A 57,671-nucleotide genomic window follows, 5' to 3' on the forward strand; every position below is an offset into this window, starting at 1 on the left:
CGGGGTGGAGCAGCCTGGTAGCTCGTCGGGCTCATAACCCGAAGGTCGTCGGTTCAAATCCGGCCCCCGCAACCAACTCTTGATGACAACAGATAAGCACCCTGACGGGTGTTTTTTTGTATCTGCAATCCGCGAAAATAGCCGGACTCGCGCCCGGCCCTGCCGTTATCGACTCGCCAGCGCGCCGCCGTTGGCGAAATAAGCCTTGATGCCCGCCAGAATCGACTCCGCCACCTGCTGCTGGAAATGGCTGGTGCGCAGCTTGCGCTCCTCTTCGATGTTGCTGATAAACGCCGTTTCCACCAGGATCGACGGGATATCCGGCGCCTTCAACACCGCAAAACCGGCCTGATCGACGCGATTCTTGTGCAACCGGTTGATTTTGCCCATCCGGTTCAACACTTCCTTGCCGAATTTCAGGCTGTCGTTGATGGTCGCGGTCTGGATCAGATCGAACATGGTGTGGTCAAGATAGCGGTCGCCGCTCTTGCTGACACCGCCGATTTGGTCCGAGGCATTCTGCGTCTGCGCCAGGAACTTGGCCGCCGAGCTGGTGGCGCCTTTGGTGGACAATGCGAACACCGATGACCCGCGCGCGGCGCGGCTGGTGAAGGCGTCGGCGTGAATCGAAACGAACAGATCGGCACGCTGCTTGCGCGCCTTGGCGACGCGCACCTTGAGCGGAATAAACACGTCTTCATTACGCGTCATGAACACTTTCATGTTCGGCTCGCGCTTGATCATGGCGCTCAGCTTGCGGGCAATCTGCAGCACGATGTCTTTCTCGCGCGTCTTGTACTTGCCGATCGCGCCGGGATCTTCGCCGCCGTGGCCGGGATCCAGCATGATGACGATCGGCCGATCGCGCCCCGCTTTGCCGGCCTGCGGCGCTTCCGGCGGCAGCGTGCGCTCCAGATCGCCCTTGTTGTAATCTTCCAGTAACGCCAGTAGCGGATCATATTCCTCGCCGCCGCTGCCGCCCTTGGTCGGATAGAGATCCATCACCAGACGGTTGCGATACTCCGGCACCGGCGCCAGCGTGAAAATATGCGGGCTGACGCTTTGTTTGAGCTCCAGCACCAGCCGCACGGTATTCTGATCGAACTGGCCGACGCGCGCCTGCTTGAGATAAGGATCGTCGGCGCGCACCTGCCCGGCGATGCCTTTCAGCACGCTGTTGAGATGAACGCCTTCGATATCCACCACCACGCGATCGGGATTGGTCAGGGCGAACTGCTTGTATTTCAGCTCGACGTTGGATTCCAGCGTGACGCGGGTATAGGTGGAGGATGGCCAGACGCGCACGGCGATCACGTGCGATGATGCGGCGAAGCCCGTACGACTCACACTCAGCAGCCAGCTGGCGGCAACGCCCTGTAATAAACGACGGCGGCCCAGATTGTGATTAGCGTTTGGCATGCGGCTCCGGCAGTAATAGCTGTTTACAACAGATGAAAAAAACACCAATGAAATGGGGATGCCGAAAACTTTAACCAATCATTCCAGCCCTGTCATCAGAAAATCTTTTTATGGTTTTTCAATTTATTAACGATTTAGCGCCCTTAGCGCACGCTTCATGACGATTTCCCACTTGCCATCGGCGCAATAAAAGAATAAAAATACAAAAATATCGTATAAATATGCAAAGAGGTTTGGCCGTGAAGGAACGTAGTACAGAGCTGGTGCAAGGATTCCGTCACTCAGTCCCCTATATCAACGCCCACCGCGGCAAGACGTTCGTCATCATGCTCGGCGGGGAAGCCATCGAACACGAGAATTTCTCCAACATCGTCAACGATATCGGGTTGCTGCATAGCCTGGGTATTCGCCTGGTGGTGGTTTACGGCGCGCGGCCGCAGATCGACGCCAATCTGGCTCAGCATAACTATGAGCCGATCTACCACAAACACACCCGCGTGACCGACGCCCATACGCTGGAGCTGGTCAAGCAGGCCGCCGGCCTGCTGCAGCTCGACATCACCGCTCGGCTGTCGATGAGCCTCAACAACACGCCACTGCAGGGCGCGCATATCAACGTGGTCAGCGGCAACTTCATCATCGCGCAGCCGCTGGGCGTCGATGACGGCATCGACTACTGCCACAGCGGCCGCATTCGCCGCATCGATGAAGAAGCGATCCACCGTCAGCTCGACAGCAACGCCATCGTGTTGATTGGCCCGGTCGCGGTTTCGGTCACCGGCGAGAGCTTCAACCTGACCTCGGAAGAAGTGGCCACCCAGTTGGCGATTAAGCTGAAGGCGGAAAAAATGATCGGTTTCTGCTCCTCACAGGGCGTGACCGACGCGGAAGGCAACATCCTTTCCGAGCTGTTCCCCAACGACGCGCAAAAGCGCCTTGAAGAGCTGGAGGAAGGCGGTGACTACCATTCCGGCACCGTGCGCTTCCTGCGCGGCGCGGTGAAAGGCTGCCGCAGCGGCGTACGCCGCAGCCACCTGATCAGCTACCAGGAAGACGGCGCGCTGGTACAGGAGTTGTTCTCGCGCGACGGCATCGGCACCCAAATCGTGATGGAGAGCGCCGAACAGGTGCGCCGGGCGACGATCAACGACATCGGCGGCATCCTGGAGCTGATCCGGCCGCTCGAGCAGCAGGGTATTCTGGTGCGCCGTTCGCGTGAACAGCTGGAGATGGAGATCGACAAATTCACCATTATCGAACGCGACAACCTGACCATCGCCTGCGCGGCACTGTACCCGTTCCCGGAGGAAAAAATCGGTGAAATGGCCTGCGTGGCGGTGCATCCCGACTACCGCAGCTCTTCGCGCGGCGAAATGCTGCTGCAGCGGGTGGAAAACCAGGCGCGGCAGATGGGATTAAAGAAGCTGTTCGTACTGACCACCCGCAGCATCCACTGGTTCCAGGAGCGCGGATTCACCCCGGCAGAAGTCGACGTGCTGCCGATGCAGAAACAGGCGCTGTACAACTACCAACGCCGCTCCAAAATTCTGCTGGCGGATCTGTAATCCCTGTGGGCGCGGCCGCTACCGCGCCCCTTCAACGCTTATTCCGTTGCCTGCAGCCGTTCAGCCAATCCGCTGCGGCGCTGGGTCGGCATACGAATGGCCCGCAGCAGCACCGCCTCCGTGGCATACAGCGAGAGCTGCTTACGCGCGCGAGTGATCGCGGTATAGACCAATTCGCGCGTCAGCACCGGCAGGAAGTGATTCGGCAACACCAGCACCGTATGGTCAAACTCCGATCCCTGAGATTTATGCACCGTCATGGCATAGGCGGTTTCATGCGTCGGCAAACGGCTCGGCTGCACCGACTTGATGCTTCCATCCGGCAGTTGGAAATGCACGCGCAGCTCGCCGCGCTCATCCGGCAGCGTAATGCCGATATCCCCATTGAATAACCCCAGCGCGCTGTCGTTGCGGCCGATCATCACCGGCCGCCCCCGATACCAGCGGCCGATCACGCCCGGTTTGCGGTCAATCAGGCCGGCGCGCTGTAGCCCGAGTTCAATACGTTCATTCAGGCCGGCAACGCCAAACGGCCCTTCACGCAGCGCGCACAGCACCTGGAAGCGACTAAAGGCGGCCAACACCGCCGCCGCATCCGCGCCCTCGGCGGCCAATCGCAAATAGTCGCGGTAGCCCGCCACGCACGCGTCCAGCAGCGCCTGATACTCTTCGCTCGTTGCCAGCGCATAGCCCGCGACATCGCCGAAACTGCCGCTTAAGGCTGCCAGCGCGCGCTCCCCAGCACCGGCGTTGACCGCCAACGCCAATTGACCGATGCCGGATCGAGCGTCAAAACGGTAGCTCTTGCGCAGCAAACACAGGCTGTCGCGCACCGCCGCTTCCGCGTCGGCCTGCCGCCCTGCGAGCGAACAGCCGGTCAGGCGGCTCAGCTCTGCGGCACGCGCATCGCTGTATCCCTGCTCGGCAAAACGGCAAATGTCCCCCAGCACCGCGCCGGCCTCCACCGAGGCCAGCTGATCGCGATCGCCAAGGAAAATCACCCGCGCCCGATCGGGCAGCGCGGCAATCAGGCGCGCCATCATCGGCAGATCGACCATCGAGGCCTCATCCACCACCAGCACATCCAAATGCAGCCGGTTGCCGCGGTGATAGCGCATGCGTTGACTGTTCGGCTGCGCCCCCAACAGACGGTGTAACGTCGCCGCCTCCGTCGGGAACAGCGCCTGCTGCGCCGGGGTCAACGCCAGCTGACGGCTGGCGCTGCCAAGCGACTCCGTCAGACGCGCCGCCGCCTTGCCAGTCGGCGCCGCCAGCTGAATGCGCAAGCGCGCGCTTTCATCCAACTGCACCAGCGCCGCCAACAGCTTGGCGACGGTGGTGGTTTTACCGGTGCCCGGCCCGCCGGAAATGACAGCAATGCGCCGCGTGGCGGCTACCGCGGCGGCGATCTTCTGCCAATCGGGTTCGTCGCTCGCCGAACCGAACAAGCGGTCGAGAATAGTGCGCAGTTCAGCCTCCGGCACCGCCAGCGACTCGCCTTCGCCGCCGATAAACGCCGCCACTTCACCTTCGTTTTGCCACATGCGCTGCAGATACAAGCACGGCCCGCGCAGCACCAGCGGCGTAGCGCTACTGCCGTCCCCGACCGCCGCGCTGGCCGCCAGGCGCTGCTGCCAACGCGCGCTATCCGGTCGCCCGGCCGCCTCCCACAGCGCCAGCGCCAGCGTCGGTTGGCGCCCTTCAAACATCGTATCCGCCTGCAGCTGCTCCAGCATCAGACAGACGTGACCGGCCCCCGCCTCTGCGCTCAGGCAGGCGGCGGCCAGCAAAATATCGGGCTCGTCTTCGTTCGCCACCACGCGGGCGAACTGCACGTCCAGCGGGCGCAACACGCCAAGCGCCACCGCCTGCTCCAGCAGTGCGATCATGATCCATCCTCCGTCGCAGCAGCCTCGCCGCTGAACAAGCGATCCATCCCCGCCACCAGCTCAAACTCGGGAAGACAGGTGAAAATGCCGTTGCCCGGGTGCGCCGTATCCACGCCGCGCAGGAACAGATAAATCACCCCGCCGAAATGGCGCCGGTAATCATAATCCGGCAGCCGATGACGCAGATAACGGTGCAGCGCCAGCGTATACAGCTGATATTGCAGATCGTAACGATGCTCCGCCATCGCCTGCTCCATCGCCGGCCGGGTATAGGCGCTGCTGTCTTCCCCTAACCAGTTGGACTTGTAGTCCAGCAGGTAGTATTTGCCCTGCCAACAGAACACCAGGTCGATAAAGCCTTTCAGCATGCCCTGCACCTGATGGAAATCCAGCGCCGGACAGCGGGCGGAAAGCGGATCGTAACGCTTCACCAGGGCATCGAGCTCCTTCGCCTGCAACAACCGGTTGATCGGCAAATAGAACTGCAGCTCGGCCTGCTTGTGCTGCGGCGTTAGCGCCGCCAGCGTCACGCCGCTGTCGGCGAGCGGCGTGTTGAGCAATACCTGCATCCACGCCAGCAAAATCGGCTGCCAGTGTTCGGCAAATCCTTGCTGTTGCAGCTGTGCCAGCAACCACTGTTCATCCAACGGCTGGGTGAAGTCCAGCGTTTCGAACAGGCTGTGCAGGAAAGTGCCGGGCGTCGCGCCGCGCGGAAAGGTATGCGGTGTGAGCGCTGGCTCACTCTCCTCACTCCGCTCCCCCGCAGCGTCGACATCCAGACGCGGCAGCAGATCCTGCATCAGGCTCGCGCCGTGCTGTTGCAAACCGGTATAGCTGGTCACCCGCCAAAAATCCTGGATCCGCCGGGTAAAGCTTTTCGCCGCCAGCGCTTCGGCCAGTGCCGCCTGAGGGTGCCAGGGTTCTTCGTCCGGCGGTTCAACCAGCGACAGCGCGATACCCCCGCCCGCCAATTGCTGCAGCCGCTCCTGCAGATACACGGCGTCGCCGGCCTGCCCGCCCTGCACCAGATAACCCAATGCGCTGCGGTGCAGATCGGTATCGCCCTGTTTCTTGCGCGTGCCCTGGAACAGCGGCGCGATGCCGATGCTGCAGTGGTACACCGAGCGGGTCAGCGCCACGTACAGCAGACGCAGGTCTTCCGCCAAGCGCTCCTCCTCCGCCCAGGCCTGGCTCTCTTCATTGGCGTCGAGATCCAGCAACGCCTGGAAACTGTGGCGATCGTGATACAGCGCCTGTTGCTGCTGGCGGAAGTTGCCGACGAACGGCAGCCACACCAGATCGAACTCCAGCCCCTTGGACTTGTGGATCGTGATCACCTGCACCAGATGCCGGTCGCTCTCCAGCCGCAGCTGCTGATTGTCGGACTGGCGATTGGGCTGGGCGATCTGCTGCGCCAGCCAGCGCACCAGCGCATGCTCGCTGTCGAGCTGCGCCGCCGCTTCTTGCAACAGCTCCCCCAGATGCAGCACGTCGGTCAAGCGACGCTCGCCGCCGGCGCTGGCCAGCAGGTTCTCCGCCAGTTGGCGCGCTTTCATCAGCTCGCTCAGCATCGGCAACACGCCGCGGCGCAGCCAGAGCGTGCGGTAATTGTCGAACTCGTTAACCAGCGCGTCCCAGGCGCGCTCATCGCGGCTCAGGCCGTCCAGCGTCGGCGCGTCCAGCCCCATCAGCCCGGTGGCCATGGCGCTGCGCAGCGTACGCTCCTGCTCCGGCGCCAACACCGCCTGCAGCAACCACAGCAGGTCTTTGGCCTCCGGGGTGTCAAACACGCTGTCGCGGTTGGACAGGTAGACCGACGGGATAGACAGCGCGCTCAACGCATCGCGCACCAACGCCGCCTCATTGCGGCTGCGCACCAGTACCGTGATATCGGAGGCTTGTACCGGCCGTGACTCCTTGCCGTTCTGCAGCCGTGCCAGGCCCTGCTGCCCGGCACTGAGCCAGTCGCGAATTTGCGTGGCGCACAGGCGCGCCATCAGCTGTTGGTAATCACTTACACCCGCGCCTTCCCCCTGCTGCAGCCAGAACTGCATCGCCGGCTGCGGCTTGCCGTGCAATTCAAACGCCAGCCCTTGGTTCTTTTCCGCCGCGTTAACCTCAATAAAGGGGATTTGGCCGAACAGGAAAGGCTTTTCTACCTGAGAAAACAGGTGATTGACGCTGGCGACCATCGACGGCGACGAGCGCCAGTTAGTCTCCAGCGTATAGTGGGCGCTCACCTCTGAACGCGCGCGCATGTAGGTAAAGATGTCGGCGCCGCGGAAGGCGTAAATCGCCTGCTTGGGATCGCCGATCAACAGCAGGCCGCAATCGGGCCGGCCGACGTAAAGTTTTTGGAAAATACGGTATTGCTGCGGATCGGTATCCTGGAATTCATCGATCATCGCCACCGGATAGCGCTGGCGGATCGCCAGCGCCAACTGTTCGCCGCCGCCGCTTTGCAGGGCGCCGTCCAGCCGGCTGAGCAGGTCGTCAAACCCAAGCTCGGCGCGCTGGCGCTTTTCCTGCTGAATAGAGGTGCGGATCTCGCTGAGCGCGCGCGCCATGATCAGATCGCGCAGCGTCAAGGGTTCATCGAACAGTTCGTCTATCGCCGTGAACAGCGCATGACGCGGCGGCTCGCCTTTCTTGGTCTTCTCCAGCAGCACCGACTGGCGAAATTTATCCAGTTCCTTCGGCAGCTGGTAGTCCTGAGTCTCCTGCCCGCTCCATTCGCCGACCTTGTTCAGCCAGTTCGGCAGGTGTTTACTGCTGTAGCTGCGCTTATCGACGCCGGACTGGGCGATCAACGCCTCCAGATCGCCCGCCGCCGCCCGCCATTGCGCCTTGATGGCGTCGATGCGCGCGACGATCTGCTCGTGGCGCATCAGGACGGTTTCTTCGTCCTTCGGCGGCCGACGCAGCGCCGGCGCTTCGCCGTGCAGGTAACCGGAAAGATCGGCCAGCAACGCTTCCGGGCCGCTCCACTCCTGGCTGACCGCACGCGCCACGCCCAGCGGCAACGGATAGCAGTGGCGACGCCAGAAATCGGCACAGGCCTGCCGTCGCAGCGGCAGCTCGTCCTGCACCAGCGTTTGTTCAAACAACATGCCGGACTCGAAGGCGTTGTGCGTCAGCATCCGTTGGCAAAAGCCGTGAATGGTGTAGATCGCCGCTTCGTCCATTTGCCGCTCCGCCGCCAGCAGCTGCGAGGCGGCGTCGCTCAAATCGTCAATTTCTTCCATCAGCGCGATAAACAGCGGATTTTTGCATTCCGCGTCTTTACCGCGCACGCAGGCAATGCGCAGCCCGTGGATATTGTCGCGGATGCGCCCGCGCAGCTCCTCGGTGGCGGCCTCGGTAAAGGTCACCACCAGGATTTCTTCGACCGTCAGCGGGCGGGGAAACGCCGCGTCACCGCCCAACCCCAGCAGCAAGCGCAGATACAGCGCGCCGATGGTAAAAGTTTTGCCGGTGCCCGCCGACGCTTCTATCAGGCGTTCGCCGAACAGCGGCAGCGACAGCGGCTCCAGCCTCTGCGGGGCAATTTCCGTCATGGTGTTGCCACTTTACGCGGCAAAATCTGCTGCAATGCCGACGCGTTCGGATAGGTGACCCAATCCTTAGGCGCCGCGTAATCCGCCTTGTCTTGCCCGCTGCCGCTAACCTGCGACAGCACCGCCAGCCCCTGTGGCTGGATCACCGCCTGGTGGAAATAATCCGCCAGTTTGGCCGGCGTCAGCTGTTGCACCTGTGCGATCAGTTTCTGACGAGTATCGAAGGCGAAGTTGCCGCGATCGAAATCGTTGGCGAACCGGCTGGCCTCTTCGCTCAGGGTTTGCGGCCGCTGTTTCAGCTCATTGATGAGCGCCTGTTTGTACTGTTCAAAGTCCGCCTCGCTCATGTCGCGTAGGCGTTTCTCGGTTTTCGGGTAGAAATCCTGATAGCGCTGGTACAGGTAGGCCGGCTGTTTGCTGTTGCTCTGCAACAGGAAGCCCACGCCCCACTGGCGCCCCACCGACATCGGGAAGGCGAAGACCGCGTACCCCAATTGCTCCTGCGTGCGCAGCTGGCTGTAAAACCACGGCTGAATAATCTGCCCCAGCAGCGAACTGTAGGCCATGCCGGTCACTTCGTCGTAGCCGGTCGGCACATAAACCGCCGCCAGCGCCGAGTCAGTGCTGCTGCCCACCTGTTGCAGGTTGGCCAGATGATTCTTGTCCACCACCACGTCTTCGCCGTGCCACCATTCGCTACCGATACAGCCCAGACGATGTTTCAGCGTCGACGCCAACGTGTCGACCTGCTGCTTGCTCATGTTGCCCACTACCAGCAGCTCCGGCGTGGCCTCGGCCAGCAGGCTGTCGCGATAGGCCAGCACGTCTTTCAGCGTTAACGTCTTCAGCACTTCGCGGCGCTCGCTGCGTTCGGAATACGGCACGCGGGAAACCATCTGCACCGGCTGAATGGCCAGCTCAAACGCCTTGCCCTTCTCGGCGGCGTCCAGCTGCTCCAGATACCAGGATTTGGCTTGCGCCAACTGATCTTCCGTCGGCGTGAAGCTGGAATACCCCTCGATCAGCGCCGTCAGCAACTGCGGCAAACGCTGGGTGAAACCGTTGGCGTTAAACATCAGACCGTTGTTCGGCGAGGTCGAGAAGCTCAACCCGCCGACCGACGCCTGATAGCTCAACTGATCCAACGCGAGGCCGGCCAGATAATCCGTCAGCGAGAACAGCACCTGATTGCGCGCGGAATCCATGGTTTTGGCGTTGCGGAAAGCGACGGTGACGTCGGCCTTCGGCTCGTCGGCGAAGTAACGACTCGGCATGTACAACACGCGCAGGCCGGGTTTATCCACCACCATTTCCGGTTTTTTGAACTCGTGCGATGGCTTGGTCAGGGTAAAGTCATCCGGGATGTACGGGTTGAGCGCCGGCAGCGACAGGGAAATGCCGCTCTCCAACTGCTGCCACTGCGTAAAGCGCTGCGGCGTGATTTTGTCGACCTGGTAAGGCGCGTTGACGAAATAGGCCGTCTTGTTGTGCGGTTCATCCGGGCTGACGAACCAGATGCGAGCGTTTTGCGGCGTCATGGCGTCCAGGCGTTCGGCGATCGCCTTTGGATCATAACGGTCGGCCAGATAAGGCGCGTCCAGCGCATGCTCAACCGGCACGCGCAGCATGGTGTCCACCAGCCATTCGATATAGTCCATGTCGCGCGTGATCGAGGGATAACGGAAGTCCAGGTTCAGAACATGCGAGATTTCATCGAAGTAGCTCTGCTTGATGCCCTCGCTGCGCAGCATTTTCAGGTAGTTGAAAATGGCGGCGACGACCTCATCGCGCTGGGCCAGGCCTTTGTCAGTGAGTGAAACGCTGATGGCGAAGACGCCGCCGTTGCGATCAACCATCGGATCGGCGCCGGCATTGATGGCGTCCGCCAACCCCTGCTTCTGCAGCCAGTCAGACAGGGTGTTTTTGCTGCGGTTGCCGATCAGGTAGCTGATGTAGGTATCGGTTTTGCTGCGAAACGCGGCGCTGTTGTTATCGATGCGGAACTCGACCTTCAGCTGCTTGCGCGGCTGCGCCGGCACATAGTGAATGATGATGCCCTGCTGTTCCGGCGTGACGGCCGGCACGGTGATCGGCGGCACGCTGGCGTCATGATTCGGCACGCGGCCAAAGGTTTTCGCCGCAATGTCGGCCAACTGCGGCAGCGACTGATTACCGTACAAAACGCCCATCATCAGATTGGCGGAATAGTAACGCTTATAGAAGCCGGTCAGTTCATCGTGCAACTTGCTGTCCGGCTTGTCTTTCAACGTATCGAGATTGCCGCCGGAGAAGCGCGCGCTCGGGTGCGCCGGGTTAAGGGTTTCCGCGCCGACCTGCGCCATGCGCATGCCGTCGCGCGAACGCGCCATCGTCAACTCGGCGTTCACTGCGTTGCGCTCGCGATCGGCATTGCCCGGATCCAGCAGCGGCTCGGCAATGGCGTCGGCCATGCGGTCGACCGCCGGCTCCAGCGCATCATTTTCCACTTCCAGATAGAAGGCGGTGCGATAAGAGGCAGTACTGGCGTTGTGGCTGCCGCCGTGCTTTTTCAGGAATTCGGACAGGTTTTCCGGCTCTGGATAGCGTTTGGAGCCCATCAGCACCATATGTTCCAGATAGTGCGCCAATCCCAGTTGGCTGTTCGGATCTTCGAGCGATCCAACCGGCAATGCCAGCGCCGCCAGCGATTTCGGCGCCTGGGCATCGGACACCAGCAGCACCGTCATGCCGTTAGCCAACTTGATCGCCTCGTACTGACGCGGATCGTGCTCGCTCTTGTTGATCTTCTCCGCCAGCGGTTGCCATCCTTGTGCGGCCCAACTCAACGGCGCCCAACACATAGCCAATAATACCAGCCCGGTGATGCGGGCCAACTGTCTGCGCATATCCAAAATAAACCCCTATTCTGACATCGCCACGCCCACTCCCTGACGCTGGCGACGTACATCAAAACCACATAACCAAATCTGTACTCGCCGGATTCTTCGCCAATGTGGCGCCCCAAAACGCGGCGGGTATATGCCTGTACGTTATGTAAGACCGGGAATCACCCCAATGGTTGAATATAACCTTCGTTATTTTTACCACCTCCCGACGTACAGCACCACCGGGGGATTGTTACCCCAGGTTATGTCGCGCCACCGGCAGCAGATAACGCTCTGTTTCGGCCAGTATTTGCGCTAAGTATTCATTATCCAATTGGCGGAATACTCGCTGCACGTAGGGATCTTCCCCTTCTCCGGGAATGCGCTGATCGCCCTGCCAGGCCTGCAGCAATTTGGCGCGTGCCTTAATTTGCGCTTCTTCCTCCCAGTCGATTTGCTGCGTTTCCGGCAGATAACACTGGCTCAACCATGCCCATCCGCTCTTGTTCAGCAACAACAGCGGCTGGCTCAGACCGCGCTGATAGCCCGTCAACAGCTCCGCCAGCTGCGCCTGTGCCTCTTCAGGCGCCAGAGCGGCAAAGCGCCAGGCGGAGTTCTTGCGGCCGTAGATGCGGCTCTCGCCGGTGCCGCCGGCGCGGCAGTACACCAGGTGCTCCAGCCACAGCAATATGCCATCCACCGCCGACAACGTGGCGGGCCGCCAGCGCAACAGGCCGTCATCCTGCACCTGATGCAGCCAGCCGCTGAGACGTACGCCGGCAATATCGATATCCAGCTCCAGGCTATGGCTCTCTGCGCGTTCCGCACGCACCTGCTCGGCCAGTTCGCTCATCTCTTCCTGCTGCTTTTGCCAATAGATCTCGCCGAAGGCGCCATAGGGCAAGCCGCCGGCGGCACGCACCCGCTGGAACAACCGTTCGGGATCGTCGCCGTCGATCAGGGTATTCAGCAGTTGGCTGTTGAACTGGTAGCGGCTGAGGTTATCCAGCGTGAAGGGCTCTTCGTCCGGCAGCTCGGTCTCTTCCAGGATAAAACTGACGCCCAGCCGCAATTGGAAAAACGCGCGAATCGGATGGCGGTAAAACCGCAGCAGCTCATCCAACGATATTTGCTGCAGCGCTTCGGCAGGCAGCGGCTGGTTGAACGCCGGATGCGCCGCACCGCGACCATCGGCGGCGGGCAGCCACTCGGCGGCATAGCTTTGCGCCTCCGAGCCCGGCAAGAAATTCTCGGCGGCGAACGGCATGCGCGCATGCCACTTCAGCAAGTGCTCACCAACCCGTCGGGCGCTGTCGTCTGCGCTGAGTTCCTCATCTCCCGGCAGGCAATAGCTTTGCTCCAGGTACTCAAGCAGCTCAGTGACCAGCACCGAAGGGTAGCGCGGGCTGTTGTCCTGAATGGAACGGCCGATGAAGCTGATATACAGCCGCTGCTGAGCGGACAAAATCGCTTCCAGGAACAGATAGCGGTCGTCATCGCGGCGGCTGCGGTCGCCGCGTTTGACCTGCTGCGCCATCAGATCAAAGCCCAGCGGCGGCAGCGTGCGCGGATACACGCCGTCGTTCATGCCCAGCAGGCACACCACCTTGAACGGAATGGAACGCATCGGCATCAGCGTGCAGAAGTTGATTTGCCCGGCGAGGAAGCGCTGGCTGATGCGCTCCTGATCGAGGCGCGCCGCCAGATCGTCACGCAGAATGGTCAACGGCACCTCATCGGGATAGCGCGCCGCCAAGCCAAAATTAATGGCCTGCTGCCACTGCTGTTCGATCAGCGCCAGCACCACTTCGGTGTCGCTGTCCGCTGCGAAGAAGGCATCCAGCAGTTGGCGGCACAGCGGCAGCCACGCCTCGAGCGGGCGCGCTTCGCTCAAGATTTGCCGCCAGTGGCTGAGCTGCGCCAGCAGGTCTGCCAGTTGCCCCGCCAGTTCGGCGACCAACCCGCTCGATTCGTCGTAAGGCAAAATGCCCTGCCAATCGCCGGCATTGCTGTCCATCGCATAGCCAAGCAGCATGCGCGTAATGCCGAAGCGCCAGGTGTGCTGGCCGGTGGCGGGCAGATCCAGTTCGCGCACGTTATCATCGTCCAGGCCCCAGCGCACGCCGGATTCACCGACCCAATGACGCAGCAGGCGCAGCCCCTCTTCGCCAATGGCGAAACGGGCGGCCAGGGCCGGCACCTCCAGCAACGCCAGTACCTGTTCCGAGGTAAAGCGGCTTTGCGGTAGATCGAGCAGTGAAATGAACGCCTGCAGCGCCGGATGCGCCTGGCGCGCTTTACGGTCGGAAATGGCAAACGGCAGGTAGCGCTCGGCGGGGGCATTGCCGAACACCGCCTGAATGTATGGCGTGTAGCTGTCGATATCCGCCACCATCACGATGATGTCGCGCGGCGTCAACGACGGATCCTGCGCCAGCATGCTCAGCAGCTGATCGTGCAAAACCTCCACTTCCCGCTGCGGGCTGTGACAAGCGTGCAGGCTGAGGGAGCGGTCGTTCTCATCAAGCGGACGTTTGCTGAAGCTGCTTTCCAGCGTTTCCGCGGTAATACCGATTACCGCATGGTCTTCCAGTTCCAGCATATCGCGCTGAACGGCGTGCAGCATGGTATCGGCTGGGATATCGACAAAGGCGTCGACCTCTTGCGCCCCTTCCATCTGCGACAGCAGGTAAAGGTGATCGCGCCCCAGCTTGCCCCAGGAGGCCAGCAGCGGGTTGCTGAGTTGCTGCTGCCCTTCGGCGTCAAACAGGCGCGCCGCGTCGGCCGGTTCGCGAAACAGCCCTTGCTCGCGCGCCTGATGATAGTGACGGCGCTTGCGGCTCTGCAAGCGGGCCAGGAAAGCGTAATCCTGAATGTCGCCCCAGTAATAACGACAAGGGTTGGTGAACATCAGGTGGATATCGATATGCCGCCCCAGCGCCTGCAGCGCCTCCAGATAGACCGGCGGCAACGCCGAGATGCCGCAGATAAACACCCGCGGCGGCAAACCGGGCGGACACGTTGTTGCCTGTTCCAACGCGTGGATAAAGCGGCTATACAGATTGGCGCGGTGCCATTCCGGCTGCCCCAGTTCACGCGTGTATTCCACCAGTCGCGCCCAGAGCGGCGCCTGCCATTGCTGAGCCTCCGCCAGACCGTCGATGCGTTCGCCGCGCTGCCAGCTCTCCAGCCACTGCGGGCGATAAACCAAATATTGGTCGAACAGGTCGGCGACCCGGCCGGCCAACTGGTGGATTTTGCGCTTGTCGCCGTCATCGGTCAGATAGTGCTGCAGTGGCGCAAACGCCGGCTGAGTCAGCATCTCCGGCAACAACCACATCAGCTTCCAGGTCATGGCATCCTTGCTGAAGGCGCTCTCTTTCGGGATATCCGGCAACACCCGGGTGAACATGTCCCAAATGAAGGTCGCCGGCAGCGGAAACGCGACATTGGCGGCGATACCGAACTGTTCCGCCAGCTGCATCTGCAGCCATTGCGCCATACCGGGGCTTTGCACCAGCACCACCTCCTGTTGAAAAGGATCGGTCAACGGATCTCTGGCTATCAGCGCGCTGGTCAGCGTTTTCAATAAATCCAGCTGATTGGAATGATAAACCGTGAACATGATGGCTCCTTTAAAACAAGATACGTACCGGCTCAAAAACGGGCGCAATACCAGCGGCTCAGCGTCGCCCACTGCCGTTGCGGAGTTTGTACTCTGACCGTCAATCGGCGGCAATCACTCCCCGCATCGTCAAGTGTCGTCTCGCGCCGCCAGCCTTCCGGCAGCGGTTCAGCCTCGAGCCGACCGGTGACGGCGAACGCCTCCAACTGCTGATGCGCCATCACCCAGGCTTGCCGGTAGTGCCACTGGCGCTGGAACGACTGCAACAGCACCTGATGATACTGTAACAAACCCAGCAGCGACACCGAGAACAACAATGCCGCCACCAACACCTCCGGCAGGCTGAAGCCGTTGCGGGATATCCGCGCTGCCCGAGCGTTAGCCGTCACAGTCGGCCAACCTTTTCTCGGGGCAAAAATCCAACCGACCGCCCGGCTGTGCTTGCAACTTGCCAGCAGCCTCCGCGCCGTCAAAGGTGCCCCATTGATACAGCCATACCAGTTCACCGCCGCGCATCTCCCCAAGGCCGCGTATCGTCACCATGCCCGCTCTGGCAGACAGCCGGGCGCAGGCCGTCAGTTCCGCGCGCTGCCTGCATAACCAGGCCGCCGCACTCAGCTCGGCGCGCGGCCAACGCTGGAGCATGCCCCAACTCAGCGCCGAAGCGGCCTGATTGTAAGCCTGAAGGTAACGCTGCTGATCGGCGGCCAGTAACAGCGCGTTATCCAATTGCCGATGCTGAGCATTGAGCAACATCAGCCCCAGCGCCAACAGCAACATTACCGCCGCCAAAGTGCTGCCGCCTCGCTGGCTCCGCCGGTTCATGGCAACGCCGCCATTTCGACGCTCCCGCTCAGGCTACGCCTGATACGCGCATCGCCGACAGAGCGCCCCGCCAGAGTCAAACGGGCCAGCGCACCGCCATGCTCCCCGCGCTCTATCGCCACATGAAACCGCTCAATGCGCACTTCGTCACGATCGAGCAGCCGCTCCCAGCCGCCGCCATCGCATTGGCTCACGCCGCGCTGCCCTTCCAGGCCGCCATTGCGCAGCCGATAACCGAAATAACCTGCATCCTCGCCCGAGGTGAGCCATTGCCCGCTGCGGGTGATGTCGTAAGCGACGATAACGCAGCTGCCCGCCGCTTCTCCCGCCGCCTGGCCGATCAGCAGTGGGCGGCCGGCGCACTGCCCGGCACAGAAACCGGCACGGCGCAGGTCTTTCTCGATGCCGAACGCCAGCTGTCGCAGCGTTGACTCCAGCCGAAAATGCTGGCCGACGGCCACGTTTTGCTGACGCAACAGCGGGTAGGTTTTCGCGGCGCCGAGCACGATCACGCTGCCGAACACCAGCGCCAACATCACCTCCGGCAAGGTAAAACCGCGTTCGACAGTCAGCATGGCGCGATCCCCCTTATCCGGAGCCCTTCGCTGCACAAACGCAGCCGCCCTCGGGCGGACAGCACCAGCCGCAGGCCGCCTGCGTCGTTGCTGAGAAGGATGTGCCCCGCCTGCGCAGTATTGCGCAAACCATAAAACCCAATCTCTTTGCCGGAGTAGCCGCTCAAAACGACGTCGCGGTAAGACGGTGAGAAAACGGGACCCTCGGCGGAAGCGCAATCCGGCGGCGGCACACCGCCGCCCAGGCACCAGGGCGTGCCATTTTTGAACCACAGCAGCGTCGTGCGGTTACGCCAGTTGGCGTCCGCCTGCAGTCGCAGCAAAAACGCCAGCAGCTGTTGGGCCGTGTGTTCCAACCGCAGCGCTTGCTGATGATAGCGCCATTGCCCGACGCCCCAGCCGGTGAGCATGCCGGCGATCAGGATCGCCGCCAATAGCTCAATTAGCGTCATGCCCCGTTGGCGATCATCGATGTTCGAGAGAGTATTGTCGTTCATGCCGCCAGTGTAAGGGCCGTAACAACGCGGTAAAGCCACATGCGCAAGCGCTGCGGCAAGCTGCGCAATGTTTTCTCTACGACGGCAGACCGCGACAAAAAAATGCGGCGCGGTACGCAATGCGGATAAAAAAAGGGGCGCAATCGCTGCGCCCCTGGTGTGATGCGGTTAAGGTCAGATCGCGACCGGCGCCTTGATGGCCGGATGCGGATCGTAACCTTCGATCTCGAAGTCTTCGAAACGGTAATCGAACAGTGAAGCCGGTTTGCGTTTGATCACCAGTTTCGGCAACGGACGGGGTTCACGCGTCAGTTGCAGCTGAGTCTGTTCCATGTGGTTGCTGTACAGATGGGTATCGCCACCGGTCCAGACGAAGTCGCCGACGTCCAAATCGCACTGCTGCGCCATCATATGCACCAACAGCGCGTAGCTGGCGATGTTGAACGGCAGACCGAGGAAGACGTCGCAGGAACGCTGGTACAGCTGGCAAGAGAGCTTACCGTCCGCCACGTAGAACTGGAAGAACGCGTGGCACGGTGCCAACGCCATCTGATCCAGCTCGCCGACGTTCCAGGCGGAAACAATGATGCGACGCGAATCCGGATCTTGCTTCAGCTGCTGGAGCACGTTGCTCAGCTGATCGATCTGACGGCCGTCCGCTGCGCCCCAGGCGCGCCACTGTTTGCCGTACACCGGGCCGAGATCGCCGTTTTCATCGGCCCACTCGTCCCAAATGGTGACCTTGTTGTCACGCAGATAGGCGATGTTGGTATCGCCGTTCAGGAACCACAACAGCTCATGAATGATCGAACGCAGATGACATTTCTTGGTGGTCACCAACGGGAAACCTTCCTGCAAGTTGAAACGCATCTGGTGGCCGAAAATCGACAATGTGCCAGTGCCGGTACGGTCGGCTTTAGGGGTGCCCTCGGCGAGCACCTTGTTCATCAAATCCAGATACTGTTTCATTTGTCCCTCACGACAGTTGTTGCTGCGGGCGACGACGGTACGCCCAAATCATCATAATAACACCGGCCACCACCATCGGGATGGACAGGATCTGCCCCATGCTGATCACGCCGTCGAACAGGCCAAGCTGGGCATCCGGCTGGCGGAACGCTTCAACGATGATGCGGAATGCGCCATAACCGATCAGGAACAGGCCCGATACGGCACCCATCGGCCGCGGCTTGCGGATGAACAGGTTCAGAATGATAAACAGCACCACGCCTTCAAGCAGCAGTTCATACAGCTGGGACGGGTGACGCGGCAGCACGCCGTACTGATTCAGCAGCGGCATCAGAGAAGGGTCGGCGGCGGCGAGCGCCACGTCTTCGCTGCGCGAGCTTGGGAACAGCATCGCCCAAGGGGTGTCGGTGGTCACGCGGCCCCACAGTTCACCGTTGATGAAGTTGCCGAGGCGGCCGGCGCCCAAACCGAACGGGATCAATGGCGCGATAAAATCGGAAACCTGGAAGAAGGTGCGTTTGGTGCGGCGAGCGAACCAGAACATCACCAGAATCACCCCCATCAATCCGCCGTGGAACGACATGCCGCCATCCCAGACCTTGAACAGATAGAGCGGATTATCCAGGAACAGCGGCAGGTTGTAGAACAGCACATAGCCCACGCGGCCACCGACGAATACGCCCAGGAAACCGGCGTAGAGCAGGTTTTCCACTTCGTCTTTGGTCCAGCCGCTGCCCGGCTTGTTGGCGCGGCGCACCGCCAGCCACATGGCAAAAACGAAGCCGACCAGATACATCAGGCCGTACCAATGCAAAGAAACCGGGCCAATGGAGAAAATGACCGGATCAAATTTAGGAAACGCCAGATAGCTATTGCTCATCTATCACCACAACATGTCTGTTATTTTTCCCCATGCGGGGGCGGCAGGTGCCAAACGTCGGCGCAGGTTGTCACACGCCTTTCAAACGGCAGCGTTGACCGCTGCGGTTTGCAAGACGACGAACATGCGTCGCGCTGAGGTTGCGCATCATAACATAGGCTTAGCGCGGTCCGGGCCGGCAGCGCGGGAAAAGTTCTGTAAAAAAATCACACCGCGCGGCGGTTATCGGCCCCCGCGGATCAGCCCGCCCATGCCGCGCCGCTCCATAAACGCCGCCACCAGATGGCGCACTTCGGTGGTCATTTGGGTGTTCAACACCCGGTGCGCCAACACCTCCGCGTCGGCCAGGTCGATATGCCGCAGCAGGTATTTGATGCGCGCCACGCTGCGGCCGTTCATGCTCAGATTGCGATAGCCCATGCCCACCAGCAACAGCGCGCCCATGGGATCGCCGGCCAGCTCACCGCACAGGCTAAGCTGCAGCCCGGCTGCTTTCCCCTGTTCGGCGATCAGCTTCAGCACCTGCAGCATCGCGGGATGCAGGTTGTCGTACAGCGAGGCTACCCGCGTGTTGTTGCGATCCACCGCCAGCAGGTACTGGGTCAAATCGTTGGTGCCGACCGAGATGAAGTCGACGCGCCCGGCCAAATGCGGGATCAGGAAAATCATCGACGGCACTTCTAGCATCACGCCGATTTTCGGTTTCGGGATCGTGTAGCCAAGCACCTCTTCCACCTCGCGCCCGGCGCGGTCAATCAAGCGCTTGGCCTCATCGACCTCTTCCAGGCTGGTGACCATCGGCAGCAAAATGCCCAGGTTGCCGGTGCCGGCATTGGCGCGCAGCATGGCGCGCACCTGAATCAAAAAGATCTCCGGCTGATCCAGAGTGATGCGGATGCCGCGCCACCCCAGGCAAGGGTTTTCTTCGCTGATCGGCATATAGGGCAGTTGCTTGTCGGCACCGATATCCAGGGTGCGCAGCGTCACCGGCTTGCTCGGATAAAGCTGCAGCATGCCTTGATACTGCGCGACCTGTTCTTCTTCGGACGGGAAACCGCTTTGCAACATGAACGGGATTTCGGTGCGGTACAACCCCACGCCATCCACTCGGCCGCCCAACAGCTGTTCATGTTCCGGGCTGAGGCCGGCGTTCAGCATCACCTGGATACGCTCGCCGCTTTTCAACTGCGCCGGCTGCTCGACGTCGTCTTCCGCCAGCTTGCTCAGCTCCAGCTCTTCGCTGATCAGCCGTTGATATTCCTGCACCAACACCGGCTCAGGATCGACCAGCAGTTCACCGCGATAACCGTCGACGATCAGCAACCGCTGGCTGAGCAGAGAAGGCTGGATGTCGGCGCCCATCACCGTCGGCACGCCCATCGCACGCACCAAAATCGCCGCATGCGAGTTGGCGGCGCCGTCGCGCACCACCACGCCGACCAGGCGATCCTGCGGCACTTCGGCCAGCAATGTCGCGGTCAGCTCATCTGCCACCAGCACAAAACGCGCCGGCCACTGGGTGGCGCCCTGGGTGGTGTCGTCGAGGTGGAACAGCAGGCGTTGGCCCAGCGCGCGCAGGTCGCTGCCGCGCTCGCGCATATAGGTGTCCTGCAGTTTGGCGAACTGTTCGGCAAAGGCTTCTATCACCTGCTTCACCGCCCACTCCGCCACCGAACCGTTGTCGATTTCGGCGAACAGTTCGCGCTTGAGGCGAGCGTCGTTTAACAGGTGAGAATAAAGATCGAAGATCGCCGCGCTCTCTTTTTGCGAGCTGGCGGCAAAACGCTTGCTGAAACGGCGAAACTCCGCGCCGGCCTCTTCCAGCGCCAGCGTCAGGCGCTCGCGCTCGCTGGCGGTGTCCAGCGTCGACGCGCGGTAAACCTGATCGAGCGAAGGCTGGCTGCTGTCCTGCCACCCTTCCGCCACCGCCACGCCGGGCGAGGCCGCCAGCGCGCGCACGCGCGTTTGGCGATACTGACCGAAAATGGCGTTGAGCTGCGACTGTGACAGGATCCCGGCCATCTGCGTGGCCAGGGTGACCATGAAAGACTCTTCGCTTTCATCGAACTGGCGCAGCTCGCGCTGCTGCACCACCAGCACCCCCAGCAGTTGGCGCCGATGAATGATCGGCACCCCGAGGAAGGATCGGAAACGATCCTCTTTCACCTGCGGAACGTATTTAAAACTGGGGTGGCTTTGGGCATCAGCCAGGTTGATAGGCTCGGCTCGGCGGCCGACCAACCCGACGACGCCCTCGTCAAACGCCAATGCGATAGTGCGCCCACGCGGCTTTTTCAGCCCGCGCGTGGCCATCAGGTAGTAACAGCGGCGATCGTTGTCCGCCAGGTAGATGGAACACACTTCGGTGTCCATCGCCAGACAGGTTTCATTGACCAGCAGATCCAGCGCATCCGTCAGACTGGCCGCCGCGGCCACCTTCTCTACAATTTCTCGCAAGCGCGTGAGCATAGTCGGCTTAACTTAACCTCTCTTTCGGCGATAAGCGGGGGCCTGCCGCGGCGCCGCCTGCTCTTGCATCGGCATCACGGTCACGGCGAATTCTTTCATCACCCGGCGGTAGACGTCGCGTTTGAACGACACCACCTGGCGCACCGGATACCAGAAGCTCACCCAGCGCCAACCGTCGAACTCCGGCGTGCTGCTGCGCTGCATATTGATATCAGCGTCATTGCACAGTAGCTGCAACAAAAACCATTTTTGCTTTTGGCCGATACAAACCGGCTTTGTGTCCCAACGCACCAAACGTTTCGGCAATTTATAGCGCAACCAGTTGCGGGTCGAAGCCAGGATGCGCACATCCTTTTTACTCAGCCCCACTTCTTCGAACAGCTCACGGTACATCGCCTGCTCCGCAGTTTCGCCAGGGTTAATCCCACCTTGGGGAAACTGCCAGGAGTGCTGACCGTAACGGCGGGCCCATAGGACCTGCCCCTGACGATTACAGATTACGATACCAACATTCGGGCGGTAGCCATCATCATCGATCACCGGACTACCTCGATAAGCTTAAATTCGCATAGATGTCCTGATTGTTTCACACAAGCTACAGGCGGTAAACCACTGCTTTACGGCGCTGCGGGCCGGATAACATTGGGATAACTCACAGATATAGGCAAAGTTATAAACATACCCTAGCCTTTCAGACCGGTTTTATTCACTTTTTCTGTGGATAGGTGTGTGCAGAACTCGAGGGATAAGCCGGTAAAACTCTCGTCCCCTAAAATCCCCCCTCATACCTAAAAACAAATATTAAACTTAAAAACATACAGTTAACCAATATCCCACAGTGATTTACAGGGCAAAAATGTGATCTATGCACGGTAAGGATCTTACCCTGGCGAAAGATCCACCAACGCCGTTTTTATCCACAGATTATCCGGGCAAGTTACGCACAAAACGGACAAATTCGTAAAAATCCGCCTGAGTCAAGGCTGTAAATTGAACCAGTGATCGGTAAAAATTTGGGTTATCCCATAAATCTGTGGATAAATAGGTGTAAGATCCTGTTTATTGTCGGTGGCTTCAGGTGAACAAGCCCCGCAAGTGCATTGTCGCCCGCGTAAGGAAAGAAAAAAAGTCATGTAAAATCATGCTACTATTATTCTTTTCCCCAGGCGATAGCGGTTATCGCTCGCCGTGTATAATTGCAGTACGTTTTTCAACCAAATTCGACAGGCTTGATTTATGGCATTTTTATCCCCTTTGCCGCCCCCGCCGGAAAATGAACAGCAGCTGTTCGAGCGCGCTCAGGCGCTGGCCGGCTTCAGTTTTGGCGAACTGGCCGCCCGCGCGCAGTTGCCGATCCCCAAGGATCTGAAACGCGATAAAGGCTGGGTGGGCATGCTGCTGGAGCTGTACCTCGGCGCCATGGCCGGCAGCAAACCGGAACAGGATTTTCCTGAGCTGGGCATTGAGCTGAAAACCATTCCTGTCGACGCCGCCGGCAAACCGCTGGAGACCACTTTCGTCTGCGTCGCCCCGCTCACCGGCAACAGCGGCGTCACCTGGGCCAGCAGCCACGTTCGCCACAAGCTGGCGCGCGTGTTGTGGATACCGGTAGAAGGCGAACGGCAAATCCCGCTGGCGCAGCGCCGCGTCGGTTCACCGCTGCTATGGAGCCCGAGCCTTGCTGAAGAAGAGATGCTGCGCCGCGATTGGGAAGAGCTGATGGATCTGATTGTGCTCGGTCACGTAGAACGCATCACCGCACGCCACGGCGAAGTGCTGCAACTGCGCCCCAAAGCGGCCAACAACAAGGCGCTCACCGAAGCCATCGGCGAACAGGGGCAACCTATCATGACGCTGCCGCGCGGTTTCTATCTGAAAAAAGGTTTTACCGGCGCGCTGCTGGCAAGACATTTCTCAATCTAAGCGATTTCGTTTAACTCTGGTTTAGCTAAACCTGTCAGCGCCACGATAAACGCGTATAATTCACGCTTTGCATTTATTAAGTATTAAGGTGTGTCGGGCAATGTTCGAATGGATTATGGATCCCAATGCCTGGTTAGCGTTAGGTACGCTAACCATTCTTGAGATCGTACTGGGTATTGATAACATCATTTTTCTGTCGCTGGTGGTGGCGAAGCTGCCCAAAGCGCAACAGAACAAAGCTCGCCGAATGGGCTTGGCCGCCGCCATGCTGATGCGCCTGGCGCTGCTGGCCTCCATCGCCTGGGTGATCCGCTTGACGCACCCGCTGTTCACCGTGCTGGATCACGCCATTTCCGCCCGCGATCTGATCCTGCTGCTGGGGGGACTGTTCCTGATCTGGAAAGCCAGCAAAGAGATCCACGAAACCATCGAAGGGTCGGAAGAAGAGCACCACACCAAGGTGCACAGCTTCTTCGGCGCGATCGTACAGATCATGCTGTTGGATATCATCTTCAGTCTGGATTCGGTGATTACCGCCGTGGGCCTTTCCGATCACCTGTTCATCATGATGGCGGCGGTGGTGATTGCCGTCGGCGTGATGATGTTCGCCGCCCGGCCGATCGGCGAATTCGTCAATCGCCATCCGTCGGTGAAAATGCTGGCGCTGGCGTTCCTGATCCTGGTGGGCTTCACGCTGATGCTGGAAAGCTTCCAGGTGCACGTGCCGAAAGGCTACATCTACTTCGCCATGTTCTTCTCCATGTCGGTAGAAGCGCTCAATCTGATGCGCAGCAAGAAAAATCGTTCGCCGGAATAACCCTGCGCGGAGGCCGCCATCGGCGGCTTCCGCCGTTTCGTTGCCCCCTCATTTCAGTTTTTCTTATCAGATAAAGACTTATCTGAGACGTCCCCGGCCAAGAGTTTGCTAATCTTGAAAGAATATTGTTTTTGCATAATCGAGGATCCGCAGGATGAAAAAGTGGGTAATGGCAGTGTCTGCGCTAGTGATGGCGGCCGGTTTGGCGGGATGTTCCAGCGACTACGTCATGGCGACCAAAGACGGGAACATGATCCTGACGCAAGGCAAACCAGAGATCGACGAAGACACCGGACTCATCAGTTATAAAGACGAGAAAGGCAACCACCGCCAGATCAACGGCGATCAGGTTTCCCAGGTTATCGAACGCTAATCACCGCTCGCCGGCTATCGCCCGTTCAAGCGCGGTAGCCCTCATTCGTCTCCGCACTGAATCCGCTTCCCCCATCTTCACCGCTTGGTTATAGTCAGGAAAGGCGACATCGCCGCCCGACGGACTTTGCGCCGTCTTCTGAATTGGGCTCCTGTTTCACCGGGCCGCGCGGCCCGTCAGCGCTAACAAGAAAGGAAGGCCGTTAATGCAATACCACCGTATTCCCCACAGTTCTTTAGAAGTGAGCGTGCTGGGACTGGGCACCATGACCTTTGGCGAACAGAACAGCGAAGCCGACGCCCATGCGCAACTGGACTATGCATTGGCCGCAGGCGTGAACCTGATAGACACCGCCGAACTGTACCCGGTGCCGCCTCGCCCGGAAACCCAGGGCCTGACCGAGAGCTATATCGGCAGTTGGATCAAGGCGCGCGGCAATCGCGAAAAAATCGTCCTGGCCAGCAAAGTTTCGGGCCCGGTACGCGGCACCGACAGCAGCATCCGTCCGCAGCAGGCGCTGGATCGCAAAAACATCCGCGCCGCGCTCGACGCCAGCCTCAAGCGGCTGAACACCGATTATCTCGATCTTTATCAATTGCACTGGCCGCAGCGTGCTACCAACTGCTTTGGCAAACTCAACTATCAATACACTGAGGACAAAGCTACGGTCACGCTGTTGGAAACGCTGGAAGCGCTGACCGAGCAGGTGCGCGCCGGCAAGATCCGCTATATCGGGGTTTCCAATGAAACGCCCTGGGGCGTGATGCGCTACCTGCAGCTGGCGGAGAAACATGAGCTGCCGCGCATCGTGTCGATTCAAAATCCGTACAGCCTGCTGAACCGCAGCTTTGAGATTGGCCTGGCCGAGATCAGCCAGCACGAAGGGGTGGAACTGCTGGCCTATTCCAGCCTGGCGTTCGGCACCCTGAGCGGTAAATACCTCAACGGCGCAAAACCGGCCGGCGCGCGCAATACGCTGTTCACCCGTTTCAACCGTTATTCAGGGCAGCAAACCCAGTTGGCGATCGCCGAATACGTGGCGCTGGCCAAAAAACACGGGCTGGATCCTTCGCAGATGGCCTTGGCCTTCGTGCGTCAGCAGCCGTTCGTCGCCAGCACTCTGCTGGGCGCCACCTCGGTGGATCAGTTGAAAATCAACCTCGACAGCCTCGACGTGATTCTGGATGAGGACGTGCTGCAGGCGCTCGAAGAAATCCACACCCGGTTTACCATTCCGGCGCCTTGATAGCCTGAGGGCGCAGCCTGGCTGCGCCCCGTTTCACCGCCGCTGAGACCACCACAATGCGCTAATCGCCAGCGCAAACACCACGCCAAACCCTACGCCGACGCCCACCACCGGCACGCCCAGCTTCACGACCAAAGAATACAGGCCCAGCATCAGCAACATGGCGGCGTTTTCACCCAGGTTTTGCACTGCGATCGCATTACCGGCGCCGACCGAATGTTTGCCCCGCTCCTGCAGCAACGCATTGAGCGGCACGACGAAGAAGCCCCCCAGCATGCCGATGAGCGCCAGCAAGACGTAGGCATTGAGCATGGTCGTTTGCAGCGCAAACACCGCGACCGCGATGCCGATAAGGATCCCGGCCGGCATGCAGCGTTTCACCGTCTTCAGCGTGACGAAGCGCGCGGCGGCACCCGCGCCCAACACGATGCCGACGGCCACCATGGCGTTCAGCAGCGTCGGCGTGGCGTTATCGGCGATGCCAAGCGCCACCGGCACCCACAGCACCAACAGAAAACGCAGCGTCACGCCGGCCCCCCAAAACAGGCTGGTGCCAATCAATGAGAAACGCGTCTGCCCATCGCGCCATAATGTGACGCAGGCGGTAAAGAAACTGTTCGTCATGGCCCGCGGCCGCCATGAAGCCCCTGGGCGCGCCGCCGCCAGACGTGGAATATACAGGTTGGCGACCACCGCCCCCGCGTAAACCAACGCGCAGGCCGCCAGCGCCGCGACCACGTGCCAGTCCGCCAGAATACCGCCGGCCACCGAACCGGTCAGAATGGCGGCGATGGTCGAGGCCTCCATCAGGCCGTTAGCCTTGACCAGCTTCTCGCCGCTGGTGATCTCGCCCAGAATGCCGTATTTGGCCGGAGAATACGCGGCGGCCCCCACGCCGACCAGGCTGTAACCCAGAAACGGGTTCCCCCCAAAACAGATCACCAATGCCCCCGCCAGCTTCAGCGCGTTGGCGAACATCATCACCCGCCCTTTGGCGAAGCTGTCGGCCACCTGGCCGACAAACGGTGCCAGGATGATGTAGGTGGCGACGAAGGCCATCTGCAGGATCGGCTGGCTCCAGTCCGGATACAACTGCTGCTTGATCAGCGCCAGCGTGGCGAACAGCAACGCATTGTCGCCGAACGCCGAGAGGAACTGCGCGCTGATCACCGCGATCATGCCACGTGACAACAAAGGGGATTCGGTCGAAGGATTCATCAGGCACTCTCCGGCTGTTCAGCCATATGACGCAAGGTGACGAAATCAGGTTTGCCGCTGCCGAGCACCGGCAGCGTTTTCAACAGGCGAATATCGCGCGGCACCGCCAGCTCCGGGCTGCCCAGCTCGCGCGCCACCCGCAGCAATGCCTCGCGGGTAATGGCGGGATCGGTGGTGAACAGCACCAGTGCCTCGCCTTTGCTGCTGTCGCTTTTGACCGTGGCGGCATGCAGTTTTTCCGGCGACAGCCGTTGCGCCAGCAGTTCGACGCTCTCCAGCGACACCATCTCGCCCGCCAGCTTGGCGAAGCGCTTCACGCGTCCGCGAATGGTGCAGTAACCCTGCTCATCCAGGCTGACGATATCGCCGGTATCATACCAACCCGGCTGCAGCACACCGTTCGCATCTTCCGCCGCCGGCGGTTCCAGCTCACCGGGACGTTCAACCCGCAGGTAGCCTTTCATGATATTCGGCCCCTTCAGCTGCAGGCGGCCGCCGTTATCGATGCCCGGCACCGCGATCAAACGCGCCTCCATCTGCGGCATGATACGGCCAACGGTGCCCACCTTGGTCGCCAGCGGCACGTTGATCGACACCACCGGCGCGCACTCGGTCACGCCATAGCCTTCCAGAATGCGGATGCCGTATTTATCCTGATAGATCTGTTTGGTGCTGTCCGCCAGTTTCTCCGCGCCGGCCACCACATAGCGCAAGCGGGCGAAATCATACGGATGCGCGAAGCGCGCATAGTTGTTGAGGAAGGTCGCCGTGCCGAACAGTACCGTGCAGTTACGGTCATACACTAACTCCGGCACCACGCGATAGTGCAGCGGGCTGGGGTAGAGGAAAATGCGGCTGCCGGTGAGAAGCGGCGTCAGCAGCCCCACCGTCAGGCCGAACGAGTGGAACAGCGGCAGTGACGACATGAAGCGGTCGCGCGGCGTGAAATCGGCGATGGTGCGGATTTGTTCTACGTTGGCCAGCAGGCTGGCATGCGAATGCACCACGCCCTTGGGGTGGCCTTCGGAGCCGGAAGTGAACAAGATCAGCGCCGCGTCCTCCGGGCGTTGCGGCAACATCGCGCGCTGCGGTTGCAGCAAGTGCCGCAGGATCCACAGCTTGTCCGCCAGCGTAACGGTGTCTTTCAGATCCTCCAGATACACCCAGTTGGCCTGCGTCACCTGCTCCGGCAGATGGGTCAGCTTGCCCTTCTCCAGGAACTGGCGCGAGGTGACGATGGTCTTGATGCCGGCGGCGGTCATCGCGCTGTTCAGGCCGTTGGCGCCGGCGGTGTAGTTGAGCATCGCCGGAATGCGGTTGCGCAGCGAAGCGCCGAAGATCGCCGCCGCGGTGATGGTGGCGTTGGGCAACAGCAGCCCGACGTGCTCCCCTTCGGCGGTAAAGCGCTGCAGAATGCGGCTGACGCCCAGCGATTTCTTGATCAGCGTTTGGTAGCTGTCCTCTTTGAAAGCGATGTCTTCGATACAGGGCTTGCGGTGCCCATAGCGCTGCTGCGCCGCCAGCAAGGCATGGAACAGCGTCTGCGGTTCGCGCGTCTCCATGCGCGCCCGCATCATGATCTGCATCAGCCGATCGCCCGCCAGCGCCCGCCGCTCTCGCGCACGCGGAGCCTCCGGCATCGGCAGCGTGGTCGGCGGCAAGATGCGGATGCTGATTTGCGGAAACCAGCGGATCTTGAACACCCCGGCCATGCGGCCGAACGGGCTGAATTCGGGGCCGTCGATCCGCACCGGCACCACGGTGGCGCCCGATTTGGCGGCGATAAACGCCGCGCCGTCGTAGATTTTCATCAGCGCGCCGGTTACGGTGATGCGCCCTTCAGGGAACACCACGATCGGCCGCCCCTGTTCGACCATGCGCACCAGTTGCTTGATGGCCATCGGCTTGGTGGGATCGAGCGAGACGAAATCGATGTAAGGCCGCAGCCAGCGCATAAACCAGCTCTCGCCGATGCTGGCATAGACCGCAAACACCGGTTTTATCGGCAGGAACAGCGCCAGCAGTACGCCGTCGAGGAAAGAGACGTGGTTCGGCGTAATCAGCAGTTTTTGCCGTTCGAAGTGCTGGACGTCCCCTTCGACCCGTACCCGAAACAACAGGCGAAACAGCGCGCGCAGCAGTGAAAAGATCATGCCCTTCTCCCTTGGCCATGGAGGCGTAAATCGTTGTAGGGAAAAGAATACTATATGGCAGGCAAAAAAAAACCTACGCATCCGCGTAGGTTGGTGCAATTGAAAATGGCTTCAACATACAGAGTATGCTGATTTCTCACCAATCAATACCTCTGGGATCACCTACTCTAGAGAGATGGCATGCAGGAAACTACCGCCGAATCGCAAGAGTTCTGCTCCAAATGCAACCAGCTGTAAATTTCCCGCGATCTGCTGTAATAACTCAATGAAACTTAAACCTTCCCGCAGCGACGAAAAAATAAATATAACAACGACCGAGCCAGTGACCCAGACGTGAAATCTTCACTCATCGCGCGCTGACCTCGACCAGGCAGCTCATGGCGTTCGGCCCCTGCGTCAGCGGCGAGGTGCCGATATCCAGCGTCAGCACGTTCGGGTTGCCCGCCTGCTCGACCGGCCGGCGCTGCGCGTCGAAACCCGGCTCGAACCAGGCACCGGTCGCCATCAACACCACGCCGCGCGTCACGCCATCGGTGAGCGATACCCCCGCCAGACAGCTGCCGCGCGCATTGCTGACCAGCACTTCGGCGCCGTCCGCCACGCCGCGCGGCGCCGCATCGTCCGGATGCATATACAGGGTTTCGCGCCCGGCGGTCTTGTTGCCCTGCGCCAGCGGCGCCGGATCCATCTGGCTATGCAGGCGATCGCTCGGCTGAATGGAGATCAGGTGCAGCGGCCAGTTTTTGGCCTGCGGCGCACCCAGCCACTCCACCGGCGGCCGCCACTGCGGATGCGGAGCGAAATCTTCGTAGCGATAGCCGGCGATCCGCTCGCTGAACAATTCGATCTTGCCGCTGGGCGTTTGCAGCGGGTTAACCTGGGGATCGGCGCGAAACGCGTCAAAAAATACAAACTCTTTGGCCGGCGCGGGCAGCTCGACATAGCCCCGTTGCCAGAACGCCTCAAACTCGGGCCAGGCGACGCCGGCGCGCTGCTGCGCCGCGCCGCATTGCCGATAGATAGCTTCGATCCAGGCGCGCTCATCGCGGTTTTCGGTAAAGCGCTCGCGATAACCGAGACGCTCGGCCAGATCGGCGAAGATATCGAAATCGTTGCGCGCCTGATGCTGCGGCGAAATGGCCTGATGCATCGCCAACACGTAGCGATCGCGCGACGAGCCGCCGATGTCGTTGCGTTCCAGCGAACTGGTGACCGGCAACACGATATCCGCCATTTTGGCTGCCGCCGTCCACCAGATATCTTGGACGATCACCGTATCCGGCTTCTGCCAACCTTCCACCAGTCGGTTCAACTGCTGATGGTGATGGAACGGGTTGCCGCCGGCCCAGTGCACCAGATGGATATCCGGATAATGCCGCGTCTCGCCGCAAAATTGATAGGCTTCGCCGGGGTGCAGCAGCATGTCGCAGATGCGCGCCACCGGGATCGCCAGCCCGGCCGGGTTATCCCCTACCGGCATGGTCGGCGCGGGGGTATCCACGCGCGGGTTGCCGACGCCGTTCATTGAGCCATGGCCGAACGAAAAACCGCCGCCCGGCAGCCCCACCTGACCCAGCATCGACGACAGCGCGATCATCATCCAGTACGGTTGCTCGCCACGATGCGCGCGCTGCACAGAGTAGGAACAGGTGATAAAACTGCGCACGCCGATCAGCTGCCGCGCCAGCAGCGCTATGCGCGCCGTCGGAATGCCGGTGATGGCGCTGGCCCAGGCCGGCGTTTTCGCCACGCCGTCGCTCACGCCGTTCAGGTAATCCGCCAACTGTTGATAACCCACGCAGTGGCTGTGCAGGAAGGCTTCATCCTGCGCGCCCAGCCGCTGGATTTCGTAAGCCAGCGCCAGCATCAGCGCCACGTCGGTATTCGGCCGGATCGGGATCCATTCCGCATTGACGAACTCGGGGCAATCATCGCGCATCGGGCTGATGTTGACCACCGGCGTACCCTTGCGCGCCAGCTTTTGCAGCCAGGGCTTGAGCGCATGTTCCGCCGCGCCGCCGGAAGAGACCTGAGCGTTTTTCAGCGCCAACCCACCAAACGCCACAAACAGCTCGCAATGCTCCACCACGCTCGGCCAACTGGTGACCCGCCCGGTCAACGGCGAGAAAGTGCCGATCACATACGGCAGAAAGAACTGCGCTGCGCCCCAGCTGTAGTTGCCCTGCTGATCGACCCCGCCGCCGCCGCTGAAATAGAATCGCCGCACCAGCGAGCGGGCATGGTGCAACCGCCCGGCCGACGACCAGCCATAAGAGCCGGTAAACAACCCGGAGGCGCCGTAGCGCTCGCGCACCCGGCGATTCTCCTGCGCCACCAAATCGAGCGCCAATTCCCAGTCTACCTCGACGAAATCTTCCCTGCCGCGCAGCGTACGGTCGCTGCCCTCGCGCTTTTGCAGCCACGAGCGGCGCACCGCCGGCTTGCGAATGCGTTTGTCGGAGTAAACCATCGGCGCGATGGAATCGAGCAGCGGAGAAGGGTCGGGATCGTCGACGAAGGGTTCACAACGGATAAGCCGGCCGTCTTCAACCACGGCGGTATAAGCGCCCCAATGGGCGAGCTGCGGATAGCGTTTAATGGACATGGCGTTCTCGGCGCAAATCGGAATGCACAGACGTTACCTCAAGCCCACCGCCGGTGCCAACGTACAAATTGCGCTATCGTTCGGTAGCAGTTGGTTATGCGTACAGACTCGAAGAGATTCTGCAACCGCCGCCACAAGTTGCGCACGAGACCGCTTGCAGCCCCGGTTTTTTTCCGCAAAACTGGGGGATGTAAGCGATTACCCAGGATGTGTTGACTGATATGGCTACGATAAAGGATGTTGCCAGGCTGGCGGGGGTTTCCGTGGCCACGGTATCCCGCGTGATAAACAATTCCCCCAAGGCCAGCGAAGGGTCGCGCACCGCGGTGCAGGCCGCGATGGAACAGCTGCAGTATCACCCTAACGCCAACGCTCGGGCGCTGGCGCAGCAATCCACCGAGACGCTGGGGCTGATCGTCTCCGACGTTTCCGATCCCTTCTTCGGCGCGATGGTCAAAGCGGTCGAGCAGGTGGCCTACGCCACCCACAATTTTCTGCTGATTGGCAACGGTTACCACGACGCCGAAAAAGAGCGTCAGGCGATTGAACAGCTGGTGCGGCACCGCTGCGAAGCGCTGGTTGTGCACGCCAAAAGGCTGAGCGATCAGGAACTTTGCGGCTGGATGCAACAGATCCCGGGCATGGTGCTGATCAATCGCACGCTGCCGGGCTTCGAAACGCGCTGCGTGGCGCTCGACGATCGCTACGGCGCCTGGCTGGCAACCCGTCATCTGATCCAGCAAGGGCATCAGCGCATCGCCATCATCTGCTCCACCCACCAGATTTCCGACGCCACCGACCGGCTGCAGGGCTATCTCGACGCGCTGCGGGAACACGGTATCGCGGTGGATGAAAAGCTGATCGCCTATGGCGAACCGGACGAAATCGGCGGCGAACAGGCGATGACCGAATTGCTCGGCCGCGGCCGTTCGTTCTCCGCCATTACCTGCTACAACGATCCGATGGCCGCCGGCGCGCTGTCGGTGCTGAGCGATAACAGCGTCGACGTACCGGGGGAAATTTCGCTGATCGGTTTCGACGACGTGCTGATTTCGCGCTATCTTCGGCCGCGCCTGACCACCATTCGCTACCCGATCGTGGCGATGGCCACCCAGGCGGCGGAGCTGGCGCTGGCGCTGGCCAACCGGCAACCGCTGCCGGAAATCACCAACATGTTCAGCCCAACGCTGGTGCGCCGCCACTCGGTCGCCACCCTCAACAACGCACACGAACAGCCGTAATTCCCGCCGCCGCATGGGTGAGCCGTCACCCATGCGCTCAGATTGCGCAGCCCGCCGCATTTCCCGCTTTTGGATTTTTTCCGCTCCCAGCGTTCGTGCATATTGTTGACACAATAACCTTTACACTATATAGCATAAACACTATATTCGGAGCGCGTCATGTGGCAAGTGGTGACCGTCGAACGGTTTGACGACTGGTTTTTGGCGCTCAACAACGCCCAGCAAACAAGCATCCTGGCGGCGATCTACAAATTGCAGACGTTCGGTCCGCAATTGGCGCGGCCGCATGCCGATACGCTGCATTTTTCCGACGCGGTCCGGCAGTTGAAGGAGCTGCGCATTCAACATCGCGGGCGCCCTTTCAGGGTGTTTTTCGCCTTTGATCCACAGCGGCAAGCGGTATTGCTGTGCGGCGGCGATAAAACCGGCGACAAACGCTTTTACCAGCGCATGTTGCCCATCGCCGCCATGGAGTTTTCACATTATCTGGCAACCCGGAGGTAGTGCAGATGGCCAAACCTTTATCCCAACTGATCGATAAACTCGATCCCGCCGTCGTTGCCGCCGCCAGGCAAAAAGCGGACCAGGAGATTTTCGAGCTGCGGCTGGCGATGCTGAGGGAAGAGTTGGCGGTTTCTCAGGTTGAATTGGCGAAGCGGCTCGGCATCAGCCAACCCTCCGTCGCCAATTTGGAAAAGCGCGGCAGCGAAATCAAACTGTCGTCGCTCAAACGCTATATCGAGGCGATGGGCGGCACGCTGTCGCTGGATGTGCAATTGCCCAATGGCCAGCACCGCCGCATGACGCTGTGAAGCGGGCGCCAGGCGCCCGCCCGCTGATCAGATAAGTTCCAGCGCGATCAGCTCTTCGATGGTTTGGCGGCGGCGGATCAAACGCGGCTCGCCGTTTTCGAACAGCACTTCAGGCAACAGCGGACGGCTGTTGTAGTTGGAGGACATCGACGCGCCGTAGGCGCCGGTATCGTGGAACACCAGATAATCGCCGATCTGCACCGGCGGCAGCTCGCGAGTTTCCACGCCGCCGCCCGCCTGCTGGGTAAACACGTCGCCGGATTCGCACAGCGGCCCGGCGATCACCGTGTCGCGCAGCGCTTGCCCCGAGGTATCGCGCCCATCGGCCGGCAACAGCGAAATATGGTGGTAACTGCCGTACATCGCCGGGCGCATCAGATCGTTAAAACCGGCGTCCACCAGCACGAAGTGGCGGCTGCCCATGTCTTTTACCGCCCGCACTTCGGCCACCAAGACGCCCGCTTCCGCCATCAGGAAACGCCCCGGTTCAATCTCCAGCTGCACCGGATGCCCCAGATGCGCGGCGATGCGTTCACGCGCCCGGTTCCACAAACCGAAATAGTGTTCGGTATCGATCGCCTCTTCGCCGTACTGATACGGGATAGACAGGCCGCCGCCGGCGGAAATGGCGCTGATGTCATGACCGAGATCGATCACCTGCTGCACCATCGCATCGCAGACCCGCTCCAGATGCTGGTAATCGACCCCGGAACCGATGTGCATATGCACGCCGATCAGCTTCAGGCCGTAGCGGCGAATTTTCTCCACCGCCTGCGGCAGGTCGGCATACCAGATGCCGTGCTTGCTGTTCTCGCCGCCGGTGTTGGTTTTCTGGCTGTGGCCATGGCCAAACCCCGGATTAATGCGCAGCCACACCGGATGCCCTGCGGAAACCTGGCCGAGCTGATCCAGCATGTCGATGGAACCGGCGTTAACCGGGATCTTCAATTCGCTGACGCGCGCCAGCGTGGCGTGATCCAACACGTCCGCGGTAAACACGATCTCGCTCGGTTCGCCGCCCGGTTGAAAACCGGCCTGCAGCGCCCGTTCGATCTCGCCCAGCGACACCGAATCCACCTTCACACCCTGCTCGCGCATCAAGCGCAAAATATGAATGTTCGAACAGGCCTTCTGCGCGAAACGAATGGTGTCGAAGTGGCGCAGCTGAGCGATGCGCTGGCTGATGATGTCCGCATCATAGGCCCAGACCGGGCAACCGAAACGCTGCGGCAAGGCCAGCAGGTTAGCGGCGTTCAACGCGGTGGAGGTGTCGTGCAACGGGCGTGGCATGGCGATATTCCCAATTCGAAAATGACGGCAGATAACGCCATAGTGCCGCACGCTGAATCGAGTGGAAAATATCTATTTAGCCGTAGTCTATTCATTTATGATATGGCTTTCTCTACAGTCGAGCGGCCTCGCCATGCACAGTATCTCTTTGCGGCAGATCGAAATCTTTCGGGCGGTGATGACCACCGGCAACCTGACCGAGGCGGCAGCCCTGCTGCAAACCTCGCAACCGACCGTCAGCCGCGAGCTGGCGCGCTTTGAAAAGCTGATTCGGCTGCAGCTGTTCGACCGGGTGCGCGGGCGTTTGTCCCCCACCGTGCAAGGGTTACGGTTGTTCGAAGAGGTACAGCGCTCCTATTACGGCCTCGATCGCATCGTCAACGCCGCCGCCGGCATCCGCCAGTTTCAGCAGGCGCAGCTGTCGATCGTGTGTCTGCCGGTATTCTCCCAATCGCTGCTGCCGGCGGTGTGCCAGCCCTTTATCGAACGTTATCCGGAAGTCAGCTTCAGCGTGATCCCGCAAGAGTCGCCGCTGCTGGAAGAGTGGCTGTCTGCCCAGCGCCACGATCTCGGGCTGACGGAAACCACCCTCACGCCGGCGGGCACCGAACGGGTGACGCTGATGACGTTGAACGAAGTGTGCGTGCTGCCGACGGGCCACCCGCTGCTGGTAAAAGACCAGCTGACGCCGCAGGACTTCGCCGGGCAGAACTTTATCAGCCTGTCGAGCACCGACAGCTATCGTCACTTGCTGGATGCGCTGTTCGGCGAACAGGGCGTCGAGCGCCGCATGGTGATGGAAACGCACAGTGCGGCGTCGGTGTGCGCCATGGTGAGAGCCGGCGTGGGGGTGTCGATCGTTAACCCGCTGACGGCGCTCGACTATGCCGGCAGCGGCGTGCACGTGCGGCCGTTCAGCATCGACGTGCCGTTCACCGTCAGCCTAATCCGGCCGCTGCACCGCCCTTCATCGGCGCTGGTCACGGCCTTTGTCGACCATCTGCATCAGCAGGCGGCACGCTTCTCCGCCCGGCTGGCCGCCGCTGTCAGGCGCTGAAAGCGGCCAGGGAATATTGCCGAGACCTTAGCGCAGCGTCGCCTGCCACTGCGGATCGGTGGCGAACCACTCCACCAGAAAGTCCAGCATGGTGCGCAAGGTGGCGGGCATCTGGCGACGCGAGGTGTAGATGCCGTAGATGCCCATCGACTGCGGCCGGTAATCCGGCAACAATTCGACCAGTTCGCCGCTGGCCAGCAGCGGGGCCGCCGAATAATAGGGCTGCATGGAAATGCCCGCGCCCTGCACCGTGCCGGCCATCAACACCACCGACTCGTTGGCGCTCAGGTTGCCGCTGACCGCCACCGCCGATTTCACCCCCTGAGCATCGAAGTGCCACAGGCTTTTGCCGAAATAGGAGTAGGTCAGGCAGTTGTGCAACGCCAGATCCTGCGGTTGGCGCGGGGTGCCGTGTGCCGCCAGATACACCGGCGCGGCGCACACCACCGATGCGCAGGTGGACAGCGGACGGGCGATCAGGTTGGGATCCAGCTCGTTGGTGATGCGCAGCGCCAGATCGATGCGCTCTTCCACCAGGTTCACCGCCCGGTTGTTCATCTGCAGATCGACCGCCACCTGCGGGTGACGCTTCAGATACTGAGCGACCGCCCCCACCAGCGCCGTTTGCCCGAGCGACTGCGAACAGGTAATGCGCAGCAGGCCGCGCAGTTCGTCGCTCTGCCCTTCCTCCACCAGGTCGATCTCCCCCGCCAGCGCCAGCATTTGTCGGCAACGTTCCAGAGTACGCTCACCGGCATCGGTCAGACTAAGCTTACGGGTAGTGCGGTGCAGTAAACGCGCCCCGGCCCATTGCTCCATCTGCGCCAGGTAGCGCGTCACCATCGCGCGCGACATCTCCAGCGTTTCCGCGGCGGCGATCATGCTGCCGCGATCGACGATGGTGACAAAAACTTCAGCGGCGGTAATGCGATCCATGATTAGTCCGATTTATGCAACGAATAATTGCTTATTATCCGGTTTTTCTATCGCTTTATGCAACCTAACATCGTTACAACATTAACCGATACCTAAGGACCTCTGCCCATGTTTAAGAAATCACTGTTAACTCTGGCCTTCACCGGCGTCGCCACCCTGAGCACTTACGCCACCGCTGCCGATACCCTGACCATGGAAGTGTATAACCCGGGCGAGAAAAGCGTGTTCCCGGTGTCTTCCGAAATCGTCAGCGGCCAACACGAAGTGGCGCTGATTGACGCTCAGTTCCAGCGTAACGATGCCGAAGAGCTGGTGAAAAAGATCAAGGCGACCGGCAAGAAGCTGACCACCGTTTATATCAGCCACTCAGACCCGGATTTCTATTTCGGTCTGGACGTGATTAAGGCGGCCTTCCCGGAGGCGAAAATCATCGCTTCGCCAGGCACCATCAAGGACATCAACGCCACCAAAGACGGCAAAGTCGCCTATTGGGGCCCGATCCTGAAAGACAACGCGCCGAAAACCGTGATCGTGCCGCAGCCGCTGCAGGGCGACAGCTTCACCATCGACGGCCAGAAAGTGGAAGTGAAAGGCCTGAACGGCCCGACCCCCGATCGCACCTTCGTGTGGATCCCGGCGCTGAAAGCGGTCGTGGGCGGCGTCGCGGTCGCCGGTGACAATATCCATCCGTGGATCGCCGACAACCAGACCGTGGAATCGCGCCAGCACTGGCAGCAGACGCTGAAAAACATCGAAGCGCTGAAGCCGCAGGTCGTCGTGCCGGGCCACTTCCTGCCGGGTGCCGCACAGACGCTGGCATCGGTGCACTTTACCCAGAAATACCTGACCACGCTGGAAGCCGAACTGCCGAAGGCCAAGGATTCCGCCGCGCTGATTGAAGCGATGAAAAAACACTACCCGACGCTGAAAGACGAATCGAGCCTGGAACTGAGCGCGAAAGTGCTGAAAGGCGAGATGAAGTGGCCGCAATAAGCGCCCCTGCGTGATTGAGCCAGCCCTGGCGTCGCGGCGAGCTGCCGCGCGCCAAGCGAGGAGTAAAAATGACCGAAACCACTCTGCATTACATTTTCGATCCGCTGTGCGGCTGGTGCTACGGCGCCGCGCCGCTGGTGAAAGCGGCTCAAAGTCTCCCCGGGTTGAAGGTTGTGCCGCACGCCGGCGGCATGATGACCGGCAACAATCGCCGCCAGATCACCGACGAGTGGCGCAACTACGTCATTCCGCACGACAAACGCATCGCCGAAATGACGGGCCAGCCGTTCGGCGAAGCCTATTTCAACGGCCTGCTGCGCGACACCACGGCGGTGATGGATTCCGAACCGCCGATCACCGCTATCCTGGCGGCGGAAAAGCTGTCTGGACGCGGGCTGGATATGTTGCACCGCATTCAGCAGGCGCACTATCAGGAAGGCCGGCGCATCGCCGACACGCCGGTGCTGGAGGCGTTGGCGAAAGAGCTGGGGTTGCCTTCGGCGGCGTTTATCGCCGAAATGCGCTTCAACAGCGGCGCACCGACCGCGCAACACATCGCGGAAAGCCGGGCGTTGCTGGCCAAAGTGCAAGGCCAGGGCTTCCCGACCTTTGCGCTGCAGGATAGTGATGGCCGCCTGCATCTGCTGCCGGCCGGCAACTATCTGGGTAATGTGGAAGCCTGGAAGAACCTGCTGGGCGCCGCCGCGCTGGCATAACCCTGCTCGCCCCGATCGCCGGGGCGGGTCATTCTACCCGCACGAACCGCCCTTCCGCCCGCACGTTGTGACCGAACCCGCAATCGCCCCGCGTGTGCATTTCCAACGCTTGCTCGCCAAACTCCATCGTCACGTCGCAGACCTGCGCGCTTTCCGCTTCATGCTGGTGGTAGACAGCCTTGCCGTGTTCGATCGGCAGCTCGGCGGAGAAGTCCCCCATGTTCGGCCCGTAATACAGCCCCATCTGCGGCATGGCGTAGCCGGAGAAATCGATCAACCAGCGCTCGCCCTGCGGCTTCACCGCCACTTCGCTCCACACGCCTCGCCCGGCGTATTGCCAGTACACGCCGCCCGGCCCCTGCGGCTGCGGCCGCTGCGCCAGCCGTTGGCGCAACAGGCTCAGGTTGTGCTGCGATTTGTCATCGTGCGGCGCCAGCGCCAGATAGGCCTGCGCCTTGAGCAATTCGCCGGCGTGCATCAGCGACAGCGCCACGTTGTTGTAAGCCGTGGCGACAGCCTGCTCGCTCAGGCCGCAAAACTCGCTCCAGGCCGCCTGATCGCGAAAGATGTCGGCGGCTTTGGCGTAATCTTGCCGCTGATAGGCCTTTTTTCCCAGTTCGGCGTAGCTCGCCACCTTTTGGCAATCGGCGGCGATGTCCGGCTCGTCAATGTGCGCCCAGGCCCGGGCGCTGGCGAAGACGCCGCAGGTCAGCAACAGGGGAAACCAAGCCTTCATCGTTTATCCTTTCTGCAAAAATTCGGCGCCAGTATAACCGCCCTGCGCCGGAGTGTATGCCGCAATTGCGCCCGCCAACGCGCCGCTGGCGATTCAGCCGCCTTATTTCAAACGGTTAGCGAGGTCAAAACTGCTTACAGTCGCAGTTTGTTTGTTACCGGCCCGCGGCCCATGCTGAACGAAATACCGCAATTATCGAGCCGTTATGAACGCAACCCCCTTGCAGAAACACGCCGTTTGGCAGCTGATCAAACCCTTTTGGGTGTCTGAGGAGCGATGGCGCGCCTGGATGATGCTGATCGCCATCGTCATCCTGTCACTCGGCCTGGTCTATATCAGCGTGCTGATCAACCAGTGGAACCAGGTGTTCTACGATGCGCTGCAGAACAAAAACTACCCGGTATTCAAGGCGCAGCTGTGGCGATTTACCTATCTGGCGCTGATCTTCATCGTGCTGGCGGTCTACAAGATCTACCTGACTCAGGGGCTGCAGATGCGCTGGCGGCGCTGGATGACGGAAAAGTTCATGGGGAAATGGCTGGCGCACCAGGCGTATTATCACACCGAGCAGCAGCAGATCGTCGATAACCCCGATCAGCGTATCGCTGAAGATCTCAACGTACTGACCCAATATACCCTGTCGCTGTCGCTCGGGCTGCTCTCCAGCCTGGTGACGCTGTTTTCCTTCATCGACATCTTGTGGCACGTCAGCGGGCCGATGACCTTCGCGCTCGGCCAGCACGCCATCACGCTGCCCGGTTATATGGTGTGGTTCGCGCTGCTGTATGCGGTGCTGGGATCGCTGCTGATCTGGTGGGTCGGCAAACCGCTGGTCATGCTGGGCTTTAACCAGGAGCGGTATGAGGCGAACTTCCGTTTCGGCCTGATCCGCATCCGCGAAAACAACGACGCCATTGCGCTATACCACGGCGAACCGCGCGAGGCGCAACAGTTGGGTGACCGTTTCGACACCATTCGCAGCAACTGGTGGGCGATCATGCGCATCACCCGGCGGCTGAACATCGCCACCAACTTCTACGGCCAGTTCGCCATCGTGTTTCCCCTGCTGGTGGCGGCGCCGCGCTACTTCTCCGGCGCCATTCAGATGGGCGGCCTGATGCAGATCGCCTCGGCCTTCGGCCAGGTGCAGGGTGCGCTGTCGTGGTTTATCGACGCGTTTAACGACTTGGCGACCTGGAAAGCCTGCGTTAACCGTTTGGCCGGCTTCAACGCCGCCGTCGATCAGGTTCACCATCAGCCGCGCGGCATTCAGTTGCGGGAAGAGAGCGCCCATCCGTTGACGCTGGATAACCTCAGCCTGAACTTGCCCGACGGCCAGCCGCTGCTGGCCGGCGCCGAGATGACGCTGCAACGCGGCGATCGCCTGCTGATCGTCGGCCCTTCCGGCTGCGGCAAGTCGACGCTGCTGCGGGCCATCGCCGGTATCTGGCCTTACGGCGCGGGCGCCATCGGGGTGGCGGCCAACGCCAACACGCTGTTCCTGCCCCAGCGCAGCTATATTCCGATCGGCACGCTGCGCGAGGCGCTGAGCTACCCGAGCCTGGCGTCAGAATACAGCGACGAACAGTTGATGCGGGTGCTGGAAAACTGCCGTCTGAAACACCTGCAGCGCTGGCTGGATACCTCCGCCAACTGGAGCCATCGCCTGTCGCCGGGTGAGCAACAGCGGCTGGCGTTCGCCCGCGCCCTGTTGATTCGCCCGAACCTCCTGTTCCTCGACGAAGCCACCAGCGCGCTGGACGACGAAACCGAGCAACTGATGTACTGCCTGCTGGTGGATGAACTGCCGGACATGACGCTGATCAGCGTAGCGCACCGCAACAGCGTGGCGAAGTACCACCAGACCTGCTGGCGCTTCAGCCGCGGCGAAGACCAACCGGCGCGCCTAGCGCTGAGCCCGTTGCCGGCATAACTCACGAAGCCGGGCGCAAGCGCGCCCGGTTTTCGTTCAGATGCCATCGGCCTGCGCGTCTTCGCACTTCACCCGGCGGCGTTCATGCCACAGGCTGGTCAGCCCGCGTTTACCGCTCGCCAGCGCCACCTCGCGAAATTCATCCAGGCTCAGTCCGTCACGTTCCAGCATCATTTCCGCCGCCAACTGCATGTTGACACCGGTCAGCACTTCGCAATCCCCCTGCGCATCCGCCAGCTCGCAGGCGCTGCGAAACGGCGAACCGCCGAGCATGTCGGTGAGGAACACCACGCCGTCCGGCTGCGCCACCGCGGCCAGCGCCGAGCGTAAGGCGTCGTTGAGCTGCGCGGTGCTCATCTGTTCGGGGAAATCGACCGCCGCGCAGTGCCGCTGCGGCCCCACCACCTGTTCCACCGCCTGCAACAGCCCGGTGGCAAAGCCGCCGTGGCCGGTAATCACAATGCCTGGCATAGCCCGCTCCTCACAAAATACCGATAAATTTGCCCGCCACGCCGATCGCTACCGTGACGCCAATCAGCTTCACCGGCGAGAATCCGCGCTTCATCAGGAAGAAAATGAGCAGCGTGAAACACAGCGGCAACAAGTTGGGCATCAGCTTGTCCAGCACGTCGGTCTGCAGCGCCACGCTGGCCTTGCCGGCATGCATCACCAGCGGCGTGGACAGGTGCACATACGAGGCCACCAGCGCGCCGATCACCGTCATGCCGACGATCGATGCGGCGTGAGAAATGCGCCGGGTGTGGGTCTTCAGCAGCGCCAGCGCGCTGGTGCCGGCCTGATAGCCGTAGTGCGCCAGCCCAAAACGCAGGCCGAAGTGGAACAGGTTGAACAGCAGCAGGAAGACGATCGGCCCGAACAGGCTGCCCTCCAATGCCAGCGAAGCGCCTATGCCGGCGCAGATCGGCAGCAGCGTCAGCCAAAACAGCGCGTCGCCGATGCCGCCGAGCGGCCCCATCAGCGCCACTTTCACCGCGCGAATGGTGGAGATTTTCTCCTTGTTCTGCTCCATCGCCAGCACCAGGCCGGACAGGAAGGTGACGTCGAACGGGTGCACGTTGATAAATTCCATGTGCATCTTCATCGAGTTGGCCAGATCCTGCGGGTTGCGGTGGATCTTGCGCAGCCCGGGGATCAACTGATACAGCCAGCCGCCCGCCTGCATGCGCTCGTAGTTGAACGACGCCTGCAACAGCAGCGAACGCCAGGCCATGCGGTTGATGTCGCCGCGCGTCAGCGCTTCGGCGGGCTGGCTGTCCAGATAATCGTCCTGTTCCACCTGGCTGGTGGCCAGCGCCTGCGCCATGCGCTGCTCGGCTTTTTGCGCCAGCAGATCGTCGGAATCGTTAAATGCCATCTTCGGCGTCCTCCTGCGGAGCGGGCCGGGTGGTTGCCTCTGCCGCGCCGCGTTGCGTGTTGAAGAAGTCGATCAGAGCGATCGCCAGAGCCCCCAGCGCCACCGCCAGGATCGGCAGCTTGAGAAACGTGACCGAGATGAAACCGAGGATAAAATAGGCCACGTAGGTTTTTTTCATCATCACTTTCATCAGCAGCGAGAAACCGATCGCCGGCATCATGCCGCCCGCCACCGCCAGCCCGTCCAGCAGCCAGCCCGGCGCCTTCTGCACCATGGCGCTGGCCGCATCGGCGCCGAAGTAAATCGGCAGGAACGCCACCACGAAATAGAAGATGAACAGAATGCTGATGCCCAGGTAATTCACCCGTTCGATGCCGCGCCAGTTCAGCGCTTTCACCATGCGATCGCAGCGGTGCATCATCGGTGAAAACAGCGTAAACAGCAGCGTGATGCAGCCCTGCACCGCAATCGAGAACGGCACCGCCACGCCGATCGCCACTTTAGGATCGGCCTTGGTCAGAATGGCGAATGCGGTGCCGATCACCCCGCCGATCACCACGTTCGGCGGTTGGGCGCCCGCCAGCGGCACCATCCCCATCCACACCAGCTCCAGCGTGCCGCCCACCAGCAACCCGGTATAGACATCGCCCAAAATCAGCCCCACCAGCGGCCCCATCACTACCGGCCGGTGGAAGTGGGTCAGACCGTCGAACAGGTCAACCCCCGCCAGCCCAGCCAACAGCGCAATCAATAACGCATCCGTCAACATGCTTTCCCCCTGGCTCAAAAGAGCAGTTTGCCGATCGACTCGCCCGCTTCATCCGGCACCCGGCGCACTTCGCACTCCACGCCCAGCTCCGCCAGCGCGCGGAACGCGGCCACGTCGCCGTCGTCCAGCGACACCGTTTTGTGCACCTGCCGCTTCCCCTCGGCGAAGTGCATATTGCCGACGTTGACGAAACGGATCGGCACCCCGCCGCGCACCAGCGTCAACACATCCTGCGGCGTTTTGCACACCAGAAAGATCTTCTGCCGATCCGCCGCCTTGTGGATCACGTCAATGGTTTTCTGCAGCGTGAAATAACGGGTCTGCACCCCTTCCGCCACCACCATGTCCATCAGGTTCTGCTGCACCGGATCGGCGGCGGCCTCGTCGTTGGCCACCACCACCAGGTTGGCGCCGAGGGTATTGGTCCAGGTCACGCCTACCTGGCCGTGCACCAGGCGATTGTCGATGCGGGTCATTAAAATGTTCGGCATATCAGCGGCCCTCCGGGTAACAGGCGGCGTGGTAATCGTCGAGCACCTGCGTCACTTTATGCAGCACCCACTCCTGCGGATCGGCGCTCAATTCGCCGGCGTTCAGCGCCCGCGCCTGATCCGGCAGGTACTGGCTGAGCAGCGCCAGCGGCGCCGGGCTGCGGCGCAGGTTGTCCAGCAAACCGTCGACCGCCTGCTGCACCTGCGGCTGCGGCCAGTAGTAACGCACCCGATCGCTCAGGCTGTAGTGGCGATCGAGGTACTGTTGGTGCGGCGTGCCGTGGTAATAGCGGCTCCACTGCTGCGGCTGCTCGCGCATCACCTGCTCCAGCGTGGCGCACAGCTGCGCCGACTGGCGTTCCCCCAGCCATTCGCGTTCGATGCGATCGAGGGCGAACAGCGCTTCGCGCAGCGCAAAGGTCAGCGCCGGCCCCACCTTCAGGATGGCGAAATGATCGCGCACCAGCTGGCGATAGGCCTGCGGCGGTTGGTAGTCCGTGGAGTGCGCTTCATAGATCATGCCCGGCTGCCGTTCGATGAAATGGCTCAGTGCGTCGGCGCGCTGCGGCTGGTAACGTTCGACGCTGTGGTGATCGAACTCGACGCCCGGCTGCACCACCAGCGCAATGGTTCGCTGCCAGGCATCGTTCAGCTCGGCCTTTTGCCAGGCGATACGGTGTGTTTCCAGGGTTTGCGCCACCGCCTGCGGCGTGGTGACCTGCAGGCCCACCAACGCCTCCTGCGCGCCGCCCGGCACCGGCACCTCGGTGCCGATCACATAGACCGGCGCTTCGCCGCCGCTCTGCGCCCAGGCGCGTTCCGCTACCGCGCACAAACGCGCCGCCCGCTCGGCAACCGCGGCATCCCCCAGAGGCGAGGGATCATCGGCGCACGACATGGAACAATCGAGGTGAATTTTGCGAAATCCGGCGCGAACGTAATCGTCTATCAAGGTTTCCGCCAGCGCCATCGCTTCCTGAGCCGGGCGATCTTGCCAAGCGTTGGGCCCCAGATGATCGCCGCCCAGCCACACGCGCTCGCGCGCCAGGCCCACTTCATCCGCCAGACGCCACAGCGCATCGCGAAACTGGGCCGCCGTTTGGCCGGTATAGCCGCCGAACTGATTGACCTGATTGGACGTCGCCTCCACCAACACCGGCGTGCCACGCGCTTTGGCCTGCCGCAGCGCGGCCTTCAGAACCCAGGGATGGGCGGAACAGACGGAAAAGATCCCGACCGGCATACCGGCCTTGTGCTGCTCGACAAGCTGTAACAACTGCTGCATGAAGCCCCCATGCAGGCGCCGTGCTACCGATCGGCGATGATGACCTCAACGCCCAGCTCGGTTAACGCCCGCTCGTAATCGTCCGGAAGACGGCTGTCGGTGATCAGCCGATGGATTTGTCCGGCTTCGCGAATCATGCAAAAGCTCTTGCGACCAAATTTGCTGGCATCCGCCACCGCGATAATCTCGCGCGCCACCTCGCACATTACGCGATTGAGGTGCGCCTCACCGGGGTGAGGCGTGGTGATGCCGGCGCTCAGATCGAACCCGTCGACGCCCAAAAACAGTTTGTCGAAGCGGTACTGACGCAATTGCTGCTCGGCAGCCGGACCGTAGAGCGAGTAAGAGTTGCGGCGCACGCTGCCCCCCAGCACCATGACCTCCACCCCGTCGTTTCCCGAAAGCTCGTAGGCAATGTTCAGCGCATTGGTCATCACCACCAGATCGCGCCGTCCCTTCAGAAACGGCACGATCTGCGCGGTGGTTGAACCGGAATCGAGGATCAGCGCATCGCCGTCGCGCACATAGCCGGCTGCCGCGTTGGCGATCAGCGTTTTGACGTCGCGATTCAACCGCCCTTTGTCCCGCAGCGGCCGATCGAAAGCGAATTGCTGATTGAGCATCGCGCCGCCGTAAGCGCGCAGCGCACACCCTTTTCGTTCCAGAAAGCGCAGATCGTTGCGGATCGTCACCGTGGATACCGCAAACTGTTTGCTGAGCTGCTCCACGCGCACGCTGCCGTGCTCGCATAACAGATCGATAATGTGTTCACGTCGCTTTGCGGTATTCACTGGCATGAGCTGCGGTCCTCAGGTTTCCGGCATCGCCGGGGAGAAGATGGCTTTCGCTCTACTGCGCTGGCATTACAGCAAAGCGAAAGCAATGAAATTGTGATCGGGCTTACAGCCCCGTTTTAGCAAAAAAACCGCCAAAAAACCTTTCGAATCGAAACGGATCGAAAAACCTAAAAGCGGAAGGGGGGAAAAGTGAAATGCCATGACGGGCGATAACCCCCGGAGCGCTGAGGCGTGGGCTGCACGGAAAGCGAAAGCGACGCATGGTGCGCCCCGCGCCATGACTTTTAGTTCACTCAGTGACCAGGATCACATAATGGCAATTATCCGTCGGCCGGCGGGGATTAACCGCCGCCATCCCGCCGGGCCGTCCCCTTGTCAGCACGAGACATCTTCCCTACACTGGCGAACGGATACCGTCGATTTTCGGTACGTAAGCGTTAACGTCAATCAACGCATCACGCCATGCAGCACTGATTGACTGCATGCCTTGGTGCGAGGAACCCATGCCGCAACCCGCTTCACCCCCAGCGTCCACCGGGACCCCGCGTCGCCGGTTACACCGCCCTATTCTGCTGATCGTCGGCATTATGCTGATCGCGGCCAATTTGCGCGCCGCCCTGACCAGCGTCGGCCCGCTGCTGGAGCAGATCCAGCAACAGCTGGCGTTGTCCGCCACCGCCGCCGGCCTGATCAATTCGCTGCCGCTGATCCTGTTCGCCATCCTCTCGCCATTGACCCCGACGCTGGCGAAACGCATCGGTATCGAGCGCACCCTGGGCCTCGCCCTCGCGCTGCTGATCTGCGGCATCGCCCTGCGCTCCCTGCCGCAAGACGCCATGCTATGGCCGGGCAGCATCCTGATCGGCGCCGCCATCGCCTTCGCCAACGTGGTGCTGCCGACGCTGGTGAAAAGAGATTTCCCACATCGCGCCGCCGCGATGATCGCCGCCTATGCGGCGGTGATGTCGCTGGTTGCCGCCATCGCTTCAGGTTTGGCCGTGCCACTGGCTTCGCTGGCCGACCTTGGCTGGCGGTTCTCCTTGTTATGCTGGGGCTTGCCTGCGCTGTTGGCGCTGCTGGTGTGGTTGCCGCAGCTGCGGCGCTCCGCCACACCCGCCACTAAAGAGCCGCAGCCGACGGAGCCGCAACGCTATCGCTCTCCCTGGGGCAGCGCGCTGGGTTGGCAAGTGGCGATGTTCATGGGGCTGCAATCGATCGCCTTCTACACCATCATCGGCTGGTTCAGCGCTTTTGCCGCCAGCCACGGCACCTCCGCTCAGCAGGCGGGTTTCGAACTGTTCGTTTACCAGGTGGTGGCGATCGTCGCCAACTTTGTCATGGTGGTGATTTTGCCGCGGGCGCGCGATCAGCGGGCGATCGCGTTGGGCAGCTCTCTGCTGATCTTCATCGGCGTCGGGGGATTATTGGTGCAACCCGCCAGTTCACTGGTGTGGCTGACGTTTGCCGGGTTGGGGGCGGGGAGTTCGCTGGTGCTGGCGCTGTCGTTCTTTGGATTGCGCAGTCAGCATCATCATCAGGCGACGCTGTTGTCGGGTATGGCGCAATCCGTCGGTTATCTGTTGGCGGCGCTGGGGCCCACCCTATTCGGCCTGCTGCACGATCTGACGGAAGGCTGGCGCTTGCCGTTGATCGCCCTGCTGGGCCTGACCGTCTTGCAAATGCTGTTCGGCGCGCTGGCCGGCCGCAGCCGCGTGATCAGCTAACGCTGCGGCGCAATGGGGGCCGCACGGGCTCAGAGTCGGTGTCCTGCCATAAATCATCAATAAAGGCGCGCTGCTCATCGCTCAGCACCCATGACGGCGGAATTTTGGACTGTGCGCGACGCTCAGCGCCCTCACGGTTTTTAGCCTGCTTTTTGTTCACGAATCGCCTTCCTGCTTAACCTGCTAACTCAGTAACCAGTAAATCACGGCGGCGGTTAACAGCCAGAACAGCCCGCTACCGATAAACACACACAGCCATGCTCTACGTTTGATATCCGATCCATCCTTGCTCACCACAGCGCCCCCAACCAATAGATTAAACCACTCAAACGGCAATTATTGATCTGTTTTAACGATCGATAAAGTCGTTTTTTCCTATGGAAATTTAAAAAACAGCTGCTAGCCATAGACCTGCATCACCGCCTCAGTAAGAACGGCACCGTGGATATCACTGTTATCGGCAGGCGATAACTTGAATTGATAGGCGAACGAACGTGCAGTGTGCCATACCTTGAAAGGTCAAAATCAAACCACTGGTAAATAATTCAACCATCAATTATTTGACTGGTCATAAGCCAAATCGGCAACAGACAGCGCTGAAGGCGGGGGATAAAATGAAGCGACGCACTGGGATCATACGGTGAGAAGCACCGGCCCGCGTTGGTCTCGCTCGGGCCGGCGTGAGTTAACCGATTCTGCTGACGGAATCCCGGCTGGCGTGTTCACGCTCGCTGCCGGTCAGCTCACGTAAATGACCCGAGCGCATCTCAAGCAGCCGATCGGCATGTTCGAAATAGTGATCGTCATGGCTGATGGCAAACACCGTTTTGCCCAGCGCGCGCAGTTCTGGCAACAGCTCGCGATAGAAAATGCGCCGGAATTGCGGATCCTGATCCGCGGCCCATTCATCCAACAGCAAGATATCGCGCTGTTCCGCCACGGCCAGCAGCAAAGCCAGACGCTTGCGCTGCCCCTGCGACAGTTGCGGGTTAGTCACCCTGGCGCCGTCGAACTGCAGCTTGCTTTTCATATTCAACCGCTCGATCCAGCCGGCGACCAGTTCCGCATCGGGTTCGCCGCCTTCCGGCCCTTGCAAACGATCGAACTGATGAAAATCAGTGAAAATCGCCGAAAACAGCCGACGATAGTCCGGCATATCCGCCGCGGTCTGCGCGACGCCATCCAGAACGATGTGCCCGCTCACCGGCCGGTACAACCCGGTCAACAGCATCGCCAGCGTTGACTTGCCGCTGCCGTTGCCGCCGATCAAAAAGATCAGCTCGCCACGCCGCAGCGTCAGATTAAGCGGCCCGACGGCAAAACCGGGCTGTTGCTCCGTATCGGCATAGTGAAAAACCACGTCGCGCAGCTCCAGCGTCTGCCAGGAACGGCCGGCGGCGGCAGGGAACGCCGGTTGGTACTCGGCCAGGCGCAGCGTCTTCAGCTTGTTGAAAGCGACTTCGGCGCTGACCAGCGTCGGAAACGCCCCGACCGCCTGCAGTAATGGCGTGCGCAAGAACAGCAGCGTCAGAGAATACGTGGCGGCCACCGCCGAGTTCGCCCATCCCAGGCTGTTAGCCATAAAGAACACCAGTCCGATCGCCCCCAACATCATGATATTTGACCAGTTGAGCGCACTCAAATGGAAGGTATCGGCGCGAATGATATGGTGGCGGTAAGCTTGCGCATCGGGTTGATAGGTCTGTTCGTACAGCGCCTGCGCTCGCTTGCGGTTTAACGTCAGTTCCTTGCGACCGTCAATCACCGATTCGTAATGATGATAGAGGCGCTCTTCCGACTCGCGCAAACTGGCCATATGGCGATAAACCCGCGAGACCAGGCAACCGCTGCCCACCACGGTGACGGCGACCCACACCGCCGTCACCGCCAGCATTTTCGGTGATAGCCACCCCAGATAGGCCGCCGACCCCAGAGTTAAAATCACCCCTTGCACCAGTTCGGGCAAGCGCACGAAGGCGACGGTGATATTGCGGACATCGCTGGAGAGACTGGCCAACAATGAGGCGCTGCCTAACTGTTCAAGGCGTTCAATATCGGTATCCAGGATGCGCTTCACTAACTGCCCGCGCAGGCGGTAGACGAAGTAATGGCCCAATGTCGTCAGCGCCAATTGCGATCCCAGCGTGACCGCCATCAGCAATGCCAGCAGAGCGAGAAACATCGGCAGCACAGCCAATGCATCGCCGCCGGCGTCCATCAGGTATTGATTGATAAACGCAATGATACCGATACCCAAGCCGGCGCTGGTCATGGTCAATGCCATAACCGCCAGAAATGGCCAACGATACTGGTGATAAACCACCCGTAGCAGTTCCATGAAAAACCTCTGAAGTCGCGATCTGGCAGGCATTGTAAGCGGCGTGAGAATGAGATCAAGACGAATTCTCATTGCTCGCGCAGCCTCTGAGTTCGACGCCAAGGGCATTTTGATGATTGCTTATTGAAACGAGAGACTTACACTGGCGCCACTTGCCGCTGAAGGGAACAGCCGATTATGCTCGCCACTCACGAATACGCCAACGACCTGATTCTGTTTGCCCTGATTGTCGACTGCGGCTCGTTCAGCAAGGCCGCGGAGAGCGCCGGCATCACCAGCTCGGTGGTCAGCAAACGCATCGGGCGGCTGGAAAAATCGCTGGGTGCCCGCCTGCTGTACCGCACCACCCGCAGCCTGACGCTGACCGAAAGCGGCCAGGCGCTCTACCAGCAGGCCAAAGAGATCGGCGCCAAAGTGCAGGAGGCGCTGTACGCCGTCAGCGAAAAGAGCGAAGAGTTGACCGGCACCATCCGTATGTCGGTGCCGACCATTTCGGGCGAGCTGTTGCTGAGCGAAAGCGTGGCGGAATTTTGCGCCCTGCATCCCAGCCTGAAGGTCGAAATGCGGCTGGAAAACCGCTTCGTCGATCTGGTGGAAGAAGGCATCGATCTGGCGATCCGGACCGGCACCATGCCGGATTCCAGCCTGATTGCCCGGCCGATCTTCGATTCCCGCTGGGTGATCGTCTGCTCGCCGGGCTACCTGGAAAGCCACCCGGAACCGCGCAGCGCCGACGATCTGCTGAGCCACAACTGCCTGACCTACACCTACCAGGAGAGCGGCACCGCCAACTGGCTGATGAAGCGGCCGGGGCGCAACGACATCTACGAGCTGCAGGTTAACGGCAACCTGTCGGCCAATAATGCGCGGGCGATCCGCAAAGCGGTGATCGGCGGCCACGGCATCGCCATGGTGCCGCGCTGCATGGTGTATGAAGATTTGCAGGACGGTAAACTGATGGAGATCCTGGCCGGCCACTGCGGCAAAGTGCTGGGCATTTACGCCGTTTATCCTTACACCCGCAATCTGCCGTTAAAAACCCGTCTGCTGATCGAACATATCATCGGTTCCTACCAAAATATCAGCCATTATTTTTGAGTTCCCTGCTCTGATTATTTCCCTGCGGCCGTAAAAAGACGCGGGGATTACCGCATTTTTGGACATGAACTATTGAACATTACCGCTTAATTAATGTGAGCTCACGCATTCATCACACAAAATTACTTCCTATCAAACTGATTTTAAAGCAGTTAATTTAACGCCTCCTGCCAGCCAGTTTCCCACCGCCGGCGCCGTTCGCCGATGTTAAAAAATTACCGCATGGCATCGTCGCCAACGTTGTGATTAGAATGAAAATGTTGCGGTAATTAACCTTTCAGCTACATATCTCTGCCCATAAAAATAATAACCCTGAGGATCTTATGCCCCTGCTTTTCAGTATTGCGCCCATCGTCCTGCTGATTTGGATGATGACCAAAAGGAATGGCGTGCCCTCTTACCTCGCCCTGCCGCTGACGGCCGCCGTGGTGTATGCCGTACAGCTCCTGTGGTTCGATGCCTCGCTGCGGCTGCTGCATGCCAATATCATCACCGCGCTGGTGTCGACGCTGACGCCGATCACCATCATTGCCGGCGCCATCCTGCTCAACAAACTGATGCAGGTAAGCGGCGCGGAAAACGTGGTGCGCCGCTGGCTGGAAACCATCAGCCCCAATCCCGTGGCCCAACTGATGATTATCGGCTGGGCGTTCGCCTTTATGATCGAGGGCGCCAGCGGCTTCGGCACCCCGGCCGCCATCGCCGCGCCGATTCTGGTCGGGCTGGGCTTCAACCCGCTGCGCGTCGCCCTGCTGACGCTGGTGATGAACTCGGTACCGGTCTCCTTCGGCGCCGTGGGCACCCCTACCTGGTTCGGCTTTGCCAATCTCGGCCTGTCGGACGCAAGCCTGCTGGAGATCGGTCGGCAAACCGCGCTGATCCACTTCGTCGCCGGCTTCGTCATTCCTCTGCTGGCGCTGCGCTTTATCGTTTCCTGGCGGGATATCCGCCGCAACCTGCCGTTTATCCTGCTCAGCGTGCTGAGCTGCACTGTGCCCTATCTGTTGCTGGCCCAGGTGAACTATGAGTTCCCGGCGCTGGTCGGCGGTGCAATCGGCCTGGCGCTCTCGGTGCTGCTGGCGCGCGGCGGCATCGGCCTCGCCCGCGGCGACAAACCGCAGAGCGCCGGGCAGGCGGTGCCGTTCATGCAGGTGGTCAAGGCCATGACCCCGACCCTGCTGCTGATTGCTATTCTGATAGTGACGCGTGTCCACCAGCTGGGCCTCAAGGCGCTGCTCAACAACACCGCGCTGCTGTGGCGGGAAAACCTCGGCTGGCTCGGAGAGCTGCGCATCAGCCGGGCGCTGATCGTCGAACTGCAGCAGGTGCTGGGCACCTCCGCCGCCGCCGGCTACAAAACGCTGTATGTCCCGGCGCTGATCCCGTTCCTGTTGGTGGTGCTGCTGTGCATTCCGTTGTTCCGGCTGAATGGCGGCCAGGTGCGGCAAATGTTCAGCGAAACCGGCGGGCGCATCGCGCGGCCCTTTATTGCGCTGTTCGGCGCGCTGGTGATGGTCAACCTGATGATGCAGGGCGGCGACAACGCGCCGGTGATCCTGATCGGTAAAGCGCTGGCGGCGCTGACCGGCGGCAGCTGGCTGCTGTTCTCGTCGTTCCTCGGCGCGCTGGGCTCGTTCTTCTCCGGCTCCAATACCGTTTCGAACCTGACGTTCGGCGGCATTCAGCAGTCGATCGCCCAGAGCAGCGGTCTTGACGTCAACCTGACGCTGGCCTTGCAGTCCGTCGGCGGCGCCATGGGCAACATGGTGTGCCTGAACAACATTATCGCGGTCTGTTCGATCCTCGGGATCGGCAACGCCGAAGGCAAAATCATCAGAAAGACCGTACTGCCGATGCTGGCGTACGGCGGGATTGCGGCCGGTATGGCGGCGATCCTCACGCTCTGACCGACAACTCGTTATCGCAAGCAAGACAAGAAGGTAAACACTATGATCATCTCCGCGTCAACCGACTACCGGGCCGCCGCCCAGGCCAAACTGCCGCCGTTTCTGTTTCACTATATCGACGGCGGGGCCTACGCGGAGCATACGCTGAAGCGCAATACCGCAGACCTGGCCGATATCGCCTTGCGCCAGCGCGTGCTGCGCAATATGTCCGAACTCAGCCTGGAGACCACGCTGTTCGGTGAGCAGCTGGCGATGCCGGTGGCGCTGGGGCCGGTGGGGCTGACCGGCATGTACGCCCGCCGCGGCGAAGTGCAGGCCGCGCGCGCCGCGGCCAAAAAAGGTATTCCGTTCACGCTGTCCACCGTGTCTGTCTGCCCGATCGAAGAGGTGGCGCCGGCGATCGATCGGCCGATGTGGTTCCAGCTCTACGTGCTGAAAGATCGCGGCTTTATGCGCAACGCGCTGGAGCGCGCCAAGGCCGCCGGCGTGAAAACGCTGGTGTTCACCGTCGACATGCCGGTGCCGGGCGCCCGTTATCGCGACGCCCATTCGGGGATGAGTGGCCCTAACGCCGCCCTGCGCCGCGTGCTGCAGGCGTTTACCCATCCGCAGTGGGCCTGGGATGTCGGCCTGTTCGGCAAGCCGCACGATCTGGGCAACGTCTCAGCCTACCGCGGCAAACCGACCAGCCTGGAAGACTACATCGGCTGGCTGGGCGCCAACTTCGATCCGTCTATTTCCTGGAAAGATCTGGAGTGGATCCGCGAATTCTGGGACGGCCCGATGATCATCAAAGGCATTCTTGATCCGGAAGACGCCAAAGACGCGGTGCGCTTCGGCGCCGACGGCATCATCGTCTCCAACCACGGCGGCCGCCAACTGGACGGCGTGCTGTCGACCGCGCGCGCCATGCCGGCGATCGCCGACGCGGTGAAAGGCGACATCACTCTGCTGGCCGATTCCGGCATCCGCAGCGGCCTGGACGTGGTGCGCATGATCGCGCTGGGCGCCGACAGCGTGCTGCTGGGGCGCGCCTTCGTCTATGCACTGGCGGCGGCCGGCGAAGCCGGGGTGGCTAACTTGCTGGATCTGATCGACAAAGAGATGCGCGTCGCCATGACGCTCACCGGCGCGAAAACCATTGCGGAGATCAACGCCGGATCGCTGGTCAGAAACGCCTGAATCAAAGCGGCTGTACCCCTTCCGGGTAGGCGTTGTAGCTCATCTTGCTGATGAACGCCCCGGCCGGTGACACCAACACCCGGCCGGCGGCGTCCAACCCGAGGAAGGTGCCGGTGCAGCGCCCGGAGACAAAGTCGAAGAAGAACACCGAGCACACCGGGATAATCTTTTCCCGGAAGGTGAACAGGAACATCTCGTCCTCAAACTTGTAGTAAGTGGCGTAGTCCATGTCGCCGTGGCCGAATTGTTCGCCGCGCAGGTTTTGCCAGGCGTAGCGCTCGGTGTTGACGTAGAAGTGTTCGTAATAGTGGTTGGGGCTGTAGACATTCAGCGTGCGATAACCGATCAGCTCGCGGGTCAGATGCGGCGCGACGCCGCCCGGCGTGACGCCGGCAATCTGCCCAACGTGGAAGCTTTGCTTGAGGCGGGATCCCTTTTCCACCGTTTGTTCGGGCAACAGCGTGCTGCGCACCAGCAGCGCCCGGCCGCTGTCGCGGTTGAGCACCAGCGTCAGGCATTCGTTGCCCGGCGACTGCAACGGAATATTGAAGAAATAGCGCGCGGCGGAGGTTTGCACCTCTTCGTAAGCGTCCTCGCCGCTCTCCCCTCCCCAGGCCCACAGCACCCGCTGCCGATCGGCGCTGAAACGCAGCGTGATTTCCCCGCCGTCTTCAAAGGCGATCTGCAACGTTTTGCCGCGCCAGTCCTGAGTGCCCGGCAGCCGGTTGGTGTCGATGCCGCGCGCAAAATCGTCGTAATTCTTCCAGTCCGGTTCGGCATTTTGATTCAGTACGGATGGTTCTGCTGACATCTTCGCTCTCCTTGATTGAATGGGATGAAAACCGCCTCAGACGTCGGCGATGCCCGCCGGTTTCACCGCTCGGCGGTTCACCACGGCAGGGGCAGTTTCATCGAGAAAACAACTCAGTACGCCGGCGCACACGGCGCCGGCGGCCGCCAGCCACATCACGCTGACCAGCCCGTAGCGATCGGCGATCAGCCCGGCGATAAACGGCGCCAGGCAGCCGCCAATCACCTCGCCAATTCCCATCACCAGCCCCAACGCGGTAGCGATGCGCGCCGGCGACACCGTTTCAGACGGGATGGTGGCCATAAACAGCGTGAAACAGCCAAGGCCGGTATAAGACAGGAACACCAGCACGCCCAGCAGCCACGGGTTATCGACGTAGCTCAGAAACAGCGGGCAGCACACCGCCAGCAGCGAAAAGAAGATCAGCGTCGGCTTGCGGCCGAAGCGATCGGAAATCGCCGGCACCGCCACGCCCCAGAACACCCAGGCGGCGCCGATGGCGCTCATGATGCCGCCCATCGTGCCTTCGCCGAAGCCGCGGTCGGTCACCAAAAAGTTGGGGGTGAAGGTAATGATGATCATGAACCAGGTGACGAACACACAGGAGATCAGAATGCACAGCGCCACGTTCTTGATTTTGAACAGCTCGCCGTAAGCACCTTTGTTCGCCGTCTTGTCGGCCGCCGGCACTGCGCTGAAAGCGGGATCCTTCTTGCCGTTCACATAGCGATAGATCAGCCACGCCAGAATGATGCCCGGCACGGCGGTCAGGTGAAACGCCATGCTCCAGCCCCACTTCTGCGCCAGATAGATGATCAGCGGCGGCGCGATAATACCGCCCAACAATCCCGGCGCCGCGCCCTGGATCAATCCCATGTTGAAACCGCGGCGCTGCGGCTGCGATTTTTCCACCATCAACGACTGTGCGATCGGCAATACCGGCCCTTCGGCGATCCCCATCAACGCCCGGAAGATCAATAGCATGGCAAAGCCGCTGACCAACCCCGACAGCGCGGAGAACAGCGAAAACACCAGGATCGACAGGATCAGCATCGGTTTACGGATATTAAAACGATCGGCTATCGCCCCCAGCCCGGCGCCAGACAGCGCCCAGGTTAACGCCAGCACCGCCGACAGGGTGCCGAGATGCACGTTGCTGAGCTTGAGGTCGGCGGCAATCATCGGAAACAGAAACGAGATGGTCAGACGGTCGACAAACACGCAGCCGAAAACGAAAAATAAAATAATCAGCAACCGGTTCTCTTCACTTAATGCGCTGCGAGGCTCTGGCGATGTATTCATAGCGTCATTTGTCCATAAGTTAACTTATGAATGGCGACCCGCCATGGCATAAGTGTGTTAAGCGCTCGGCCAAGAGAGAAATTGGCCCTCCGTCACGACAACAACTCATTAACATGTTAATGACATAAAATTATCGCAAGCCGGCGGTCTGTCAACCGGCGCTTTCTTAGAGACGAATGAAGTTTTTGTTCGGTACTATTTTAAAATCGCATTATCACAAAAAGATATTTTACCCTTCTGTTTTTACAGCCAATAAAATAATAACGGGTATTTTTCTTCGGTTAAAAACGCCTATTTTCACGCCATTTGCGAATAATCTCAACGATCACTCTTCAGGCTTATTAATTTTTTACCCGTATTGAATGAACGCTGGGGAATATTCAGTTTTATTTTTATCTATTGAATCATTTAGTTTTATTTTATTGCCGCACAACAAACTAACTCTCATGAGGGAAAGGCTATTGGCAGAGTTACATAATTTCATCTGGACAATAGCAAAAGCGCAGAGCGTGACGTAAATCACGGCAATCATGCCGTATCCTGTAAGGTAATTATGCTCGCAACAGCAATTATCTATTGCGATTAGGGCTGTTTATCTCAATTAATCGTCATGCAACACTTCGTGCCATCGTTCGACACCGCGCCGCAAGGCCTGAGACGGAGTGACACATGAGCATCGAAAGACTAACCCGGGAGCCGCTTTCCATCGGTATTGAGCTGCCGTTGGACAATGATTGGTCCACCAGCGGGCAGCTGAAACGCCAGCAGGACGGGCGGCCGTTCGGCGTACCGGACATGAGTGAACACGCTGCGCGCATCAAGCTGGCCGATGAGCTCGGCTTTCGCGCCGCCTGGGTTCGCGACGTGCCGCTGTACGATCCTGACTTCGGCGACGCCGCGCAGGTGTTTGAGACCTTTACCTACCTCGGCTACCTGTCCAGCCTGACGCGCAATATTCTGCTGGGCACCGCGGCCGTGGTGCTGCCGCTGCGCCAGCCTTGGCTGGTGCGCAAAGCGGCTTCCACGCTGCAAACGCTGAGCGGCGATCGTCTGCTGCTCGGCGTCGCCAGCGGCGATCGCCCCGTGGAGTACCCGCTGTTCGGCGCCGATTACGCCGCGCGCGGTGAAAACTTCCGCACCAGCGTCGGCATTCTCAAAGGTGAAGCCGACAGCGCGCTACAGCCCGGATTGCGCCTGCTGCCGGCCACGCCGCCGCCGCCGCTGCTGGTCGCCGGGCTGGCGCAACAAACGCCCGAGTGGGTGGGCAAAAATATGGATGGCTGGCTGTCATATCCCGGCACGCCTGCGGACCACGTTTCGCGAGTCAAACTCTGGCGTAACGTAGCCGGTGACAAGCCCTACGTCAGCTTTATTCATCTCGACCTCACCGATAACGCCGACGCGCCGAT

General features: G+C 60.8%; 47 protein-coding genes (1 of these 47 running past the window's edge). 17 read left to right on the top strand and 30 right to left on the bottom strand.

Features of this window, described 5'->3' with window-relative positions; translation table 11 throughout:
• Nucleotides 1-165 precede the first annotated feature (165 nt).
• The gene (gene amiC / locus AC2CGQ_RS13415) at nt 166-1,419 is read right to left on the bottom strand and encodes an N-acetylmuramoyl-L-alanine amidase AmiC (RefSeq protein ID WP_004931882.1); all 1,254 of its coding nucleotides are present in this window, start codon (nt 1,417-1,419) and stop codon (nt 166-168) included.
• Between the two features lie 239 nt (nt 1,420-1,658).
• Here amiC and argA point away from each other — a divergent pair, with 239 nt between their 5' ends.
• Nucleotides 1,659-2,984 carry an amino-acid N-acetyltransferase gene (argA, locus tag AC2CGQ_RS13420; protein ID WP_015378910.1) on the top strand — a complete coding sequence of 442 codons (1,326 nt, stop codon included), beginning with the start codon at nt 1,659-1,661 and terminating at the stop codon, nt 2,982-2,984.
• Nucleotides 2,985-3,022: 38 nt separating this feature from the next.
• On the opposite strand, the gene recD is transcribed toward argA, so the two are convergent.
• From recD to rppH, 12 genes are all read right to left on the bottom strand, one after another.
• Nucleotides 3,023-4,873: an exodeoxyribonuclease V subunit alpha gene (gene recD, locus AC2CGQ_RS13425; RefSeq protein WP_166445364.1), complete on the bottom strand. Its 1,851-nt coding sequence runs from the start codon at nt 4,871-4,873 to the stop codon at nt 3,023-3,025.
• Nucleotides 4,870-8,430 (bottom strand): exodeoxyribonuclease V subunit beta, encoded by a 3,561-nt coding sequence (recB, locus tag AC2CGQ_RS13430; protein ID WP_166445365.1) that lies wholly within the window; start codon nt 8,428-8,430, stop codon nt 4,870-4,872. The genes recD and recB overlap by 4 nt, the downstream gene beginning before the upstream one ends.
• Nucleotides 8,427-11,315 (bottom strand): pitrilysin, encoded by a 2,889-nt coding sequence (ptrA, locus tag AC2CGQ_RS13435; protein WP_338911565.1) that lies wholly within the window; start codon nt 11,313-11,315, stop codon nt 8,427-8,429. The genes recB and ptrA overlap by 4 nt, the downstream gene beginning before the upstream one ends.
• Before the next feature lie 232 nt (nt 11,316-11,547).
• Nucleotides 11,548-14,919, bottom strand: coding sequence for an exodeoxyribonuclease V subunit gamma (recC, locus tag AC2CGQ_RS13440; protein ID WP_156866530.1), 3,372 nt, complete (start codon nt 14,917-14,919; stop codon nt 11,548-11,550).
• Between the two features lie 32 nt (nt 14,920-14,951).
• Nucleotides 14,952-15,308: a prepilin-type N-terminal cleavage/methylation domain-containing protein gene (locus tag AC2CGQ_RS13445; RefSeq protein ID WP_139831020.1), complete on the bottom strand. Its 357-nt coding sequence runs from the start codon at nt 15,306-15,308 to the stop codon at nt 14,952-14,954.
• On the bottom strand, nt 15,298-15,744 hold the full coding sequence (locus AC2CGQ_RS13450) for a YgdB family protein (protein ID WP_156866529.1): 447 nt from the start codon (nt 15,742-15,744) through the stop codon (nt 15,298-15,300). Before AC2CGQ_RS13450 ends, AC2CGQ_RS13445 begins: the two co-directional genes overlap by 11 nt.
• A complete protein-coding gene (locus AC2CGQ_RS13455; protein WP_235363281.1) occupies nt 15,741-16,319 on the bottom strand; it encodes a prepilin peptidase-dependent protein in 579 nt (192 codons plus the stop codon). Before AC2CGQ_RS13455 ends, AC2CGQ_RS13450 begins: the two co-directional genes overlap by 4 nt.
• Nucleotides 16,313-16,816, bottom strand: a complete 504-nt coding sequence (locus AC2CGQ_RS13460) for a prepilin peptidase-dependent protein (RefSeq protein WP_048324802.1) — start codon at nt 16,814-16,816, stop codon at nt 16,313-16,315. The genes AC2CGQ_RS13455 and AC2CGQ_RS13460 overlap by 7 nt, the downstream gene beginning before the upstream one ends.
• Before the next feature lie 174 nt (nt 16,817-16,990).
• Nucleotides 16,991-17,785, bottom strand: a complete 795-nt coding sequence (thyA, locus tag AC2CGQ_RS13465; RefSeq protein ID WP_046899044.1) for a thymidylate synthase — start codon at nt 17,783-17,785, stop codon at nt 16,991-16,993.
• A 7-nt stretch (nt 17,786-17,792) separates the two neighbouring features.
• Complete coding sequence (gene lgt / locus AC2CGQ_RS13470) at nt 17,793-18,665, bottom strand: prolipoprotein diacylglyceryl transferase (RefSeq protein ID WP_166445368.1); 873 nt, start codon at nt 18,663-18,665, stop codon at nt 17,793-17,795.
• Nucleotides 18,666-18,887: 222 nt separating this feature from the next.
• Entirely contained in the window at nt 18,888-21,134 is a 2,247-nt protein-coding gene (gene ptsP, locus AC2CGQ_RS13475) for a phosphoenolpyruvate--protein phosphotransferase (protein WP_484593722.1), read from the bottom strand.
• Nucleotides 21,135-21,146: 12 nt separating this feature from the next.
• Nucleotides 21,147-21,674: an RNA pyrophosphohydrolase gene (gene rppH, locus AC2CGQ_RS13480; protein WP_004931849.1), complete on the bottom strand. Its 528-nt coding sequence runs from the start codon at nt 21,672-21,674 to the stop codon at nt 21,147-21,149.
• A 696-nt stretch (nt 21,675-22,370) separates the two neighbouring features.
• Between rppH and mutH the strand changes: the two genes are divergently transcribed.
• The 4 genes from mutH (at nt 22,371) to AC2CGQ_RS13500 (ending at nt 25,493) form a co-directional block, all read left to right on the top strand.
• Nucleotides 22,371-23,057, top strand: coding sequence for a DNA mismatch repair endonuclease MutH (gene mutH / locus AC2CGQ_RS13485; RefSeq protein WP_166445370.1), 687 nt, complete (start codon nt 22,371-22,373; stop codon nt 23,055-23,057).
• A gap of 100 nt (nt 23,058-23,157) precedes the next feature.
• Nucleotides 23,158-23,874 carry a TerC family protein gene (locus tag AC2CGQ_RS13490; RefSeq protein WP_004931845.1) on the top strand — a complete coding sequence of 239 codons (717 nt, stop codon included), beginning with the start codon at nt 23,158-23,160 and terminating at the stop codon, nt 23,872-23,874.
• Between the two features lie 154 nt (nt 23,875-24,028).
• Entirely contained in the window at nt 24,029-24,247 is a 219-nt protein-coding gene (locus AC2CGQ_RS13495) for a YgdI/YgdR family lipoprotein (protein ID WP_004931843.1), read from the top strand.
• Nucleotides 24,248-24,452: 205 nt separating this feature from the next.
• Nucleotides 24,453-25,493, top strand: a complete 1,041-nt coding sequence (locus tag AC2CGQ_RS13500) for an NADP(H)-dependent aldo-keto reductase (RefSeq protein ID WP_015378923.1) — start codon at nt 24,453-24,455, stop codon at nt 25,491-25,493.
• 33 nt (nt 25,494-25,526) lie between these two features.
• On the opposite strand, the gene lplT is transcribed toward AC2CGQ_RS13500, so the two are convergent.
• The 3 genes from lplT to AC2CGQ_RS13515 form a co-directional block, all read right to left on the bottom strand.
• Nucleotides 25,527-26,711, bottom strand: coding sequence for a lysophospholipid transporter LplT (gene lplT, locus AC2CGQ_RS13505; protein WP_004931838.1), 1,185 nt, complete (start codon nt 26,709-26,711; stop codon nt 25,527-25,529).
• Nucleotides 26,711-28,864, bottom strand: a complete 2,154-nt coding sequence (aas, locus tag AC2CGQ_RS13510) for a bifunctional acyl-ACP--phospholipid O-acyltransferase/long-chain-fatty-acid--ACP ligase (protein WP_103086262.1) — start codon at nt 28,862-28,864, stop codon at nt 26,711-26,713. Before aas ends, lplT begins: the two co-directional genes overlap by 1 nt.
• 346 nt (nt 28,865-29,210) lie before the next feature.
• Nucleotides 29,211-31,469 (bottom strand): molybdopterin guanine dinucleotide-containing S/N-oxide reductase, encoded by a 2,259-nt coding sequence (locus tag AC2CGQ_RS13515; protein ID WP_004931835.1) that lies wholly within the window; start codon nt 31,467-31,469, stop codon nt 29,211-29,213.
• 221 nt (nt 31,470-31,690) lie between these two features.
• On the opposite strand from AC2CGQ_RS13515, the gene galR reads away from it, so the two are divergent.
• The 3 genes from galR to AC2CGQ_RS13530 all read left to right on the top strand — a co-directional run bounded on the left by galR (nt 31,691) and on the right by AC2CGQ_RS13530 (nt 33,522).
• A complete protein-coding gene (galR, locus tag AC2CGQ_RS13520; protein WP_004931832.1) occupies nt 31,691-32,710 on the top strand; it encodes an HTH-type transcriptional regulator GalR in 1,020 nt (339 codons plus the stop codon).
• 159 nt (nt 32,711-32,869) lie between these two features.
• Nucleotides 32,870-33,214 carry a type II toxin-antitoxin system RelE/ParE family toxin gene (locus AC2CGQ_RS13525; protein WP_004931830.1) on the top strand — a complete coding sequence of 115 codons (345 nt, stop codon included), beginning with the start codon at nt 32,870-32,872 and terminating at the stop codon, nt 33,212-33,214.
• A 5-nt stretch (nt 33,215-33,219) separates the two neighbouring features.
• Nucleotides 33,220-33,522, top strand: coding sequence for a helix-turn-helix domain-containing protein (locus AC2CGQ_RS13530; RefSeq protein WP_004931828.1), 303 nt, complete (start codon nt 33,220-33,222; stop codon nt 33,520-33,522).
• Nucleotides 33,523-33,549: 27 nt separating this feature from the next.
• Here the strand turns inward: AC2CGQ_RS13530 and lysA are convergent, their stop codons facing one another.
• Entirely contained in the window at nt 33,550-34,812 is a 1,263-nt protein-coding gene (gene lysA / locus AC2CGQ_RS13535; protein WP_021505676.1) for a diaminopimelate decarboxylase, read from the bottom strand.
• Nucleotides 34,813-34,945: 133 nt separating this feature from the next.
• Between lysA and AC2CGQ_RS13540 the strand changes: the two genes are divergently transcribed.
• Complete coding sequence (locus AC2CGQ_RS13540) at nt 34,946-35,869, top strand: LysR family transcriptional regulator (RefSeq protein WP_004931824.1); 924 nt, start codon at nt 34,946-34,948, stop codon at nt 35,867-35,869.
• Between the two features lie 27 nt (nt 35,870-35,896).
• On the opposite strand, the gene AC2CGQ_RS13545 is transcribed toward AC2CGQ_RS13540, so the two are convergent.
• Complete coding sequence (locus AC2CGQ_RS13545; protein ID WP_049240061.1) at nt 35,897-36,805, bottom strand: LysR family transcriptional regulator; 909 nt, start codon at nt 36,803-36,805, stop codon at nt 35,897-35,899.
• 108 nt (nt 36,806-36,913) lie between these two features.
• Here AC2CGQ_RS13545 and AC2CGQ_RS13550 point away from each other — a divergent pair, with 108 nt between their 5' ends.
• Nucleotides 36,914-37,798 (top strand): MBL fold metallo-hydrolase, encoded by an 885-nt coding sequence (locus AC2CGQ_RS13550; protein ID WP_004931820.1) that lies wholly within the window; start codon nt 36,914-36,916, stop codon nt 37,796-37,798.
• Nucleotides 37,799-37,866: 68 nt separating this feature from the next.
• Complete coding sequence (locus tag AC2CGQ_RS13555) at nt 37,867-38,514, top strand: DsbA family protein (RefSeq protein WP_021505678.1); 648 nt, start codon at nt 37,867-37,869, stop codon at nt 38,512-38,514.
• A 28-nt stretch (nt 38,515-38,542) separates the two neighbouring features.
• Here the strand turns inward: AC2CGQ_RS13555 and AC2CGQ_RS13560 are convergent, their stop codons facing one another.
• Nucleotides 38,543-39,250, bottom strand: coding sequence for a hypothetical protein (locus AC2CGQ_RS13560; protein WP_021505679.1), 708 nt, complete (start codon nt 39,248-39,250; stop codon nt 38,543-38,545).
• Nucleotides 39,251-39,455: 205 nt separating this feature from the next.
• On the opposite strand from AC2CGQ_RS13560, the gene AC2CGQ_RS13565 reads away from it, so the two are divergent.
• Nucleotides 39,456-41,183 carry an ABC transporter ATP-binding protein/permease gene (locus AC2CGQ_RS13565; protein ID WP_103086260.1) on the top strand — a complete coding sequence of 576 codons (1,728 nt, stop codon included), beginning with the start codon at nt 39,456-39,458 and terminating at the stop codon, nt 41,181-41,183.
• Between the two features lie 36 nt (nt 41,184-41,219).
• Here AC2CGQ_RS13565 and agaF read toward each other — a convergent pair whose 3' ends face one another.
• From agaF to agaR, 6 genes are read right to left on the bottom strand one after another with little or no spacing between them, the layout of a single operon-like run.
• Nucleotides 41,220-41,654: a PTS galactosamine/N-acetylgalactosamine transporter subunit IIA gene (gene agaF, locus AC2CGQ_RS13570; RefSeq protein ID WP_103086259.1), complete on the bottom strand. Its 435-nt coding sequence runs from the start codon at nt 41,652-41,654 to the stop codon at nt 41,220-41,222.
• A gap of 10 nt (nt 41,655-41,664) precedes the next feature.
• Nucleotides 41,665-42,558, bottom strand: coding sequence for a PTS system mannose/fructose/sorbose family transporter subunit IID (locus tag AC2CGQ_RS13575; protein ID WP_016929936.1), 894 nt, complete (start codon nt 42,556-42,558; stop codon nt 41,665-41,667).
• Nucleotides 42,548-43,327 (bottom strand): PTS N-acetylgalactosamine transporter subunit IIC, encoded by a 780-nt coding sequence (gene agaW, locus AC2CGQ_RS13580; RefSeq protein ID WP_015378935.1) that lies wholly within the window; start codon nt 43,325-43,327, stop codon nt 42,548-42,550. The genes AC2CGQ_RS13575 and agaW overlap by 11 nt, the downstream gene beginning before the upstream one ends.
• Nucleotides 43,328-43,341: 14 nt before the next feature.
• Nucleotides 43,342-43,818, bottom strand: a complete 477-nt coding sequence (gene agaV, locus AC2CGQ_RS13585) for a PTS N-acetylgalactosamine transporter subunit IIB (RefSeq protein ID WP_015378936.1) — start codon at nt 43,816-43,818, stop codon at nt 43,342-43,344.
• A 1-nt stretch (nt 43,819) separates the two neighbouring features.
• Nucleotides 43,820-45,103, bottom strand: coding sequence for a D-tagatose-bisphosphate aldolase, class II, non-catalytic subunit (locus AC2CGQ_RS13590; protein WP_103086258.1), 1,284 nt, complete (start codon nt 45,101-45,103; stop codon nt 43,820-43,822).
• 23 nt (nt 45,104-45,126) lie between these two features.
• The gene (gene agaR / locus AC2CGQ_RS13595; protein ID WP_004931804.1) at nt 45,127-45,900 is read right to left on the bottom strand and encodes a transcriptional repressor AgaR; all 774 of its coding nucleotides are present in this window, start codon (nt 45,898-45,900) and stop codon (nt 45,127-45,129) included.
• A gap of 503 nt (nt 45,901-46,403) precedes the next feature.
• On the opposite strand from agaR, the gene AC2CGQ_RS13600 reads away from it, so the two are divergent.
• Complete coding sequence (locus AC2CGQ_RS13600) at nt 46,404-47,624, top strand: CynX/NimT family MFS transporter (protein WP_031300604.1); 1,221 nt, start codon at nt 46,404-46,406, stop codon at nt 47,622-47,624.
• Here AC2CGQ_RS13600 and AC2CGQ_RS13605 read toward each other — a convergent pair.
• The 3 genes from AC2CGQ_RS13605 to AC2CGQ_RS13615 form a co-directional block, all read right to left on the bottom strand.
• Nucleotides 47,617-47,784 (bottom strand): hypothetical protein, encoded by a 168-nt coding sequence (locus AC2CGQ_RS13605; RefSeq protein ID WP_021505683.1) that lies wholly within the window; start codon nt 47,782-47,784, stop codon nt 47,617-47,619. The genes AC2CGQ_RS13600 and AC2CGQ_RS13605 overlap by 8 nt on opposite strands.
• Nucleotides 47,785-47,807: 23 nt before the next feature.
• Nucleotides 47,808-47,921, bottom strand: coding sequence for a YmiA family putative membrane protein (locus AC2CGQ_RS13610; protein ID WP_049232362.1), 114 nt, complete (start codon nt 47,919-47,921; stop codon nt 47,808-47,810).
• Between the two features lie 388 nt (nt 47,922-48,309).
• Nucleotides 48,310-49,962: a multidrug ABC transporter permease/ATP-binding protein gene (locus tag AC2CGQ_RS13615; RefSeq protein ID WP_099982454.1), complete on the bottom strand. Its 1,653-nt coding sequence runs from the start codon at nt 49,960-49,962 to the stop codon at nt 48,310-48,312.
• A gap of 177 nt (nt 49,963-50,139) precedes the next feature.
• On the opposite strand from AC2CGQ_RS13615, the gene AC2CGQ_RS13620 reads away from it, so the two are divergent.
• The 3 genes from AC2CGQ_RS13620 (at nt 50,140) to lldD (ending at nt 54,149) form a co-directional block, all read left to right on the top strand.
• Nucleotides 50,140-51,060 carry a LysR family transcriptional regulator gene (locus tag AC2CGQ_RS13620; RefSeq protein WP_021505685.1) on the top strand — a complete coding sequence of 307 codons (921 nt, stop codon included), beginning with the start codon at nt 50,140-50,142 and terminating at the stop codon, nt 51,058-51,060.
• Between the two features lie 323 nt (nt 51,061-51,383).
• Nucleotides 51,384-52,967 (top strand): L-lactate permease, encoded by a 1,584-nt coding sequence (locus AC2CGQ_RS13625; RefSeq protein ID WP_242141920.1) that lies wholly within the window; start codon nt 51,384-51,386, stop codon nt 52,965-52,967.
• Between the two features lie 42 nt (nt 52,968-53,009).
• Complete coding sequence (lldD, locus tag AC2CGQ_RS13630) at nt 53,010-54,149, top strand: FMN-dependent L-lactate dehydrogenase LldD (RefSeq protein ID WP_033632193.1); 1,140 nt, start codon at nt 53,010-53,012, stop codon at nt 54,147-54,149.
• Between the two features lies 1 nt (nt 54,150).
• Here lldD and AC2CGQ_RS13635 read toward each other — a convergent pair whose 3' ends face one another.
• Together AC2CGQ_RS13635 and AC2CGQ_RS13640 are read right to left on the bottom strand one after the other, a co-directional pair.
• Nucleotides 54,151-54,960 (bottom strand): molybdenum cofactor biosynthesis F family protein, encoded by an 810-nt coding sequence (locus tag AC2CGQ_RS13635; protein ID WP_261438678.1) that lies wholly within the window; start codon nt 54,958-54,960, stop codon nt 54,151-54,153.
• A 36-nt stretch (nt 54,961-54,996) separates the two neighbouring features.
• Nucleotides 54,997-56,262 (bottom strand): MFS transporter, encoded by a 1,266-nt coding sequence (locus AC2CGQ_RS13640; protein ID WP_015378944.1) that lies wholly within the window; start codon nt 56,260-56,262, stop codon nt 54,997-54,999.
• A 669-nt stretch (nt 56,263-56,931) separates the two neighbouring features.
• On the opposite strand from AC2CGQ_RS13640, the gene AC2CGQ_RS13645 reads away from it, so the two are divergent.
• Nucleotides 56,932-57,671, top strand: partial view of a TIGR03571 family LLM class oxidoreductase gene (locus AC2CGQ_RS13645; protein WP_004931740.1) — the 5' portion only. It continues 178 nt past the right edge of the window; the window shows 740 of its 918 coding nt (coding positions 1-740); it begins with the start codon at nt 56,932-56,934; the stop codon falls past the right edge of the window.

The sequence above is a fragment of the Serratia sp. DFXYC6 genome, assembly GCF_057196085.1.

Coding starts and splice junctions, on each gene's coding strand:
- AC2CGQ_RS13515 (WP_004931835.1), bottom strand. CDS start 31,469: ATGTCCATTAAACGCTATCCGCAGCTCGCCCATTGGGGCGCTTATACC.
- AC2CGQ_RS13590 (WP_103086258.1), bottom strand. CDS start 45,103: ATGCAGCAGTTGTTACAGCTTGTCGAGCAGCACAAGGCCGGTATGCCG.
- agaF (WP_103086259.1), bottom strand. CDS start 41,654: ATGCCAGGCATTGTGATTACCGGCCACGGCGGCTTTGCCACCGGGCTG.
- AC2CGQ_RS13560 (WP_021505679.1), bottom strand. CDS start 39,250: ATGAAGGCTTGGTTTCCCCTGTTGCTGACCTGCGGCGTCTTCGCCAGC.
- thyA (WP_046899044.1), bottom strand. CDS start 17,785: ATGAAACAGTATCTGGATTTGATGAACAAGGTGCTCGCCGAGGGCACC.
- AC2CGQ_RS13530 (WP_004931828.1), top strand. CDS start 33,220: ATGGCCAAACCTTTATCCCAACTGATCGATAAACTCGATCCCGCCGTC.
- AC2CGQ_RS13555 (WP_021505678.1), top strand. CDS start 37,867: ATGACCGAAACCACTCTGCATTACATTTTCGATCCGCTGTGCGGCTGG.
- AC2CGQ_RS13490 (WP_004931845.1), top strand. CDS start 23,158: ATGTTCGAATGGATTATGGATCCCAATGCCTGGTTAGCGTTAGGTACG.
- lldD (WP_033632193.1), top strand. CDS start 53,010: ATGATCATCTCCGCGTCAACCGACTACCGGGCCGCCGCCCAGGCCAAA.
- lplT (WP_004931838.1), bottom strand. CDS start 26,711: ATGAATCCTTCGACCGAATCCCCTTTGTTGTCACGTGGCATGATCGCG.
- ptsP (WP_484593722.1), bottom strand. CDS start 21,134: ATGCTCACGCGCTTGCGAGAAATTGTAGAGAAGGTGGCCGCGGCGGCC.
- AC2CGQ_RS13615 (WP_099982454.1), bottom strand. CDS start 49,962: ATGGAACTGCTACGGGTGGTTTATCACCAGTATCGTTGGCCATTTCTG.
- AC2CGQ_RS13600 (WP_031300604.1), top strand. CDS start 46,404: ATGCCGCAACCCGCTTCACCCCCAGCGTCCACCGGGACCCCGCGTCGC.
- AC2CGQ_RS13625 (WP_242141920.1), top strand. CDS start 51,384: ATGCCCCTGCTTTTCAGTATTGCGCCCATCGTCCTGCTGATTTGGATG.
- agaV (WP_015378936.1), bottom strand. CDS start 43,818: ATGCCGAACATTTTAATGACCCGCATCGACAATCGCCTGGTGCACGGC.
- recB (WP_166445365.1), bottom strand. CDS start 8,430: ATGACGGAAATTGCCCCGCAGAGGCTGGAGCCGCTGTCGCTGCCGCTG.
- AC2CGQ_RS13525 (WP_004931830.1), top strand. CDS start 32,870: ATGTGGCAAGTGGTGACCGTCGAACGGTTTGACGACTGGTTTTTGGCG.
- ptrA (WP_338911565.1), bottom strand. CDS start 11,315: ATGCGCAGACAGTTGGCCCGCATCACCGGGCTGGTATTATTGGCTATG.
- AC2CGQ_RS13620 (WP_021505685.1), top strand. CDS start 50,140: ATGCTCGCCACTCACGAATACGCCAACGACCTGATTCTGTTTGCCCTG.
- agaW (WP_015378935.1), bottom strand. CDS start 43,327: ATGTTGACGGATGCGTTATTGATTGCGCTGTTGGCTGGGCTGGCGGGG.
- recC (WP_156866530.1), bottom strand. CDS start 14,919: ATGTTCACGGTTTATCATTCCAATCAGCTGGATTTATTGAAAACGCTG.
- AC2CGQ_RS13450 (WP_156866529.1), bottom strand. CDS start 15,744: ATGAACCGGCGGAGCCAGCGAGGCGGCAGCACTTTGGCGGCGGTAATG.
- AC2CGQ_RS13550 (WP_004931820.1), top strand. CDS start 36,914: ATGTTTAAGAAATCACTGTTAACTCTGGCCTTCACCGGCGTCGCCACC.
- AC2CGQ_RS13540 (WP_004931824.1), top strand. CDS start 34,946: ATGCACAGTATCTCTTTGCGGCAGATCGAAATCTTTCGGGCGGTGATG.
- mutH (WP_166445370.1), top strand. CDS start 22,371: ATGGCATTTTTATCCCCTTTGCCGCCCCCGCCGGAAAATGAACAGCAG.
- AC2CGQ_RS13635 (WP_261438678.1), bottom strand. CDS start 54,960: ATGTCAGCAGAACCATCCGTACTGAATCAAAATGCCGAACCGGACTGG.
- galR (WP_004931832.1), top strand. CDS start 31,691: ATGGCTACGATAAAGGATGTTGCCAGGCTGGCGGGGGTTTCCGTGGCC.
- lgt (WP_166445368.1), bottom strand. CDS start 18,665: ATGAGCAATAGCTATCTGGCGTTTCCTAAATTTGATCCGGTCATTTTC.
- agaR (WP_004931804.1), bottom strand. CDS start 45,900: ATGCCAGTGAATACCGCAAAGCGACGTGAACACATTATCGATCTGTTA.
- AC2CGQ_RS13545 (WP_049240061.1), bottom strand. CDS start 36,805: ATGGATCGCATTACCGCCGCTGAAGTTTTTGTCACCATCGTCGATCGC.
- AC2CGQ_RS13565 (WP_103086260.1), top strand. CDS start 39,456: ATGAACGCAACCCCCTTGCAGAAACACGCCGTTTGGCAGCTGATCAAA.
- AC2CGQ_RS13575 (WP_016929936.1), bottom strand. CDS start 42,558: ATGGCATTTAACGATTCCGACGATCTGCTGGCGCAAAAAGCCGAGCAG.
- recD (WP_166445364.1), bottom strand. CDS start 4,873: ATGATCGCACTGCTGGAGCAGGCGGTGGCGCTTGGCGTGTTGCGCCCG.
- AC2CGQ_RS13495 (WP_004931843.1), top strand. CDS start 24,029: ATGAAAAAGTGGGTAATGGCAGTGTCTGCGCTAGTGATGGCGGCCGGT.
- AC2CGQ_RS13500 (WP_015378923.1), top strand. CDS start 24,453: ATGCAATACCACCGTATTCCCCACAGTTCTTTAGAAGTGAGCGTGCTG.
- lysA (WP_021505676.1), bottom strand. CDS start 34,812: ATGCCACGCCCGTTGCACGACACCTCCACCGCGTTGAACGCCGCTAAC.
- AC2CGQ_RS13455 (WP_235363281.1), bottom strand. CDS start 16,319: ATGCTGACTGTCGAACGCGGTTTTACCTTGCCGGAGGTGATGTTGGCG.
- AC2CGQ_RS13640 (WP_015378944.1), bottom strand. CDS start 56,262: ATGAATACATCGCCAGAGCCTCGCAGCGCATTAAGTGAAGAGAACCGG.
- amiC (WP_004931882.1), bottom strand. CDS start 1,419: ATGCCAAACGCTAATCACAATCTGGGCCGCCGTCGTTTATTACAGGGC.
- aas (WP_103086262.1), bottom strand. CDS start 28,864: ATGATCTTTTCACTGCTGCGCGCGCTGTTTCGCCTGTTGTTTCGGGTA.
- AC2CGQ_RS13460 (WP_048324802.1), bottom strand. CDS start 16,816: ATGAACGACAATACTCTCTCGAACATCGATGATCGCCAACGGGGCATG.